General features: G+C 70.8%; 52 protein-coding genes, 1 tRNA gene and 1 pseudogene (2 of these 54 cut by a window edge). 30 read left to right on the forward strand and 24 right to left on the reverse strand.

The window, feature by feature from the left end; genetic code table 11:
* From QRN30_RS00295 to QRN30_RS00310, 4 genes are all read left to right on the forward strand, one after another.
* Positions 1-369: the 3' portion of a TetR/AcrR family transcriptional regulator gene (locus QRN30_RS00295; RefSeq protein ID WP_284759999.1), read on the forward strand. It extends 210 nt beyond the left edge of the window; the window shows 369 of its 579 coding nt (coding positions 211-579); the start codon falls outside the window, past its left edge; it ends in the stop codon at positions 367-369.
* A gap of 179 nt (positions 370-548) precedes the next feature.
* The gene (locus QRN30_RS00300) at positions 549-1,562 is read left to right on the forward strand and encodes a permease (RefSeq protein WP_017886445.1); all 1,014 of its coding nucleotides are present in this window, start codon (positions 549-551) and stop codon (positions 1,560-1,562) included.
* On the forward strand, positions 1,549-2,388 hold the full coding sequence (locus QRN30_RS00305) for a TIGR03943 family putative permease subunit (protein WP_017886444.1): 840 nt from the start codon (positions 1,549-1,551) through the stop codon (positions 2,386-2,388). Before QRN30_RS00300 ends, QRN30_RS00305 begins: the two co-directional genes overlap by 14 nt.
* A complete protein-coding gene (locus tag QRN30_RS00310) occupies positions 2,378-3,805 on the forward strand; it encodes a hypothetical protein (RefSeq protein ID WP_284760001.1) in 1,428 nt (475 codons plus the stop codon). The genes QRN30_RS00305 and QRN30_RS00310 overlap by 11 nt, the downstream gene beginning before the upstream one ends.
* A gap of 72 nt (positions 3,806-3,877) precedes the next feature.
* Here the strand turns inward: QRN30_RS00310 and QRN30_RS00315 are convergent, their stop codons facing one another.
* From QRN30_RS00315 to QRN30_RS00350, 8 genes are all read right to left on the reverse strand, one after another.
* Positions 3,878-4,924, reverse strand: a complete 1,047-nt coding sequence (locus QRN30_RS00315; RefSeq protein WP_017886442.1) for an NAD(P)-dependent alcohol dehydrogenase — start codon at positions 4,922-4,924, stop codon at positions 3,878-3,880.
* 195 nt (positions 4,925-5,119) lie between these two features.
* Positions 5,120-6,205, reverse strand: a complete 1,086-nt coding sequence (locus QRN30_RS00320; protein WP_284760003.1) for a glycerate kinase — start codon at positions 6,203-6,205, stop codon at positions 5,120-5,122.
* Between the two features lie 176 nt (positions 6,206-6,381).
* Positions 6,382-7,503: an FAD-dependent oxidoreductase gene (locus QRN30_RS00325; RefSeq protein ID WP_284760004.1), complete on the reverse strand. Its 1,122-nt coding sequence runs from the start codon at positions 7,501-7,503 to the stop codon at positions 6,382-6,384.
* Positions 7,504-7,549: 46 nt separating this feature from the next.
* Positions 7,550-8,539, reverse strand: coding sequence for an ornithine cyclodeaminase family protein (locus tag QRN30_RS00330; RefSeq protein WP_284760005.1), 990 nt, complete (start codon positions 8,537-8,539; stop codon positions 7,550-7,552).
* Positions 8,536-9,438, reverse strand: coding sequence for an ABC transporter substrate-binding protein (locus QRN30_RS00335; protein WP_284760007.1), 903 nt, complete (start codon positions 9,436-9,438; stop codon positions 8,536-8,538). The genes QRN30_RS00330 and QRN30_RS00335 overlap by 4 nt, the downstream gene beginning before the upstream one ends.
* Positions 9,439-9,553: 115 nt before the next feature.
* Positions 9,554-10,999 (reverse strand): MFS transporter, encoded by a 1,446-nt coding sequence (locus tag QRN30_RS00340; protein ID WP_262160612.1) that lies wholly within the window; start codon positions 10,997-10,999, stop codon positions 9,554-9,556.
* Between the two features lie 179 nt (positions 11,000-11,178).
* Positions 11,179-11,793: a GntR family transcriptional regulator gene (locus tag QRN30_RS00345; protein ID WP_052481746.1), complete on the reverse strand. Its 615-nt coding sequence runs from the start codon at positions 11,791-11,793 to the stop codon at positions 11,179-11,181.
* 14 nt (positions 11,794-11,807) lie between these two features.
* A tRNA-Gly gene (locus QRN30_RS00350) sits at positions 11,808-11,881 on the reverse strand.
* 195 nt (positions 11,882-12,076) lie between these two features.
* Between QRN30_RS00350 and QRN30_RS00355 the strand changes: the two genes are divergently transcribed.
* Positions 12,077-13,180, forward strand: coding sequence for a DUF6177 family protein (locus tag QRN30_RS00355; RefSeq protein ID WP_017886435.1), 1,104 nt, complete (start codon positions 12,077-12,079; stop codon positions 13,178-13,180).
* Positions 13,170-13,517 carry a hypothetical protein gene (locus QRN30_RS00360; protein WP_017886434.1) on the forward strand — a complete coding sequence of 116 codons (348 nt, stop codon included), beginning with the start codon at positions 13,170-13,172 and terminating at the stop codon, positions 13,515-13,517. The genes QRN30_RS00355 and QRN30_RS00360 overlap by 11 nt, the downstream gene beginning before the upstream one ends.
* Positions 13,518-13,554: 37 nt before the next feature.
* Here the strand turns inward: QRN30_RS00360 and QRN30_RS00365 are convergent, their stop codons facing one another.
* Both QRN30_RS00365 and QRN30_RS00370 read right to left on the reverse strand, forming a co-directional pair.
* Positions 13,555-15,600 (reverse strand): bifunctional copper resistance protein CopD/cytochrome c oxidase assembly protein, encoded by a 2,046-nt coding sequence (locus tag QRN30_RS00365; protein WP_284760011.1) that lies wholly within the window; start codon positions 15,598-15,600, stop codon positions 13,555-13,557.
* Between the two features lie 52 nt (positions 15,601-15,652).
* Positions 15,653-16,744 (reverse strand): GNAT family N-acetyltransferase, encoded by a 1,092-nt coding sequence (locus tag QRN30_RS00370; RefSeq protein ID WP_071251834.1) that lies wholly within the window; start codon positions 16,742-16,744, stop codon positions 15,653-15,655.
* An 83-nt stretch (positions 16,745-16,827) separates the two neighbouring features.
* Between QRN30_RS00370 and dcd the strand changes: the two genes are divergently transcribed.
* The 3 genes from dcd to QRN30_RS00385 all read left to right on the forward strand — a co-directional run bounded on the left by dcd (position 16,828) and on the right by QRN30_RS00385 (position 18,367).
* Positions 16,828-17,415 (forward strand): dCTP deaminase, encoded by a 588-nt coding sequence (gene dcd / locus QRN30_RS00375; RefSeq protein WP_056069652.1) that lies wholly within the window; start codon positions 16,828-16,830, stop codon positions 17,413-17,415.
* Between the two features lie 92 nt (positions 17,416-17,507).
* On the forward strand, positions 17,508-18,023 hold the full coding sequence (locus tag QRN30_RS00380; protein WP_071251833.1) for a helix-turn-helix domain-containing protein: 516 nt from the start codon (positions 17,508-17,510) through the stop codon (positions 18,021-18,023).
* Complete coding sequence (locus QRN30_RS00385) at positions 18,020-18,367, forward strand: HepT-like ribonuclease domain-containing protein (RefSeq protein ID WP_071251832.1); 348 nt, start codon at positions 18,020-18,022, stop codon at positions 18,365-18,367. The genes QRN30_RS00380 and QRN30_RS00385 overlap by 4 nt, the downstream gene beginning before the upstream one ends.
* 245 nt (positions 18,368-18,612) lie before the next feature.
* On the opposite strand, the gene QRN30_RS00390 is transcribed toward QRN30_RS00385, so the two are convergent.
* The 5 genes from QRN30_RS00390 to QRN30_RS00410 form a co-directional block, all read right to left on the reverse strand.
* On the reverse strand, positions 18,613-19,716 hold the full coding sequence (locus tag QRN30_RS00390) for a substrate-binding domain-containing protein (RefSeq protein WP_017886428.1): 1,104 nt from the start codon (positions 19,714-19,716) through the stop codon (positions 18,613-18,615).
* A gap of 61 nt (positions 19,717-19,777) precedes the next feature.
* Entirely contained in the window at positions 19,778-21,070 is a 1,293-nt protein-coding gene (gene mmsB / locus QRN30_RS00395; RefSeq protein ID WP_017886427.1) for a multiple monosaccharide ABC transporter permease, read from the reverse strand.
* Positions 21,067-22,590, reverse strand: a complete 1,524-nt coding sequence (mmsA, locus tag QRN30_RS00400; RefSeq protein WP_042538695.1) for a multiple monosaccharide ABC transporter ATP-binding protein — start codon at positions 22,588-22,590, stop codon at positions 21,067-21,069. The genes mmsB and mmsA overlap by 4 nt, the downstream gene beginning before the upstream one ends.
* Positions 22,591-23,136: 546 nt before the next feature.
* Entirely contained in the window at positions 23,137-24,156 is a 1,020-nt protein-coding gene (locus tag QRN30_RS00405) for a LacI family DNA-binding transcriptional regulator (RefSeq protein WP_017886425.1), read from the reverse strand.
* A gap of 116 nt (positions 24,157-24,272) precedes the next feature.
* On the reverse strand, positions 24,273-25,322 hold the full coding sequence (locus QRN30_RS00410) for a magnesium and cobalt transport protein CorA (RefSeq protein WP_214562293.1): 1,050 nt from the start codon (positions 25,320-25,322) through the stop codon (positions 24,273-24,275).
* 329 nt (positions 25,323-25,651) lie between these two features.
* Between QRN30_RS00410 and QRN30_RS00415 the strand changes: the two genes are divergently transcribed.
* Positions 25,652-26,515: a hypothetical protein gene (locus QRN30_RS00415; RefSeq protein WP_194590401.1), complete on the forward strand. Its 864-nt coding sequence runs from the start codon at positions 25,652-25,654 to the stop codon at positions 26,513-26,515.
* 156 nt (positions 26,516-26,671) lie between these two features.
* Here QRN30_RS00415 and idi read toward each other — a convergent pair whose 3' ends face one another.
* Positions 26,672-27,214, reverse strand: a complete 543-nt coding sequence (gene idi / locus QRN30_RS00420; protein ID WP_056069633.1) for an isopentenyl-diphosphate Delta-isomerase — start codon at positions 27,212-27,214, stop codon at positions 26,672-26,674.
* Between the two features lie 21 nt (positions 27,215-27,235).
* On the opposite strand from idi, the gene QRN30_RS00425 reads away from it, so the two are divergent.
* The 7 genes from QRN30_RS00425 to QRN30_RS00455 all read left to right on the forward strand — a co-directional run bounded on the left by QRN30_RS00425 (position 27,236) and on the right by QRN30_RS00455 (position 33,654).
* Positions 27,236-28,294, forward strand: a complete 1,059-nt coding sequence (locus QRN30_RS00425) for a polyprenyl synthetase family protein (protein ID WP_259495171.1) — start codon at positions 27,236-27,238, stop codon at positions 28,292-28,294.
* The gene (locus QRN30_RS00430) at positions 28,291-29,229 is read left to right on the forward strand and encodes a phytoene/squalene synthase family protein (protein WP_017886420.1); all 939 of its coding nucleotides are present in this window, start codon (positions 28,291-28,293) and stop codon (positions 29,227-29,229) included. The genes QRN30_RS00425 and QRN30_RS00430 overlap by 4 nt, the downstream gene beginning before the upstream one ends.
* Entirely contained in the window at positions 29,226-30,866 is a 1,641-nt protein-coding gene (gene crtI / locus QRN30_RS00435; RefSeq protein WP_082509494.1) for a phytoene desaturase family protein, read from the forward strand. The genes QRN30_RS00430 and crtI overlap by 4 nt, the downstream gene beginning before the upstream one ends.
* On the forward strand, positions 30,866-31,198 hold the full coding sequence (locus QRN30_RS00440) for a lycopene cyclase domain-containing protein (RefSeq protein ID WP_017886418.1): 333 nt from the start codon (positions 30,866-30,868) through the stop codon (positions 31,196-31,198). Before crtI ends, QRN30_RS00440 begins: the two co-directional genes overlap by 1 nt.
* Positions 31,195-31,614: a lycopene cyclase domain-containing protein gene (locus QRN30_RS00445; RefSeq protein ID WP_262160603.1), complete on the forward strand. Its 420-nt coding sequence runs from the start codon at positions 31,195-31,197 to the stop codon at positions 31,612-31,614. The genes QRN30_RS00440 and QRN30_RS00445 overlap by 4 nt, the downstream gene beginning before the upstream one ends.
* Positions 31,611-32,537: a prenyltransferase gene (locus QRN30_RS00450; RefSeq protein ID WP_017886416.1), complete on the forward strand. Its 927-nt coding sequence runs from the start codon at positions 31,611-31,613 to the stop codon at positions 32,535-32,537. Before QRN30_RS00445 ends, QRN30_RS00450 begins: the two co-directional genes overlap by 4 nt.
* Before the next feature lie 73 nt (positions 32,538-32,610).
* The gene (locus tag QRN30_RS00455) at positions 32,611-33,654 is read left to right on the forward strand and encodes a Gfo/Idh/MocA family protein (protein ID WP_263137078.1); all 1,044 of its coding nucleotides are present in this window, start codon (positions 32,611-32,613) and stop codon (positions 33,652-33,654) included.
* Between the two features lie 166 nt (positions 33,655-33,820).
* Here the strand turns inward: QRN30_RS00455 and QRN30_RS00460 are convergent, their stop codons facing one another.
* Positions 33,821-34,561: an MBL fold metallo-hydrolase gene (locus QRN30_RS00460; RefSeq protein ID WP_042538661.1), complete on the reverse strand. Its 741-nt coding sequence runs from the start codon at positions 34,559-34,561 to the stop codon at positions 33,821-33,823.
* Between the two features lie 63 nt (positions 34,562-34,624).
* On the opposite strand from QRN30_RS00460, the gene QRN30_RS00465 reads away from it, so the two are divergent.
* The 4 genes from QRN30_RS00465 (at position 34,625) to QRN30_RS00480 (ending at position 37,435) form a co-directional block, all read left to right on the forward strand.
* Positions 34,625-35,140, forward strand: coding sequence for a hypothetical protein (locus tag QRN30_RS00465; RefSeq protein WP_071250620.1), 516 nt, complete (start codon positions 34,625-34,627; stop codon positions 35,138-35,140).
* 4 nt (positions 35,141-35,144) lie between these two features.
* Positions 35,145-36,176 (forward strand): YihY/virulence factor BrkB family protein, encoded by a 1,032-nt coding sequence (locus tag QRN30_RS00470; RefSeq protein ID WP_071250618.1) that lies wholly within the window; start codon positions 35,145-35,147, stop codon positions 36,174-36,176.
* A gap of 61 nt (positions 36,177-36,237) precedes the next feature.
* Positions 36,238-36,729 (forward strand): DedA family protein, encoded by a 492-nt coding sequence (locus QRN30_RS00475; protein ID WP_017886411.1) that lies wholly within the window; start codon positions 36,238-36,240, stop codon positions 36,727-36,729.
* Positions 36,730-36,739: 10 nt separating this feature from the next.
* Positions 36,740-37,435, forward strand: a complete 696-nt coding sequence (locus tag QRN30_RS00480) for an SDR family oxidoreductase (protein ID WP_284760022.1) — start codon at positions 36,740-36,742, stop codon at positions 37,433-37,435.
* Positions 37,436-37,471: 36 nt separating this feature from the next.
* Here the strand turns inward: QRN30_RS00480 and QRN30_RS00485 are convergent, their stop codons facing one another.
* Positions 37,472-39,103 carry an ABC-F family ATP-binding cassette domain-containing protein gene (locus QRN30_RS00485; RefSeq protein WP_284760023.1) on the reverse strand — a complete coding sequence of 544 codons (1,632 nt, stop codon included), beginning with the start codon at positions 39,101-39,103 and terminating at the stop codon, positions 37,472-37,474.
* Between the two features lie 274 nt (positions 39,104-39,377).
* Here QRN30_RS00485 and QRN30_RS00490 point away from each other — a divergent pair, with 274 nt between their 5' ends.
* Positions 39,378-39,803 (forward strand): DUF3151 domain-containing protein, encoded by a 426-nt coding sequence (locus QRN30_RS00490; RefSeq protein ID WP_284760024.1) that lies wholly within the window; start codon positions 39,378-39,380, stop codon positions 39,801-39,803.
* A gap of 94 nt (positions 39,804-39,897) precedes the next feature.
* On the opposite strand, the gene QRN30_RS00495 is transcribed toward QRN30_RS00490, so the two are convergent.
* From QRN30_RS00495 to QRN30_RS00510, 4 genes and pseudogenes are all read right to left on the reverse strand, one after another.
* Positions 39,898-42,933, reverse strand: coding sequence for a glycoside hydrolase family 2 TIM barrel-domain containing protein (locus QRN30_RS00495; protein WP_284760026.1), 3,036 nt, complete (start codon positions 42,931-42,933; stop codon positions 39,898-39,900).
* A complete protein-coding gene (locus tag QRN30_RS00500) occupies positions 42,930-43,898 on the reverse strand; it encodes a carbohydrate ABC transporter permease (protein ID WP_042538649.1) in 969 nt (322 codons plus the stop codon). Before QRN30_RS00500 ends, QRN30_RS00495 begins: the two co-directional genes overlap by 4 nt.
* Before the next feature lie 161 nt (positions 43,899-44,059).
* A pseudogene (locus tag QRN30_RS00505) lies at positions 44,060-45,010 on the reverse strand (carbohydrate ABC transporter permease); the annotation flags it as partial.
* Positions 45,007-46,365, reverse strand: coding sequence for an extracellular solute-binding protein (locus QRN30_RS00510; protein WP_031259368.1), 1,359 nt, complete (start codon positions 46,363-46,365; stop codon positions 45,007-45,009). The pseudogene QRN30_RS00505 and the gene QRN30_RS00510, both read right to left, overlap by 4 nt.
* Before the next feature lie 208 nt (positions 46,366-46,573).
* Between QRN30_RS00510 and QRN30_RS00515 the strand changes: the two genes are divergently transcribed.
* From QRN30_RS00515 to QRN30_RS00525, 3 genes are all read left to right on the forward strand, one after another.
* Positions 46,574-46,915, forward strand: coding sequence for a hypothetical protein (locus QRN30_RS00515; protein ID WP_017886403.1), 342 nt, complete (start codon positions 46,574-46,576; stop codon positions 46,913-46,915).
* Positions 46,896-48,062: a baeRF2 domain-containing protein gene (locus QRN30_RS00520; RefSeq protein WP_017886402.1), complete on the forward strand. Its 1,167-nt coding sequence runs from the start codon at positions 46,896-46,898 to the stop codon at positions 48,060-48,062. Before QRN30_RS00515 ends, QRN30_RS00520 begins: the two co-directional genes overlap by 20 nt.
* 111 nt (positions 48,063-48,173) lie before the next feature.
* Positions 48,174-49,016 carry a formate/nitrite transporter family protein gene (locus QRN30_RS00525; protein WP_159557214.1) on the forward strand — a complete coding sequence of 281 codons (843 nt, stop codon included), beginning with the start codon at positions 48,174-48,176 and terminating at the stop codon, positions 49,014-49,016.
* Positions 49,017-49,073: 57 nt separating this feature from the next.
* On the opposite strand, the gene QRN30_RS00530 is transcribed toward QRN30_RS00525, so the two are convergent.
* Positions 49,074-50,282 (reverse strand): MFS transporter, encoded by a 1,209-nt coding sequence (locus tag QRN30_RS00530; protein ID WP_017886400.1) that lies wholly within the window; start codon positions 50,280-50,282, stop codon positions 49,074-49,076.
* 95 nt (positions 50,283-50,377) lie between these two features.
* On the opposite strand from QRN30_RS00530, the gene QRN30_RS00535 reads away from it, so the two are divergent.
* Positions 50,378-51,079: a GntR family transcriptional regulator gene (locus tag QRN30_RS00535; RefSeq protein ID WP_235045662.1), complete on the forward strand. Its 702-nt coding sequence runs from the start codon at positions 50,378-50,380 to the stop codon at positions 51,077-51,079.
* Between the two features lie 66 nt (positions 51,080-51,145).
* Here the strand turns inward: QRN30_RS00535 and QRN30_RS00540 are convergent, their stop codons facing one another.
* Complete coding sequence (locus QRN30_RS00540) at positions 51,146-51,295, reverse strand: hypothetical protein (protein ID WP_017886398.1); 150 nt, start codon at positions 51,293-51,295, stop codon at positions 51,146-51,148.
* Between the two features lie 182 nt (positions 51,296-51,477).
* On the opposite strand from QRN30_RS00540, the gene QRN30_RS00545 reads away from it, so the two are divergent.
* The 4 genes from QRN30_RS00545 to QRN30_RS00560 all read left to right on the forward strand — a co-directional run.
* Complete coding sequence (locus QRN30_RS00545) at positions 51,478-52,623, forward strand: LacI family DNA-binding transcriptional regulator (RefSeq protein ID WP_017886397.1); 1,146 nt, start codon at positions 51,478-51,480, stop codon at positions 52,621-52,623.
* A gap of 211 nt (positions 52,624-52,834) precedes the next feature.
* The gene (locus QRN30_RS00550; protein ID WP_231564061.1) at positions 52,835-54,589 is read left to right on the forward strand and encodes an ABC transporter substrate-binding protein; all 1,755 of its coding nucleotides are present in this window, start codon (positions 52,835-52,837) and stop codon (positions 54,587-54,589) included.
* Entirely contained in the window at positions 54,586-55,566 is a 981-nt protein-coding gene (locus QRN30_RS00555) for an ABC transporter permease (RefSeq protein WP_017886395.1), read from the forward strand. Before QRN30_RS00550 ends, QRN30_RS00555 begins: the two co-directional genes overlap by 4 nt.
* A protein-coding gene (locus QRN30_RS00560; protein WP_017886394.1) for an ABC transporter permease crosses the window boundary here: on the forward strand, positions 55,563-56,290 show its 5' portion. The gene runs 220 nt beyond the window's last position; only the first 728 of its 948 coding nucleotides appear in the window; it begins with the start codon at positions 55,563-55,565; its stop codon lies off the right edge, out of view. Before QRN30_RS00555 ends, QRN30_RS00560 begins: the two co-directional genes overlap by 4 nt.

The raw sequence follows: 56,290 nt of genomic DNA on the forward strand, positions 1-56,290 counted from the left end.
CGGGTCGACTCCGTGCCGCCGGGCCTGCGCGGGACCGCCTACGCGCACGCGGTCCTGCTCGAGCTGCTGCCCCTCGACGAGGAGCGGCGCATCGAGCTCGACGTCTACCTCGGCCTCGGCACCGCCGCCCTGACCGACGCCGAACTCCGGCCGTTCCACGACCGGGTCGTCGACGAGATGCGCCAGTGGTGCGCGCAGATCCTCCGCGCGGTCGGGGTGCCGGACGCTGCCGTGCCGTACGAGACCCGGCGGTTGCACGCCCTGGTGGACGGGCTCGCGATGCACATCGTGCGGGTCGACCCCGGGGGTGACGCTTCGTGGGCGATCGACACGCTGGACCGGCACGTGGCAGGGATCGCCCGGGTCTGACCGCTGCACGGTGCCCGGAGCGCGTGCACGGTGCCGGGTCCGCGAACCCGTGCGGCGTTGGTGGCTCCGTGCGGCGCTTCATACCTGCACCGAGCGGGCAACCCTGCACGGGGTGACCGGACTCGCACGGTGCGAGGGGCGCGCAGCCCCGGGCAGGACGCGTCGCCTATCCTGTCCCGGTGACGACGACCACGCGGCCGCCGCAGCGCACCCGGAGCCTCACCGGCCCCGGCCTGGTGCTGCTCGTCGTCGTCGTCCTGCTGGGCATCCGGCTGTTCTCCCCGAGCATCGGGACGACCGGGCTGCCCGACGTCGTGCAGGACTTCCTGACGCTGGCGATCAGCGTCGTCGTCGAGTCCCTGCCCTTCGTGGTGCTCGGCATCGTGCTGTCGATCGTCGTCGAGGTCTGGGTACCGGTCGGTGCGCTCGAGAAGGTCCTGCCGCAGAACGCCTTCGGTCGTCGGGCCGTGATCTCCCTGATCGGGATGCTGTTCCCGGTGTGCGAGTGCGGCAACGTCCCGCTGGCCCGCGGTCTGATGATGCGCGGGTTCACGCCGGCCGAGGCGGTCACGTTCCTGGTCGCTGCCCCGATCCTCAACCCGCTCGTCATCATCAGCACCGCGCAGGCGTTCGGTTGGTCGGGGTGGATCCTGCCGGTGCGCATCGTCGGTGGCTTCGTCGTCGCGAACCTCGTCGGCTGGATCGTCGCCGCGCACCGCCGTCCGGCCGACCTGCTGCTCCCCGCCTTCGAGGCCCGGTGCCGTGCGGCCGTGGGAGCGCCCCGGGGCCTGCACCGCTGGCGGCAGAGCGCCGCGCAGTTCGGCGGCGAGACGGCGACGATGATGCCGGCACTGTTCGTCGGTGCCGGGCTCGCCGCCGCGATCCAGGTCGCCGTGCCCCGCTCGACCCTGGTCGCGATCGGCTCGAACCCGGTGCTGTCCGTCGCGGCGATGATGCTGCTGGCGATGACGGTGTCGCTCTGCTCGAACGTCGACGCCTTCTTCGCGCTGTCCTTCGCCTCGACGTTCCTGCCGGGGTCGATCACGGCGTTCCTGATCATCGGGCCGATCATCGACGTCAAGATGATCGCCCTGCTGCGCACGACGTTCCGGGTCCGCTTCCTGGTGCTGCTGTCCGTCGTGTGCGTCTTGTTCGCCGGAGCCGTCGGGTTGGTGATGAATGTCCTCGTCTGATGCACGCAGCAACGCGCCCGCGTACCTGGGCCTCGGGTCGGTGCTGGCCGTTGCGCTCTGCACGCTGTGGCTGGCGCTGGTCGGGCAACTCGACCTGTACATCAACCCGCGCTACTCGGTGTTCACGGTCGTGCTCGCCGCCGTCGGGGTGCCCGCGTCGATCGCCGGCCTGGTGGTCATCGCCCGCGGGCACGGCCACACGCACGGCGACGACGAGCACGAGCACGAGCCAGATGGCGATCGGGGGCGGCGCGGACTCGGCCGTCGTCGCGCCGTCCGCGTCGTGCTCGGCAGTGCAGCCGCCATCGTCACGGTCGGTGTCACCGTCGCGATGCTCGTCCTGCCCCCGACGACGCTGTCCGCCCGCACCGCACAGCAGCGGAGCATCGACTCGGCGACCCTGTCGAACGCCACCGGTTCCGAGGCAGCGGTGTCCCTGCTCGGCAGCGAGGGCGTCGACACCTCGGAGTACGGCGTCAAGGACTGGGCGGCCCTGATCCGGCAGACCACCGACACCACGGCACTCGTCGGCAAGCAGGTCGAACTGACGGGCTTCGTGGTGCCCGGTGACGACGGGTCGTTCACCCTGACCCGCTTCGTGATCAGCTGCTGCGCCGTGGACGCGCAACCCGTCGGCCTCAGCGTCGTGCCCGGCGACGACGGCGGTAGTGGTGGCGGCAGTGGCACCGTCCCCGACGAGGGGAAGTGGGTCACCGTCCGCGGCGCCCTCGCAGCGAACCCGGACCAGTCCGCCGACGCCCGCATCGTCGTCAAGGCCGCGAAGGTCACCGAGGTCGCGCAGCCCAAGGACCCGTATGAGTACTGAGACGGGCGGGAGCTCCGAGGGGCGCCGCGAGCGCCGCCCGGTCGCGCACCGGTTCCACCGCCGGTACGTGGCCGTCGTGGTCGTCCTCGCCGTGGTCGCCGCGCTCGCCGCGGTCGTCGGCTCGCAGCAGGGTCCGCGGCTCCGCGACGTGTCCTACGACGCGACCGGGCTCGTCACGAGGCCGGCCCAGCGGATCATCCTGACGGCGAACCAGGCACTGCAGAAGGTCGACGCCGCCGACGTCCGGGTCAGCCCGGCTGCGGCGCACACCGTGACCTCGAGCGGCAACACCATCGCGGTCGAGTTCGCCGGGCCGCTGGCCTACGACCGCGACTACACCGTCACGGTCGCGGGTGTCCGGGCGCCGGGACAACGTGCGACGTCGGACCTGACGGCGGCGATCCGCACCGGCAGCACCGACGTGCTCGCCCTGGTCCCCGGGCAGGCAGGCGCGAAGGACCGCATCGTCCGGCGCTCCCTCGACGCCGGCGGCGCCACGACCGTCTACGAGGGCACCGCGATCAGCGAGTACGCCCGGCTCGGCCGCTCGCTGGTGGTCGTGAGCGGCACGGACGCCAGCTCCTCCGTCGACATCGTGGCGCTGAGCGGCGGCGTGCAGGACGACGACGCCCCCGTCGAGCACCTCACCCTGCCGACGTCCGAGGGGCGGGTCACGGCGCTCCACGTCGCGGACGACGGGGCCTCGTTCGGGTTCGAGTACGCCGACACCTCGACCGGGCAGTCCCGGAACACCGGCCTGTACGTGGTCGACATGACGGGCACGCACATGCCCACCGCGATCGCCGCGAACGGCAAGCCGAAGACGGGCGCCGTGCCGATGACCGTCGGGCAGTGGGCCTACGTCCCGCGCACCGAGAGTGCCCTGGTCCGGACGGGCAGCGACGACCTGGTCCTCGTCGACATGAGCGGTCGCGCCGACCCGGTCCGGCTCGGCAGCGCGACCTACCTGCACGGCTTCGTCGGCACCGGCACCACGGCCGTCGTCGAGACGGGCACCGGCATCGAACGGCTGGACCTGACCGACGGGTCCAAGTCAGCGCTGCAGGCCCCCGCGGCCAGCACGGATGCGGCCGTCCTCGGCCGCATCGCCCAGCTGTCCGACGACACGTACCTGCGGGTGCTGGGGGACGTGCGGTCGGACGGCACCATCGCGGCACGGATCGTGCGTGTCGACGGGGGACGCGCCTCCCGTCTGCCCGTGACGATCCCGGAGGACGCGAGCGTCACCGCGGTCTGCCCGTCCCCGAACAGCCAGTTCGTCGCGGTCGCGACGAAGTCGGCGAACGGCGAGCTCGTGAGCATCGTCGACGCGGCCTCCGGCGCGCTCGAGGCGAGCATCGACGCCGGTTCCGTCGACTGGTGCGGCGCGCTGCCGTCCGGTGACGAGGTCGGCTGACGGTCCGGAGACGACAGACGGAAGGCCCGGTACCAGCTGGTACCGGGCCTTCCGTCCATCATGTGGTGACGACTACGCCAGCGTGGCCGCGTCGATCACGAAGCGGTAGCGGACGTCCGAGGACAGGACGCGCTCGTAGGCCTCGTTGATCTGGTCGGCGCTGATGAGCTCGGTCTCCGGCAGGATCCCGTGCTCGGCGCAGAAGTCGAGCATCTCCTGGGTCTCCTGGATGCCGCCGATGGCGGAACCAGCCCAGCTGAGCCGACGCGGGATGAGCGCGAAGGCCGGCACCTCGAGCGGCTCGGACGGTGCACCGACGTTGACGAGGGTGCCGTCGACCTTGAGCAGGCCGAGGTAGGAACCCATCGGGATCTTCGCCGAGACGGTGTTGATGATGAGCTCGAAGGAGTTCGCGAGCTTCTCGAACGTCTCCGGGTCCTTCGTCGCGTAGTGGGCCTTCGCGCCGTAGCGGAGCGAGTCGGCTTCCTTCGAGGTGGTCTGCGACAGGACGGTGACCTCGGCGCCGAGCGCGACGGCGATCTTGACGGCCATGTGGCCGAGCCCGCCCATGCCGACGACGGCGACCTTCGTGCCGGGGCCGGCCTTCCAGTGGTGGAGCGGCGAGTAGGTGGTGATGCCGGCACAGAGCAGCGGCGCGACCTTCTCGATGTCGAGCGACTCGGGGACGCGGAGCACGAAGTCCTCGTTCACGACGACGGCCTGCGAGTAGCCGCCCTGGGTGATCGAGCCGTCGGCGGGGTCGACGCTGGCGTAGGTGCCGATGTTGCCCTTGAGGCAGTACTGTTCCTGGCCGGCGACGCAGTTCTCGCACTCGCCGCACGAGTTCACCATGCAGCCGACGCCGACGCGGTCGCCGACCTTGTGCTTGGTGACGTTCGCGCCGACCTCGGTGACGTGGCCGACGATCTCGTGGCCGACGACCTGCGGGTACTGGATGGGGCCCCACTCACCGCGGACGGTGTGGATGTCCGAGTGGCAGATGCCGGCGTAGGCGATGTCGATCGCGACGTCGTCCGGGCCGACGTCACGACGGGTGATGGTGGTCTTGACGAGCGGCTCGGTCGCTGACGGTGCCGCGTACGCGTTGACGGTGCGCAATGATCTCCTCGTGGGGGTGGTGCGTTGCGGGCCGGTTCCGGCCCGGAACCAGTCTGCGCGCCCCCGCGGCCGTGTGGGAGGTACAACCAGGACACCCCTGGTGCCGCCCGACGGGCGCGTCGCGGCGGCTGCGCGGCGCGGCGGTGCGCGGCGCAGCGGTGCGCCGGTGTGCGGTGCGCCCGGCGTTCTGCTCGCTCAGGCCAGCCGGGCCAGCCGCTGCCCGGCGATCGTCGCGAAGCGCAGGGGGTCGGCGAGGGCGTCGTCGGGTTCGCCGGTGGTCTGCGTCGCGAGCACGGTCAGCGACGCGGCGGCCACGTAGTCGTCGAGCGGGGCCTCGATCGCGCCGGCGACGAGCATCGAGCGGGCACCGGGAGCGTGCGCCGCGGTCAGGTCGCGGACCACCGAGGGAACCTTGCCGACGGCGCTCTGTCCGTCGAAGCGTCCCTCGCCGCTGATCACGACGTCGGCGGCGTTCACGTCGGTACCGTTCACGATGTCGTTGCCCCCGAGCAGTGCCGGCAGCCCGAGGACCTCGGCGACGGCCGCTGCCCCACCCGCGAGCGTGGCGCCCCACACCAGCAGGCCGAACCCCACCCCACCCGCGGCTCCGGCGCCCGGGGTGCTCGGGTCGACGTCGGGGAAGCGCGCGGCCCAGGTGGCGAGCCGGTCGTCGAAGGACGCCACTCGGTCGGGCGTGATGCCCTTCTGCGGGCCGAAGACGGCGGCGGCACCGGTCGGGCCGAGCAGCGGTGAGGTGACGTCGGTGAGCACGGTGACCCCGAGCGGCGGGAGCAGCCGGAGACCGCCGGTGCCGGTGCCGCTCTGCTCTTCGTCGAGGCCGAGCGCCTCGAGCACCGGACGCCCGCCGTCGGTGGACGCGCTGCCCCCGATGCCGAGCACGAGCCCCGTCGCACCGGCGTCGAGCGCGGCGGCGATCGCCTCGCCGAACCCACGGCTCGTCGCCGTGTCCGGCATCGGTGCATCGAGCAGGGGCAGGCCGCTCGTCGCCGCGAGCTCCACCACGGCACGGCCGTCGGGCAGTCGCAGCCACTGGGTGGCGACCGGGGCCCCGGCCGGCCCGGTCACGGTGACGGGGACCCGGACGGATCCGGGGACGGCGGTCTCGAAGGCGTCGAGGGTGCCCTCGCCACCGTCGGCCATCGGGACGAGCACCACGTCGTCGTCAGGGCGTTCGGCCAGCCAACCGTCGCGGACCGCCGCAGCGATCGACGCCGCCGTCGCGGTGCCCTTGAACGAGTCCGGAGCCACGATGATGCGCACGGTTCCACCGTAGTGGCCGGTCGCGGGACGCCGGCGTGCGCGCGTGTGTGAGACGCCGGTGTGTGCGTAGAACGCCTCGTTGTCCGCGAGACGCCTCCGTATTCGGCGGCGTCTCGAGGCCAAGGCGGCGTCGAACGAACACGCCGGCGTCTCGCGAACGACCGCGCCCCGACGCGTCAGGGCGCGGGCACCGGCTCCGGCAGGGCGAAGCGCGGGTGCGGCACTCCGCCCGTCGCGAGGTCCGCGAGCATCTCGCCCAGCAACGGCGCGAACTTGAAGCCGTGCCCGGAGAACCCCGTCGCCACGGTGAGCGGCCCCACGCGGTCGATGACGAAGTCCTCGTCGGGGGAGTTGTCGTACAGGCAGCTGATGAACGTCGGCTTCGTCGCGTCGACCCCCGGCACGTACCGCGCGACGTACGCCTGCAGCCGCTCGGCTTCGGCGGGTACGGGCGTGAAGTCGCGGTCGTCCGGGTCGACCACGGGCCCGGTGCCGTGGAACCCGACCTTGACGCCCTCGCCGGGCGTCAGCAGCCCGTAGACGTCGTCGCCGTCGGCCCAGTGCACGAAGCTCGGCCAGGCCTCGTCCGGCAGGTGGCTGGGGAAGTGGGCGGGCTGCTCCTGGGTGACGCGGATGGCCGGGAGGCCCGTCCCGCGTCCGGTAACCAGCTCGCCGACGAGCGTGGGGGCCCACGAGCCCACCGCGGCCACCACGGACGCGGTGCGGACCGCGGTGCCGTCGGACAGTGTCACGGTGACGTCGTCACCGTGGTCGTCGAGCCCGGTGACCCGGATGTCGAAGCGCAGGTCGGCGAGGCCGGTCCGTTCGGCCAGGGTCAGGAATGCCTCGACCGTCCGGTCGGAGCGGATCCGCCCCGCCGACGCATGGGTCAGCACGTGCCCCTCGAACGCGATGCCGGGCCAACGTGCTGCCGCCTGCTCCGGCGTCAGCGACTCGTGGGGGATGTCCGCGTCGGCCAGGGTGGCGGCGATCGCGTCGACGACCTCGGGCCGCCCGTGGTCGACCGCGCCCGTGCGGACGATGAGCTCCTCGCCGGCGGCCTCCTCGAGCCCTTCCCACAGCGCCAGTGCGCGGGTGGTCAGCGCGACGTACTCCGGGTCGGCGTAGCCCTGCCGGAAGATCCGGGTCGCACCGTGCGAGGAACCGAGGTGGTGGCCGCGGGCGTGCTGCTCGACGAGCAGGACGCGCTCGCCGCGGGCCGTCAGGGCGTACGCGGTCGCAGCACCGACGACCCCGGCGCCGATGACGACGTGCGTCGCCGGTGCGGGGATGGTCATGTCGAGAGCGTAGTTGGGTGCGCCGACCCCGACACGACCGTCCCCGTCAGCGGCCCGAGGTCGGCACCGTGGTCCCGAGGCCTCGTTCGCGAGCGACTTCGAGCACCAGGGCGGCGACCGCCAGGTCCTGCGCACCGAGCCCGACCGAGTCGAACACCGTGACCTGGTCGTCGTCGACCCGGCCGGCAGCACGTCCGACGATGACCTCGCCGAGTTCGGCCGGGTGCAGGTCCTGCGGGACCGCGCCCTCGATGACGGCCTCGAGCAGGTCGCCCGACTTCGACCAGGCTGTGGCCCGGCTGTCGACGAACACCGTCCCACGCGCCATCGCGGGGCCGTCGAGCTCGCGGTGGGTGGGGCGCGGACGGGCGCCGACGGCGTTCACGTGCTGGCCCGCGTGCAGCCAACCGCCCTCCACGACCGGGCGTACCGACGGCGTGAGCGTGCACAGGACGTCGCACTCCTCGGCCACCTGGCGGGGACCACCCACCACGGTGCACCGTCGTGCGAGGTCGTCACCGACGGTCTCGAGGAACCGACCGGTCGTCGCCGCGGAACGCGACCAGAGGAGCACCCGTTCGAAGTACCGGACCTTCGCGAACGCACGCAGGTGCTCGACGGCGAGGTTCCCGGCGCCAACGAACCCCAGCGTCGTGCTGTGCGATCGAGCGAGGTGCTGCGTGGCGACGACCGAGGCTGCCGCCGTCCGCGCGCGGGTGATGTCCTTGCCGTCGAGGACGCCCAGGCACTCGCCGGTCATCGCAGACGACACCAAGATGCTGGACCGCTGGGTCGGCAGACCGCGGGAGGCGTTGTGCGGGATGTCGGCCATGAGCTTCACCGCCACCAGACCCAGCCGGTCGGACCGCACCGCCATCGGCAGGAAGAGCGCATCGTCGGCACCCGTCAGGGCGACCGGGGCCGGCTGCTGCATCCGGCCTGCTCCGAGGTCGGCGTGGACGGCTTCGACGGCTTCGAGCACATCGACGTCCTCGAGCGCAGCAGCGACGTCGGACGCCCCGAGGACGAGCGTCACGAGACGGCGACGGCGCTCGGCGAACCGAGGAGTTCGTCGGACGACGGGACGTGCGTCGTGAGTCCGCCGTCGAACAGGATCCGCATCCACCGGTCGGACGCATCACGGTCCACGACGGCGGAGTCCCACACGCCGCCCGCCGCCATCTCGTCGGCGGCTCGTCGGAGCAGCGACTGGTCCTTGTCCGGCCAGCGGGCTGCGAGCACGGCGGTGATCTCCGCGTCGGCGTCGCCAGCGGTGATCCGCTGCATGGCCGCAGCGATGCCGTCCATGAACCGTGGCACGCGGTCACCGAGTTCCTCGATACGGTCGGTGCGGGTGTAGTAGACGCTGTTCGGCATCACCCCGCCGGCATCGAGGTGCCGGAAGACGATCGACCCGCCGCCAGCCGCCACGAGTTCCTCGGCGGACACGAGGTCGAGGATGATGGCGTCGCCGAGGCCGCCTCGGTAGAGCTCCACGAGCATGGCGGTCGACAGGTCGCGGACGAAGCGGGTCGCTGCGACGTCGAGACCGGCTTCGCGGACGAGCCCCGCCGTGAACTCGTACGGCGCGCTGCCGCCCGCACCCGGCGCGAGCACGACCTTCCCCGCGAGCAAGTCCAGGGTGATCGGGGCGGTCTCGTTCCGCGCCACGATGGTCATCGGGAAGGCGTGGTTCAGCTGGCCGACGACCGACAGTGCACGAGCGGTGCCGGCGTACATCGCCGGCACCCAGAGGCCCCCGAGCGCGAGGTGGGCTGCACCCGAGTCGATGTCGTCGAGGACGCCGGTCCACGGGTCGCAAGCGGTGGCGGTCACGGTGAGTCCGCGTTCGGCGAAGAGGCCGCCCAGGTCGGCGACGTACTCGGGCAGGTAGTTGAGGCCGTTCGCGGTCGCCGAGATCTGCAGGGTGTCCATGGTGGTGCTCCGTTCGTGGGGTGCGGCGTGCCGGGCGTTGCCCGGCACGCCGCTGGATCGTGTGGGTGGATCGGGTGGATCGGGTGGTTCGGGTGGTTCAGGTGGTTCAGGTGGTTCAGGTGGGCCTGGCGGTGAGGACGTTCTCGTTCACGTCCTCGAGGGACCGACCGCGCGTCTCGGGGGCGAACCGCGACGCGATCACGAGCACCGCGTACATGGCTGCCGCGAGTCCGAAGACACCGGCGAAGGCCCAGGCACCGTAGAGCGCTATCGCGGCGAAGGGCATCACGGCGCCGGCGATGTTGCCGATCCCGTTCACGATCGAGGCGCCGGACGCTCGGATCGCCGTGGGGTAGACCTCGGCGGTCCAGGCTGCGAGCGTGGTGTTCGTCAGCATCGTGAAGAACTGGAACAGTGCGCCGAGGGCGAGGATCGCGCCGGTGTCGTTCCCGAACGCTGCGAACGCCAGTGCGGTCAGACAGCCCAGGACCCCCGCGGTGGCGACCAACGGTCGACGCCCGATGCGGTTCGCGAGCAGGGCGGCGGCGGTGCATCCGAGGAGCGAGCCGACGTTCATGATCATCGTGTACAGCAGGCTCTGCGAGACGGAGTACCCACGTTCGACGAGCAGCGTGGGCATGAGGAAGTTCAGCGTGACCTGCACCCCGAAGGCCATCCACGACGCGACCCCGATGGCGATCGTCCGGCGCAGGACCAGCCGGTGGAACACCGCTGCGGGTGAGGCGTGCAAGGACACCGGCGGGAGATCTGCGGGGCTGAGCCGGACGGGGCCGACGGCGTCCGCGGGCGGCGTCAAGGTGTTCGAGGCGAGGACCGCGAGCGAGCGGTTCGCGTCGTCGATCCGCCCCTTCGAGAGGAGCCAGCGCGGCGTCTCGGGCAACTTGCGCCGGTACAGGACGACGAACAGCGCGGGGAGCGCCAGGATCACGAAGCTCCAGCGCCAGACGTGGTCGTCGCCACCGAGCGGGACGGCCAACGGGCCGAGGAGGAGCAGGAAGAGGCCGTAGGAGATGAAGTTCCCGATGCCGCCTGCACCGACGTTGATCGTGGCGATGAGTCCGCCCCGGTACCGGGTCGCGACCATCTCGGACAGCATCGCGATGCCGATCATGAACTCACCGCCGACGCCGATGCCGACGATGAAGCGGCTGACCAGCAGCATCTCGAAGTTCGGGGAGACAGCGCTCAGCAGGCCGCCCAGCGTGTAGACGAGCAGGTTCAGGCCGAGCGAGAACCGGCGGCCGTAGCGGTCGGCGAGCCAACCGGCGAGGAGCCTGCCGACCAAACCGCCGACGACGGTCGCGGTGTTGATGGTGGAGAGCTGGACGTCGCCGATCGCGAGGGAGGCCTTGATGTTGGTGGCCATCGCGCCGACGGAGTTCTGCTCGAGGGTGTCGAAGAACTCACCGGCGAGGATGAGCATGAGGACCCAGAACTGGGCTCGTGTGAACCCGATCGAGTCGAGTGCGGAGCCGACGCCTCCGGAAGGCTGGTCGGTGGTGGTGCGTGTTGGTGCGGTGGAGCGCGTTACAGCAGACATTCGTAACTCCAGCGGGGAAGAGTGAGCGGTGCACCGTGCGGTCACTCTTTTGTATACGAAAAGCTGTTTCGGGCTGGTTTCGACTTCGAGACGTTTCGTGACGCATCCGGCTCAAACCGCACCGGATCAGACATGCGGTCGAAGTCGCCGACTGCGCGCGAACTGCGGTCGTATACGTTCTACGCGCTGAGTTCGCGGTAGATCGCTTCGTCGCGACGCAGGTGCTCGTCCATCAGCAGCCCTGCCTGAACCGATGCTCCCCGCAGGATCGCGTTCGCGACGGCGGCGTGGTCCCCGCTGCTCGCGGCGACCTCTTCACGCGTCACGCGCTCGAAGGCCCAGGCGGTCTGGTGGATCAGCTGTTCGATCATCGTCTCGAGTCGGGTGTTCCCGGACGCTCGGGCCACCAGGCCGTGGAATGCGAACCGGGGCGACTGGGCCTCGACCTCCTGATCGGAGCGGCCCTCGTGGCCGACTGCCCGGAGCAGGGCCGCGCAGTCGCCGCCCGTCCGGTCGGCCGCGAGCTCGGCGGCCAGGACCTCGAGCCCGCGCCGGATCTGCATCAATTCGATGACGACCTCGGTTGAGGAATCCGCGACCCGGACGCCCTTGAACTTCTCGGCGACGACGAAGCCCTCGGTCTCCAGCTGTCGGAGGGCTTCGCGGACAGGGACCCGGGAGACGCCGAAACGCTCCGCGAGCACGTCTTCCTTGAGTCTCGAGCCACGTGCGAGCGAGCCGCTGATGATCTCGGCCCTGATGGCCTTGAGGACCGATGCCGGCTTGGACTCCACGGCTTGATCGTAGTTGGAGCGAGTGACGGGAATCGAACCCGCGCTACCAGCTTGGGAAGCTGGAGTTCTACCATTGAACTACACTCGCGCGCCCCGCAGAACGGGACTCGGCAAGCCTAGCGGATTCTCGCCTGGAAGCCAGCCGACCGCGCACCGTACGCCGTCTGCCGGGCGCGTGTCGTGCCTCCCGAGTCTCCGCTGTGAGGGTGCCGACTCGACGGACAGGTGTCGGACCCGTGTGTACCGTCCAGGGAGTTCCAGCCCCGAACCGAGGAGGACCCGGATGGTCAGGCATCCCCTCATCGACGACGTGGTCGGCCCGGCGATCGTGGTCGAGTCGGCCTCGCCCGTCGTGTGGCTGACCGACGCGCTCGCCTCGTTGCTCCGCCGGTCGGCGGACGCCGGGCGGACGGTCGTGCTCCGCACCGGACGGTCTGCGGCGATCACCCCGGCGCTCCGGCACGCACTCGGCGCGTACGGTGCCGCGTGGGCCGTGTCCGACTTCGACGGGACGCTGCGTGACGGCCGGACCGGTGTCGCTGCCTCGGACATCGAAGACTTCGTGCACCGGGGCCCCGAACTCGTGGGCACCCCGTCGCCCGAGCACCCGGTCTCGGCCGACTCGGTCCGTCAGATCAGCATCGACCTGACCCTCCGGCACCACCCCGGCCGCGCGGTCGACATGGGCTCGGCGATCGAGGCCCTGTGCCACACCGTCGGCACCTGCCCGACCCGGTGGGGCACCGCAGAACCGCTCACCGTGCCGTGGGACCGCTGGGTCGTGACGCAGTACGCGAAGCACGAGGCACCCGGCATCTCGACCTCGTACGCCGTCGGCGAGGGCTTCTCGGCGACGATGACCGCGCACCTGGTCGGCGGGGTCGTCGTGGAGACGATGTCCGCCGTGCTCACCGTGCCCGAGGAGAACACCGACCCGGGCCTGGCCAACCGCATGTTCGACGCCGTGCAGCGGGTCGCCGACCAGGTCGTCCCCGTCTTCGGCGTCGTCATGCAGCGCCGCGGTGACGCCGACCACCTGGTCCGTGCCGTCTCGCACGGAGAACCGTCGCCGCTCGCCGTCGTCGTCGGGCCCGAGGCCGCCGGCTTCCTGGACCGTGACGGTGTCTGGCCGCCGCCGCGCACCACGACCGCGACGTTCGCCGCCGGAACCGGCTCGTCCGGTCGCCCGGACGCCGACACCGACGGCGGCATGATCGTCCGCTTCGAGGACGGCTGGGAAGCGCTCGAGTCGTTCCTCGACCGCATCGACGAGGACCGCTTCCTGCAGCTGGTCGGCGGTGCGCCGCTCGACCCCGCCCACGACGAGGGCACACTCGACGGCCACGTCCGCGACGACCGGATGGTGGGCGGCCAGGGTGCCGCGTGACGTCACGATCCTGTGCCGGCAGCCGGTCGAGCCGCGCGAGGTCGCCGAGGCGCTCCTGCTGCACGACGAGACCTGGGGCGTCCGCGCACTCGACGACGGCCCGATGGTCCAGGTCTGCCGGGACGCCACCCACCCGGTGATCACCGTGCTGAGCGTGCGGCGCGTGGACTCCTTCGATGAGGTGGAGCGGATCCTGCCGGACGCCCCGACCCTGGCGACGCCGCTGTGGTGGGTCGACACGGTCACCCCAGCCGGCCCCGACGGGGAATCGGGGATCTCGGCCGCGCTCGAGGCCGCCATGGACCTCGACGCGGTCTGCATCGTCCACGGCGACTGAACACCCGCGGGCACCCCCGGGCGATCGGTACGGCGGGTCAGTCCCGCTTGCTCATCGCCGCCAGGCGCTCGTTGTAGGCCTTGAGGTCGGCGTCGCCGTCGCGCTCGGCCTTGCGGTCGAGGCGCTTCGCGTCGCGCTTGTCCGAGCGCATCCAGTTGCGGACGACGAGCAGGGCCACGAACACCATCGGGAGCTCCGACGCACCCCAGGCGATGCCGCCGCCGGTGTGCTGGTCGTCGAGCAGTGCGGCGTCGTTGGTCTGTCCGAGCGCGTGGAACCAGTCGATCGCGAACACCGACTGCGACGTCATGACCGCGACACCGAAGAACGCGTGGAACGCCAGGGTGGCCAGGAGCGTGATGATGAGCATCGGGTACGGAGGACGCTTCGGGCCCGGGTCGACACCGACGAACACCCAGAAGAACAGGTACCCGCTCAGGACGAAGTGGACGATCATCGCGACGTGCCACTCGTGCGACTGCATCGCGGCCTGGTACGCCGGGGTGAAGTAGAACACCACGAGGGACCCGGCGAAGATGATCCCGGCGACGGCGGGCTTGCCGAGGAACTGCATCCAGCGGGAGTGCACGAAGAGCATGAGCCACTCGCGGGCGCCGCGGGAGCCGTCGTTGCGGACCGGCAGCGTGCGGAGCGCGAGCAGCACCGGGCCGCCGAGCACGAGCGGCAGCGGCACGAACATCATCAGCAGCATGTGCTGGAGCATGTGCGACGAGAAGTGGATCATGCCGTAGACCGCGGGGCCGGCCGACGTGGTCCAGATGAACAGGGCGCAGCCGATCAGCCAGGCGATGGTGCGGCCGACGGGCCAGGAGTCACCGCGCTTCCGGAGCTTGCGGACCGCCAGCAGGTACCAGACGGCTCCGACGACGGCCAGGCCGAGCCAGACCCAGTCGATGTGCCACTGCGTCAGGTAGGTCTGCGCGGTCTGCGCCGGCGGGAACGGGAAGCCGATCAGACCAGAGCGGGTGTCCTCGCCCGTCGCCGGGGTCTGCGGGATCGGCGGCTGCGACCGGGACACGGCGACCGAGACGCCGATGGCCACGGCCATGAACACGATCTCGGCCAGGGCGAACCGGGTGAACAGGCGACGGTCGAGCGGCGCACGGAGGAGTCCGGGCACGAGCTTCCGGCGCTGGACGACACCGGCGACGCCGAGCAGGACGAGGATGACCGCCTTGACCGTGATGAGCCAGCCGTAGGTCGTCGTGAGCAGGTCGAGCGGACCGGTCAGCCGGAGCGACGCGTTCACGATGCCGGAGAACGCCACGGCCCCGAAGGACCAGCCGGCGAGCGTCGAGTACCGGGCGATGACCCGGCCCGTCGCACCCTTGGTGCGCGTGCGGAGCAGGACCACGGCGACCAGGCCACCGGCCCACACGCACACCCCGACCAGGTGGATCGCGAGCGAGTTCACCGCGTTCGCGTGCTCGAGCGACCCGGCGGCGTGGCCGGACAGCGCCAGGGGGAGCAGGGCGAACAGGCCGATGACGGTGGCGAACGCCAGGGTCGTCACCCGGGTGGCGAAGGCGGCCACCACCGTGGCGATGAGGATCGCGGCCGCGGACACGACGAGGGCCTGACCGATCTCGACCTGGAACGCGAAGAGCATGAAGTTGCGCGCGAACACCGGGCTGGTGAGCGGGACGCCCAGCGTGTTCGCGCCGGTGAGGACGATGCTCACCGCCGCGGCGAGGAACCAGACGGCGCCGGTCGCTGCGGCCCACCGGGTGGCCCGGTGCTGCACGCTGGACAGCGCGCCGTGGTCCTTCTTCTGCGCGGGAAGAGCGAAGGCGGCGACGATGAGGAGCCCGATCGTGAGCGCCGCCATCGCGTCGTGCACGACGCGGGCGATCGGCAGGCCGTACTCGACGAGCTCGCCGGCGGACACCAGCTGCTGACTCGTGCTGAAGGCGCCGGTGATCGTCAGCCCGAGGAGCGAGCACGCGACGGCCAGGGGGATCGCGATGACCAGGACCGTCGCGACGGTGGACGAGCGCCCGGTGGTGGGGGCGGCGTCCGGTGCTGACCCGGTGGGCTGGGTTTCGGGTGACGTGACGGTCATGACCGTCCAATGGTAGGCGTGTCGGCTGGCAACCGGCCCCTCGGATGCGCGCTCAGACCCGCCGTTCCCAGACGCCCTCGCAACCGACGCCGACGAACCCCACGGCCTCGTTCACGTCGAGCATGTGGCGGTTCTCCTCCGCGTTGAACGTGATGATCGAGGGGTGCCCCGGATGTTCCTGCTGGACCATCTCGATCCCGACCGCCTTCAGGAGCCAGCCGAGCCGGAGCCCGCGGTGTTCCCGGACCACCAGGGTGTCGCCCTGCATCACCGGCTGGGTGCGGGGACCGGGGACCGCGAGCTGGGTGAACCCGACGAGTGACCCGGTCGACGTGTCCTCGACCACGACGGTGCGCATCGTCCGGGGTCCCTCCTCGAGGTGCTGCTCGTGCGTCCGGAGCCGCTCGAGGGTCCAGGCGTCCTCGGGCTCGGTCATGTCGCCCGACGGGGCGTCGGTGCTCATCCGGGTCAGCAGGAGCACGAGGTCCGACTGCCACCGATCGGGTGTCGGTCCTGTCCAGGTGTGCACGCGGTAGTGGTCACCCGACGCGGCGTCCGCAGCCGCACGGACGTCGGCCACCGCGGCCTCGGCGGCCGGGAGCGCGAGACGGCTGATCCGGTCGACCTGTCCGAGCCGCCAGCCTCGACGGGTCAGGAACCGGACCGCTGCCTCGTCCTCCGGCACGGCCCCGAAGCCCGTGGGCGCCTGTCGGTACCCGGGGCCGGAGGCCGGGCCGACCTGCCGTGAGACTGCGTAGGCCTTCCACTGCGTGCGTCCCTGACCCCGAGCGACGTCCTCCAGGTGCTCGGCCAGGAGCGTGCCCACGCCGCGACCTCGGTGCTCGGGTGCGACGCTGACCGCGATCCAGCAGTTCGGGGCGTCCGCAGTCGCCTTCGAGTCGTACGAACCCACTCCGACCGCGGTCCCCTCGTCGTCGCGGACCAGGAACAGTCGGCTGGGGGCATCCGGGTCGATCAGGTAGGGCAGCTGTTCCTCGGGTGTCCAGAGCAGCTCGGGCAGGTGCGTGGTCGCGACCTCGGCCCGGTTCTGCACGTCGACCCACTCGCGGAACACCGAGACGACCGCCGGGTCGTCGTCCATCGAGGCGGGGACCGTGATCTCGTCGACGGTGTACGTGGTCATCACTGCTCCGAACGCCGCCCGCCCGGGTGGTGGGCAGCCTGGCAGCATACCGGCGGGACGTGCGCTGCCGCTAGGCTTCGTCCGTGCTGCTCTCCGACCGCGACATCACCGCCCAGCTCGCCGAAGGCCGGATCGGCCTCGACCCGTACGACGCCTCGCTCGTGCAGCCGTCGAGCATCGACGTCCGGCTCGACAAGTTCTTCCGGTTGTTCGACAACCACAAGTACCCGCACATCGACCCCGCCGTGGACCAGCCCGACCTGACCCGCCTGGTCGAGACCGACCCGGACGAGGCGTTCGTGCTGCACCCCGGCGAGTTCGTCCTCGGTTCCACGTTCGAGGTCGTCACGCTGCCCGACGACATCGCCGCGCGGCTCGAGGGCAAGAGCTCGCTCGGCCGGCTCGGACTCCTGACCCACTCGACCGCGGGCTTCATCGACCCCGGGTTCTCGGGGCACGTGACGCTCGAGCTGTCGAACGTGGCGACGCTGCCGATCAAGCTGTGGCCGGGGATGAAGATCGGCCAGCTCTGCTTCTTCCAGCTGTCGAGCCCGGCCGAGAAGCCCTACGGCTCGGCCGAGTACCAGTCCCGCTACCAGGGCCAGCGCGGCCCGACCGCGTCCCGCTCGTCGCAGAACTTCCACCGCGCGGACGTCTCCGACCCCCGCTGACCCGCGCTGGTCCGCGCGGGTCCGTACCGTCCCTCGCGCCCCCGTCGATCAGACCGGCGGACGAAATGTCGCATGCTGTGTATCGTTGCAGCATGTCCGCTGAACCTCCTCGGCCTGCGACGCCGCTGTCCGCCGCCGTGCTCATCCGCGACGCCCGCGAGCGGGCCGAACTGACCCAGGTCCAGCTCGCCCGACGTGCCGGCGTCACACAGAGCGTCATCAGCACGTACGAGAACGGTCGGCGCGAACCGTCCCTCGCGGCGCTGCAGCGGATGCTCCGCGCCGCGGGCTTCACGACGAGCATCGACCTGCAGCCCGTCGAGGAACCACCGCCCCTGCGCGAGCGAGTCACCGCCGCGCGGCAGGACCTCATCGCGATCGTCGAACGGTTCGGCGGTCACCGGCCGCGGCTCTTCGGCAGCGTCGCCCGGGGCGAGGACGGCCCGGGCAGCGACGTCGACCTGATGATCGACCTCGACCCGGGGCTCGGCATCTTCGCGCTCATGCGCATCCAGGACGCCGCCGAGCGGCTCCTCGGGGTCCGCGTCGACGTCGTCGACGCGGCGGGCATGGCTCCCGAGGTCGTCCGGACCGCGGTGCCGTTGTGACCCCGCACCCGGCGGTCCGCCGGGCCGTCGGCGACCGCATCGACGACGTCATCCGGGCCTGCGAGGCGATCCGGCGCTACGTGGACGACGAGCGGCTGCCCGAGGACCTGGTGCACGATGCCGTGCGGATGCGACTGGTCGAGATCGGCGAGGCGGTGCGGATGCTCCCCGCCTGGGTCACCGCGAGCGAGCCCGGCATCCCCTGGTCGCGGGTGTCCGACCTGGGGGAACGGCTCACACGCCGGTACTTCGACACCACCCGTGCACTGGTGGTCGGCACCGCGCGGACGGATGTCCCGCACCTCGCCGACGCCGCGAGGCGGCTGCGCGCCGCCCAGCCCTGACAGCAGGTGCAGCGCGAGACGCCGGCGTCTTGCGCCGACGCCGTCATGTGCCGTGAGACGCCGCCGGATTCCGCGGCGTCTTCCCGTGACGCCGGCGTCTCGCGTCCACGGACCACCCACCGGACTGGAGGCACGGATCGCCACCTGCGCCGCGCCTCCCGGCCGCCGTGTGGTCGGCCCCCGGACGGCGCAGGACGGCCCCGTCTCGCCGAGGCGAGACGGGGCCGTCCGTGGTGCTGGGGAGATCAGCCCTTCTTGGCGAGCTCCTCGAGGGTGTCGTTGCCCTTGTAGGCCTCGACGGCGTTGTCCTTGGTGACGAGGACCGGTGCGAGCTCGATCGCGGGGACCGTCTTCACACCGTTGTAGTTGTTCGTCTTGTCCATCTTGGTGTCGGGCTTGTCGCCCTTCGACAGGGTGGAGACGAGGTCGACGGCAGCCTGGGCTTCCTTCGTGGTGTCCTTGAAGATCGTCGAGTACTGCGTGCCCTGCATGATGAGCGGGATCGACGCGGTCTCGGAGTCCTGACCGGTCACGACGGGGTTGTCCTTGCCGGCGGCCTTGGTCGCGGTGAGGATCGCACGGGCGAGGGTGTCGTTCGGCGACAGGACGCCGTCGAGCTCGGTGTCACCCGTGTAGTACTGCGCGAGCAGGTCGGTCATGCGCGACTGGGCCTTCTGCGCGAGCCAGCCCTGCGTGACGACCTTCTGGAACGTGGTCTGACCGGAGACGACCTTGATCGTGCCGTCGTCGATCTTCGGCTGGAGGACGTCCATCGCACCGTTGAAGAACACGGTGGCGTTGGCGTCGTCCGGCGAACCGGCGAAGAGCTCGACGTTGTACGGCTTGTCGCCCTTCTTCTCCTCGAGGCCCTTGAGCAGCGCCTCGGCCTGGAGCTGGCCGACCTTGAAGTTGTTGAACGCCACGTAGTAGTCGACGTTCTTCGTGTTCAGGATGTTGCGGTCCCAGGCGATGACGACGGCGCCGCGGTCCTTGGCGGACTTGACCTGCGCGGTCAGCTGCGAACCGTCGGCGGCACCGATGATGACGGCCTTGGCGCCCTTGGTGATCATGCCGGAGATCTGCGACTGCTGGTCGGGCACCGGGTTGCCGGCGTTGGCGTACTGGATGTCGGCCTTGAAGCCGGCGTCCTCGATCGACTTCTTGAACGCGGCACCAGCGAGGACCCAGTTCTGCGAGGTCTTGGCCGGCAGGGCGACGCCGATGAGGTCGCCCTTCTTGATGGTGCTGCTGCTGCCGGCGTCGTCGGACGAGCCGCGCGACGAGCAGCCGCTGAGGGCGAGGCCCGCGATGAGCGCCAGGCTGAGGCCGGCGACGATCTTCTTGCGCATGTGAGTGCTTTCTCTTCGTTGAGGAGGTGTGGGGCCGAGGCCCCGGTGTGGGGAGTTGGGACTAGGGGAGGGTCGGCTTGTCGGGCTGACCGTCGATCGACCGCGGCTGCTGGGCGGCCACCGTGTTCTCCTCGGTGTCCTTCCGCTGGAACTGCCGCATCATGCCCCCGATGAGGGACGGACGACCCTGCGACTTCGAGTAGACGTCGAAGGCGACGGCGACGAGCAGGACGAGACCGCGGATGATCTGCACCTGGTTGGACTCGAGGCCCATCAGCTGCAGGCCGTTCGACAGCAGCGCCATCACGAGACCACCGATGATCGAGCCGGAGATCGTGCCGACACCACCGGCGACCGCTGCGCCACCGACGAACACGGCGGCGATCGCGTCGAGCTCCCAGCCGGTGCCGTCCGCGGGGCCCGAGGCGCCGGAGTAGGCGACGAACACCATGCCGGCGATCGCGGCGAGGACCGACATGTTCATCATGACGAAGAAGTTGACCTTCTTCGCCGAGACGCCGGACAGGATCGCGGCGTTGGCGTTGCCACCGACGGCGTAGACCTGGCGACCGAAGATCGTGTTCTTCGTGACGAAGCCGTAGACGATGGTCAGGACCCCGAGGATGATCGCGACGATCGGGACCGAGGTGCCGACCGGACCGGCGCCGAACAGGTACGTGGCGACGAGCGTGACGGCGACCAGGATGCCGGTGCGGACGATCGAGACCCACAGCGGCGGGACCTCGGCCTGCATCTTCCGGCGGCGGGCACGGCCACGGGCCTCGATGATGATGAGCGCGAGGATCGTGACGAGCCCGATGAGCAGCGTGCCGTTGCTGTAGCCGAAGTCGGGGCCGAAGTCACCGAGGAAGCCGGCGCCGATCGGGGTGAAGTCGTTCGGCACGGGGACGGACGTCGAGTTGCCGATGATCTGGTTCACGCCACGGAAGATGAGCTGACCGGCCAGCGTCACGATGAAGGCCGGGACCTTCACGAACGCCACCCAGAAGCCCTGCCAGGCGCCGATCGCGGCGCCGCAGGCCAGGCCCAGGATGATCGCGGCCCACACCGGGAAGTTCCACACGGACATCGACTGCGCCACGACGATGCCGACGACGGCCGCGACCGAACCCACCGACAGGTCGATGTGCCCCGCGATGATGACCATGACCATGCCGAGCGCCAGGATCAGGATGTAGGAGTACTGCAGGAACAGGTTGATGACGTTGGTCGGCTCGAGGATGAGCCCCTTCGTCGTGACCGCGAAGAACGCGAGCAGCACGATGAGGGCGATGATCATGCCGTACTGGCCGATCGAGTTGCCCTTGCCGAAGAGCAGTTTCAGGTTGTTCATGAGGCGGTGGCGCCCTTCCGCGCGGAGGTCATGCTGCGCATGAGCGATTCGGGATCGGCCTGGTCGGCCGGGAGGTCAGCGGTGATCTGGCCCTCGAAGATGGTGTAGATCCGGTCGGAGAGACCGAGGAGTTCGGGCAGCTCGGACGAGATGAGGATGATGCCCTTCCCCTCGGCCGCGAGCTGCTGGATGATCCCGTAGATCTCGAACTTGGCGCCCACGTCGATGCCGCGGGTGGGCTCGTCGAGGATCAGGATGTCCGGGTCGGTGAACATCCACTTGGACAGGACGACCTTCTGCTGGTTGCCACCAGAGAGCTTGCCGACGTTGTCCTCGACGCTCGGCACCTTGGTGCGGAGCATCTTGCGGTACTTCTCGGCGACCGAGTACTCCTCGAGCGAGTCGACGACACCGGCCTTCGAGATCTTCTGCAGGTCGGCGGCGACCGTCGAGCGCTTCACGGTGTCGAGCAGGTTCAGGCCGAGCGCCTTGCGGTCCTCGGAGACGTAGCCGATGCCGTTCTCGATCGCCTGCTGGACGTTCGTGACCTTGATCTCGCGGCCGTCCTTGATGATCTGGCCGTCGAGCCAGGTTCCGTAGGAGCGACCGAACAGGCTCATCGCCAGCTCGGTGCGTCCGGCGCCCATCAGGCCGGCGAAGCCGACGATCTCGCCCTTGCGGACGTGGAAGTTCGACGCCTTGCAGACCAGACGCGACGGGTCGATCGGGTGCTGCACGGTCCAGTTGCGGACCTCGAAGAAGGTCTCGCCGATCTTCGGGGTGCGGTCGGGGAAACGCGACTCGAGCGAGCGGCCGACCATGCCGCGGATGATGCGGTCCTCGTTGACGCCGTCCGCCTTGACGTTGAGCGTCTCGATGGCCTTGCCGTCACGGATGATCGTGATCTCGTCCGCGATCTGCTCGATCTCGTTGAGCTTGTGGCTGATGATGATGCTCGCGATGCCCTTGGCCTTCAGCCCGACGATCAGGTCGAGCAGGTGCTGCGAGTCGTTCTCGTTGAGCGCGGCGGTCGGCTCGTCGAGGATCAGCAGCTTGACGTCCTTGTGCAGGGCCTTCGCGATCTCGACGAGCTGCTGCTTGCCGACACCGATGTTCTTGATCTGCGTGTCCGGGTCGTCGGCCAGGCCGACGCGGGCGAGCAGGTCCTGCGCACGGAGCTGCGCGGCGGTCCAGTTGATGACGCCAGCGCGGCTCGGCTCGTTGCCCAGGAACAGGTTCTCGGTGATCGAGAGCTCCGGGACGAGCGCCAGCTCCTGGTGGATGATGACGATGCCGGCCTGCTCGGACTGCTTGATGTTCGAGAAGCGGACTTCCTCGCCCTCGTAGACGATCTCGCCGCTGTAGGTGCCGTACGGGTAGACGCCCGACAGGACCTTCATCAAGGTCGACTTGCCGGCGCCGTTCTCGCCGCAGATCGCGTGGATCTCGCCGGCGCGGACGCTGAGGGAGACGTCGGCCAGCGCCTTCACACCAGGGAACTCCTTGGTGATCGAGCGCATCTCGAGGATGGTCTCGGGTGCGGTGATCGACCGGGTCTCGAGGCCGGTGTCGATCGGGGTTGACGCCACAGTGCATCTCCTTCTGCCGCTTCGGTGCGGCAGTGTGTTCGGGTGGTTCTGCTGCGGCAGCGAAAGCACAGGGGGCCTGTGTGGACTTCGTTGTCGCGTCCGGATCCGGCGCGGTGTGACGCTCATGTGAACGGTCACATCGGCTGGACGGAGGCAATTTACGCACAGCCTCGGTGCGGCTGTCAATTCGGATTGGTCGCGTTTTCGTAACGGCGTGCGTGATCCGGAGGGAACGTCCCCCGGGCTGGGGCCAGGGGCCTCCGGAGCACGCGTTCGTTGCGTGGATCCGCATGCTGCGGACGGGAGGCGCGTGGCGGCGCCGCCACGGGCCTCCCGTCCGGTTCGTGGGCGCGTCCGGAGCCGCGCTCGCCGTGTCGGAGCGGGCGTCCCTGGCGCTTCCGGGCGTCCCTGGTCGGAAGTTCGTGGCAGGGATGCCCGTTTGCGGCAGGGACTCCGCCGCCGCCGGCCCCGAGCACGTCAGCGCGTGCGGGGTGCGCTCGTCGAAGCGCGCACGACCAGCTGCGGGACGATGTCGATCGGGCGGAGGAGCTCGCCCTCGCTCGGCAGCAGCAGGTCCACGCAGCGACGCCCGAGCTCGGCGAAGTCGACCTGCACCGTGGTGAGCGGCGGCCAGAAGTGCTTCGCCTCGGGGATGTCGTCGTAGCCGACCACGGACAGGTCCCCCGGGACGTCGAGCCCGTACGAGCGCGCCGCGTGCATGACGCCGAGCGCCATCTGGTCGTTCGAGCAGAAGATCGCGGTGCAGTCCCGCCACCGCAGCAGCTCGCGGCCGGCGTGGTAGCCGAAGTCGGCGGTCCAGTCGCCCAGGATCGGCGGGGCGACGGCCATGTCGCGGTCGGACATCTCGCGCAGGAACCCCTGCATGCGGGCGTCGGCCTCGATCCAGTCCTGTGGGCCGGCGATGTGCCGGACGTACTCGTGTCCCAGGTCGAGCAGGTGCGCGGTCGCGAGTCGTGCGCCCTCCATCTGGTCCACCCACAGGGCCGTGGGGTCCTCGCCGACGCTGGCACGCATGGTGACGTAGGGGGTGCGGATTCCGAGCTCGGCGATCAGGTCGAAGACCCGCTGCTGGGGCGCGATGACGACGATGCCCTCGACGTCCAGGTCGAGCAGGTGTCCGAGCCCTTCACGCACGGCGGCGTCGGTCGCCTCGGCGATGTTCGCCGTCGTGACGGAGTAGCCGCGCAGCATCGCGGCGTCCTCGATCGCCTGCAGTGCGACCGCGGGACCGTAGTGGGCGCGACGGGCCGTCAGGACGCCGATCGTGTGCGTCCGGCTCGTCACCAGGGCGCGCGCGGCCCGGTTCGGCCGGTACTGCAGCTGCTCCATGGCCGCCAGGACCTTGTCCCGCGTCTCGGCCCGGATCGCGTCCGAGTTGTTCAGCACCCGCGAGACGGTCTGGTGCGAGACGCCCGCGATCCGTGCGACGTCACGGATGCTGGGCGAACGCGGTTGCTGTGTCCGCGATGACGCCATTGCTGCTCGTTTCCGCCCGGGTGTCGTGGCACATCGATGTGCACGTTCACATCCGGGCCAGATCATTATGCACGTCCAGCGGATCGGCGCCACCTGTGCGCCGATCCGCCGTCCGCTCAGAGCCAGTTGCGCTTGCGGAAGATCGCCCAGAGCACGCCCATCAGCAGGAGCATGCCGAGGATCGCGACCGGGTAGCCGTAGTGCCAGTGCAGCTCGGGCATGTGGTCGAAGTTCATCCCGTAGACACCCGCGATCAGGCCGGGCGCGAACAGGATCGCCGCCCACGACGAGATCTTCTTGACCTCCTCGCCCTGGCGGTGCGCTGCCCGGGCGAGTTGCCGGCTCTCCTCGCCCTGCGCCAGGCTCGCGCTGGTCATCCGCCGCATCGCCTCGTTCTGCTCCTGCGACACCAGGGTGGCGTGCAGGGTCAGGGCGTTCTCGAGCAGGGCGCGGAACGAGTCGACCCGCTCGGTGACACGGAGCGCGTGGTCGTGCACGTTGCGGAGCCGGTGCTGCACGTCGTCGTCCACGCGGTACTTGTCGGCACCGCGGAGCAGCCCGGTCACCATCGCGGGCACCGGGGTGGTCGCGCGCTGGAACGCCAGGACCTCGCTGAGCAGCTGGTAGATGCGCTTCGAGACCCCGGGGTCGACCTGCCCGGCGAACAGCTGGTCCTCGATGGCGTCGATCTGCTCCTGCAGCACCTGGACGACGGGCCCGTACCCGTCGACGACCTCGTCGAGCACGGCCGCGGTGACCGCCTCGGACCCCTTCGCCAGGAACTCCGGGTCCGCCTCGACCTGTGCCCGCAGTGCCGCCAGGTCGGGGCGCGCGGCGTGCCGGACGCTGACGACGAAGTGGTCGCCGACGAACAGGTGGACCTCGCCGAACTCCACGGTGCCCTCGGACGGGTCGAACCAGGCCGGCCGGAGCACCAGGAACAGGGTGTCGCCGTACCGCTCGAGCTTGGCGCGCTGGTGCCCCTTGCGGGCGTCCTCGACGGCGTTCTCGTGCAGGTCGAACTCGGTGGCGACGGCCTCGAGCTCGTGCGGGTCGGGCCGGAGCAGCCCGATCCAGGTCAGGTCACCACGAGCCGGGCGCGACAGGGTCGACGGAGACTCCACGCGGCGTCCCCGGACGTAGATCGCGTTGTCGATCAGTGCCATGTGCGTGCTCCTTCGGTGGGGAGCAGGCGGGCGCGATGGCACCCCGGAGGCGATCCGGGGCGGGGCAGGGTCAGCGAACGGGCGCGACGACCGACACGGGCGGCCGGCCCGATCGAGGATGGTCACCCGACATCGCGCCTCACCTGCCCTTCTCGTCTCGTCGTGGCGGCGCCCAGAGCGCTGCCGACCGTCGAGCGTACGCCTGCGGCGTGGGTCGGACAACTTCGATCTCGGCTTTCCACATCGGTCATGAGAACCCTTGCTGCACCCCGACCCGGACGCTAGTGTCCTGATATCCAGAACACTGGATGCCAACACGAAGGAGTGTCATGGTCAAGAAGCAGTCGCCCACCATCGGGATCATCCTGGCGTCGATCGGGTGCGTCGCCTTGTCGTTCGCCCCGGGGTTCCGCGATGTCGCCGTCGTGTGGTGGCTCCTGGGCGCCGCCGGCATCGGCACAGCGTCGATCCGTGAGATGCGACCGAGGCGTCCCCGTCAGAAGAGCACGCTGGCACTCTCGGGGGTGGCGTTCGTCGCCGCGGCCGCTGCAGCGATCGCGCTCGTCGGCGTCGTGGCGCCGGCACGAGCCGACGCGTCGAGTGCCGTGACGGTCACGGACCCCTCCGGCACAGGACGGCTCGTCCAGCTCGCTTCGCAGCTCCGAGTCGAAGGGCGCAACCGGAGTTCGAACGCGGTCTCGGCGGCTCGGGAAGCGGGGTACTCCGCACGCTCAGGACTGCGACCTGACTGGGCTGGTGCCACTGCCTACACCTACGAGGGCGCCGACGTCGTCTCGGTCCCGCTCCTCGGGACCGACGTCCCGGAGATGACGAAGCTCTCGTTCGTGACCGTGGACGGTGAGACGACCATCACCGAGATGGCGTCCGCGATGACGTCCGCAACCGTGGTGCACTTCGCGATGTGGCAGGACGGTCAGCTGACCAAGAACGTGGACCTCACACAGGGAACCGAAGCGGAGCAGGCATCGTCCGTCGGGACGTACGGCCTCGACTGGAAGCGACTGAACAACTGCCTCAACAGCATCGGGATCAGCTGGGCGGTGATCGCAGTCCTCGGCGTCGCGTGCGGCGCAGCCTGCGCGACCATGGTGCTCTGCGCTCCGTGTCTCGCCGCGGCGGCTGGCTTCACGACGGGCACGATCGCGAAGTGCGTGTCGAACGCCTGGTCCTGAGCGGCCCGGTAGGGGCCTGGCAGGCGTCGCTGTCCACCCTGCCAGGCCGCAACGGCCGGCTCCGCGCAGCGCCGGCCGCGCGCATTCGGTCAGTCGCGCAGTCGCTCAGGCGCAGGCGCAGGTGCACACGCAGACGCAGACGCAGACGCAGCAGCGTCAGCGCGTGACGTGCAACCCAGCGGTCTCGAGCTCGGCCAGCTGCCAGCCGAGCCACGGGCTCCAGGCGAACGGCGCACCGGCGACGGCCTGCCTGAGAGAATCCTCGGACAGCCAGGCCCACTCGGCGACCTCGTCGTCCGCGGGCGCCGGGGTGTCGTCGGTCACGGCACGGAAGACGGGGCAGACCTCGTTCTCGACGATGCCCGACGCGTCGACCGCGCGGTACCGGAACTCCGGCAGCACGACCTCGACGTCACGGATGGTGATGCCGAGTTCGCGAGCGGCGCGACGGGCGATCGCGTCCTCGAAGGACTCGTCCGGACCGGGGTGACCGCAGAAGGTGTTCGTCCACACCCCCGGCCAGGTCTTCTTCGACAGCGCTCGTCGGGTCACCAGGACGTCGCCGTCGGTGTTCCGGACGTGGCACGAGAAGGCCAGGTGCAGGGGCGTGTGGGCAGTGTGGACCGTGAACTTGTCCGCCGTGCCGATCGGGGTACGGTCGTCGGACAGGAGCACCACGGATTCAGGGAAAGCGTTCATCTGAGTCGATAGGTTAGGCCAATGAGCGAGGAAGCGACCACCGTGCCGCACATCGACCTCGCGCTCGTCGACGACTGCCTCGAGCGCTTCTTCGCCGTGTCGTCGGCGCGCGCCGAGCGCTACGGCCGACCGTCGGAAGAGCTGTGGCGCGTGCTCCGCAAGGCGAGCATGGGCGGCAAGCGCTTCCGGCCACGCATGGTCATGACCGCGTACGCCGGCATGGGCGGCACCGACGCGCACGCCGCCGCCAACGTCGCGGCGGCCTACGAACTCCTGCACACCGCGCTGGTGGTGCACGACGACGTCATCGACCGTGACTGGTCGCGCCGCGGGCAGCCGAACGTCGCCGGGTCGTTCCGTGACAACGGGACGACGGGTGGCCTGCCGTTGCCGACCGCCGAGCACCGGGGGATGAGCGCCGCTGTGATCGCCGGTGACCTGGCGCTCGCCGGGGCACCTCGGTTCATCGAGGCCGCGGGGGTCGACGGCGCCCGGCGTGAGCGGTTGCTCGAGCTGTTCGACGAGGCCGTGTTCGCCAGCGCCGCCGGCGAGATGACCGACGTCGACCTGGCACTCGGGGTGATGCCGACGGTGGACGAGGTCCTGGCGATGGAGCGTGCGAAGACGAGCGTGTACTCGTTCGAGGCACCGCTGCAGTCCGGTGCGGTGCTGGCCGGCGCCGACGAGGAGATCGTCACCGCCCTCGGTGCCTTCGGCCGCGAGATCGGCATCGCGTACCAGATCGTCGACGACCTGCTCGGGGTGTTCGGCGACGAGACCATGACCGGCAAGACCGTGCTCGGCGACCTGCGCGAGGGCAAGCGCACCATGCTCATCGCGTACGCGGCGACCACCGACTGCTGGCCCGACCTCGAGCCGTACCTGGGTGACCCGGACCTGACCGAGGCCCGCGCGGACGAGGTCCGTGCGACCCTGGTGTCCTGCGGTGCGCGCGGCGCCGCGGAAGCACGCGTCGCTGACCACACCGCACTCGCCCGGGCCGAGCTCGCCCGGCTGCCGTACGAACTCGCCGACCGCCTGGAGGCCCTCGTGACCGAACTCGTGGAGCGCGCCCGGTGACCCACAGCACCACCACGGCGACCGGATCCCGTCCGGCTCGCCTCCAGCTCTACGACGCGACGGCCGAGGCCGCGTCGGGTGTCGTCATCGACCGGTACTCCACGTCCTTCGGCCTGGCGAGCCGCATGCTCGCCCGCGACACGCGCGAGCACATCCGCAACGTCTACGCGCTGGTCCGCGTCGCGGACGAGGTCGTCGACGGCCCCGCGACCGAGGCCGGGCTCGACCGCGAGCTCGCCCGGACCGTGCTCGACGAGCTCGAGGCCGACACCGAACGGGCCATCGCGCTCGGCTTCTCGGTGAACCCGGTGGTCCACGCCTTCGCCCGCACCGCCCGCACCACCGGCTTCGGCGCCGAGCTCACCGCCCCGTTCTTCGCCTCGATGCGCATGGACCTCGAGCGCACCGAGCACGACGACGCCTCGTTCGACGCGTACGTGTACGGCTCGGCCGAGGTCGTGGGCCTGATGTGCCTGCGTGCGTTCGTGTACCGCGCGGGCAAGCCGACGTTCGACCAGGCCGAGCTCGTCGCCGGGGCGCGTGCGCTCGGTGCGGCGTTCCAGAAGGTGAACTTCCTGCGTGACCTGCACGCCGACTTCGAGGTGCTCGGTCGCTCGTACTTCCCGGGCGTCGACATCCGTTCCTTCGACGAGGCCACGAAGCACCGCCTGGTCGCCGACGTGCAGGCAGACCTCGACCACGCCGCGCGGACGATCCGGCTGCTGCCGGCCGATGCCCGCAACGCCGTCGGGCTCGCACACGCGCTCTTCCAGGAACTCAACGACCGACTCGCGCGCACCCCGGCGAGCCGTCTCGTCACGACGCGCGTGCGCGTCCCCAACCCGGTGAAGGTCCGCCTCGCGGCACAGGTCCTCGCCGGACGTGGACCGCTCCGGTCGCGCGCAACCACCCACCGGCCGGGAGGCTCGTCATGACCCCGCCCCGCGCCTCCCGACCGAAGACGGTCGCCCCCACCACCCGGCGCAAGGTGCCGGCACGTCGTGCCGTCGTCATCGGCGGCGGCATCAGCGGCCTGGCGGCCGCTGCGCTGCTCGCCCGCGACGGCTTCTCGGTGACGGTGCTCGAGCAGCGCACGCAGCTCGGCGGCCGTGCCGGTTCGTGGGAGCAGGACGGGTTCCGGTTCGACACCGGGCCGTCGTGGTACCTCATGCCCGAGGTGTTCGACCATTTCTTCCAGCTGCTCGGCACGTCAGCCGAGGCCGAGCTCGACCTGGTGAAGCTCGACCCCGGCTACCGCGTCTACAGCGAGGGCCACGACGAGCCGATCGACCTGCGCGCCGACGCCGAGGCCAACATCGAGCTGTTCGAGTCCATCGAGCCCGGTGCCGGCGAGCGGATGCGGAAGTACCTGGCGTCGGCCGAGGACACCTACCGGATGGCCGTCCGCCGGTTCCTGTACACGACGTTCCAGGACCTCACGAAGCTCGCGGCACCCGACGTGCTCCGGCGCCTGCCGAAGCTCGCGCGCCTGCTGCTCGAGCCGCTCTCGACCTTCGCCGAGACCGCCGTGCGCGATCGCCGCCTGTGGCAGATCCTCGGCTACCCGGCGGTGTTCCTCGGCACGAGCCCGTACGCGGCGCCGAGCATGTACCACCTGATGAGCCACCTGGACCTGTCCGACGGCGTGCTCTACCCGAAGGGCGGCATCACCGAGGTGATCTCCGCCGTCGAGCGGGTCGCCCGTGCCGAGGGCGCGAAGATCATCGCCGGTGCGAAGGTCGAACGGATCGTCGTCGAGGACGGCGTCGCCACCGGTGTCGTCCACCGCGACCGCGACGGCGTGCAGCACACGGCCCCCGCGGACCTCGTGGTCAGCGCGGCCGACCTGCAGCACACCGAGATGCAGCTGCTCGAGCGGGAGCACCGCACCCACGGTGCCGACCATTGGAAGAAGCGCGACCCGGGGCCGAGCGCGGTGCTCGTGTACCTGGGCATCGACGGTCCGACGCCGGGGCTGCTGCACCACACCCTGATGTTCACCGCGGACTGGAAGGCCAACTTCGGCGCGATCTTCGGGGACGACCGGCACGTGCCGGACCCCGCGTCGATCTACGTCTGCGCCCCGTCCGAGACCGACCCGAGCGTCTCCCCGCCCGGCACCAGCAACCTGTTCATCCTGGTGCCCCTGCCCGCCGACCTGTCGATCGGCAAGGGTGGCATCGACGGCGCCGGCGACTACCAGGTCGAGCAGATCGCCGACCGTGCGATCGACGTGCTGGCCGAGCGTGCCGGGGTGCCGGACCTGCGCGACCGCATCCGGGTCCGTCGCACCATCGGGCCCCGCGACTTCGCCGACGACCTGAACGCCTGGAGCGGCTCGATGCTCGGTCCGGCGCACACGCTGAAGCAGAGCGCGTTCTTCCGCGAGAAGAACGCGTCGAAGAAGGTCGAGGGGCTGTACTACGTCGGCGCCTCGACGATCCCGGGCATCGGTCTGCCGATGTGCCTGATCAGCGCCGAGGTCCTGCTCAAGCGCATCCACGGCGACCGGAGCACCGAGCCGCTGCCGACACCCCTCGGGGCCCCGAGGGACCGGACCGAGACCGCCTGATGCCCGGGCTGTACCTCGCCGGCCTGGTGGTGTCCCTGGTCGGCATGACCGTGCTGGACGCCCGCTTCCGGTTGTTCTTCTGGCGGGCGCCGTGGCGGGCGGCGGCCGTGACGGTCGTCGGGGTCGCGTTCTTCATGGTGTGGGACATCGCCGGTGTCGCGGCCGGCATCTTCTTCATCGGGCCGCAGAACCTGCTCACCGGGGTGCTCCTGGCGCCCGAGGTCCCGCTCGAGGAGCTCTTCTTCCTGCTGCTGCTCTGCTACTCGACGATGGACCTGGTCGGGTTCGTCCGGCCGCTCGTCCAGCGGGCGACCGACCGGCGGCAGGCGTGAACGGCGCCGGGGCGTACGCGCTCCTGGCCCTGCCGTTCTTCGGCGTCACGGCCGTCGTCGGCGTCATCGCCGGGGTCGTCGCCGCGCGCCGTGCACGCGCCGCGGGTCGGCTGCCCGCGGTGGGTCGCCGGGTCGCGGTGCTCACGTCCGTGATCGCGGGCATCGCGCTGCTGGTGATGACGATGGTGTTCGACAACGTCATCGTCACGCTGCGCATCGTCGCCTACGACCCCTCGCTCATCAGCGGTGCGAAGATCGGTGCGATCCCGGTCGAAGACCTCGCCTACGCGATGTCCGCCATCGTGCTGCTGCCCAGCCTGTGGGTCCTGTTCGACCGGACCGGCGCGCGCCCCGCGCCCCACCCGACCCCAGCACCAGCACCAGCGGAGCCAGCACCAGCAGAGGACACGAAGTGAACGCCAGCACCGCCTCCAGGCCGTCGACCCTGCGCGCCCTGTTCGTGTCGTCGCGGCCGATCAGCTGGGTGAACACCGCGTACCCGTTCGGCGCGGCGTACCTGCTCGGCAGCGGGGTCGGCGTCGAGGGCGGCGGCGGGTTCTCGCTGATCGCGTTCCTGGTCGGTGTCGTGTACTTCCTGGTGCCCTACAACCTGGCGATGTACGGCATCAACGACGTCTTCGACTACGAGTCCGACCTGCGCAACCCGCGGAAGGGCGGCGTCGAGGGCGCCCTGCTCGACAGGAGCGTGCACCGTGCCACGCTGTGGGCCGTCGTCGTCACGAACGTCCCCTTCCTCGTCGCGCTCGTGGTGCTCGGCGCGGTCAGCGGCAACGGTCCGTGGTCGTGGCTCGTCCTGGCGATCAGCGTCTTCGCGGTCATCGCGTACTCGGCGCCGGGGCTGCGGTTCAAGGAGAAGCCGTTCCTCGACTCGCTCACGTCGAGCACGCACTTCGTCTCGCCGGCGATCTTCGGTCTCGCCCTCGCGGGGCCGCACTGGACCGGCGAGCTCGTCGCCGTGTGCATCGCGTTCTTCCTGTGGGGCGTGGCCTCGCACGCGTTCGGTGCCGTGCAGGACGTCCTGGCCGACCGGGCCGGCGGCATCGGCTCGGTCGCCACCGTCATCGGTGCGCGGGCGACCGTGCGGCTGGCCTTCGTCGCGTACCTGGTCGCCGGCGTCGCCCTGCTGTTCTCGGCGTTCCCCGGGCCGATCGCCGCGATCGTGGTCCTCCCGTACGCGCTCAACGTGCTGCCGTGGTGGAACATCACCGACCAGGGCGCCGAGGCCGCGAACGCCGGCTGGAAGCGGTTCCTCTGGATCAACTACCTGGCGGGCTTCATCGTCACGATGGCACTCATCGCGTACGCCTACACGCACTGACAGACTGGACGCACGCACCGCGGCGACCGTGGTGCGACACCAGCCACGACGGCAGCCACGAAGGAGTGCACGCATGAGCGTCCGGATCATCCACGTCGGTCTCGGAGGGTGGGGCGGCAACTGGGCCCGCACCGCCATCCCAGAGGTGTCGGAAGTGCAGGTGGCCGGGATCGTCGACCCGTCGGCGCCGACGCTCGAGGCCGTGCGGACCGACCTCGGGCTCCCGGCCTCCGCCGCGTTCGCGTCCCTGACCGAGGCGCTCGCCACGGTCGAGGCCGATGCCGTCGTCATCACCGCCCCGGCCGTGACGCACGTGCCGCTCGCGCTCGAGGCGCTCGAGGCCGGCAAGCACGTCCTGGTCGAGAAGCCGTTCGCGAACACCACCGACGAGGCCGTCACTGCGGTCCGCCGCGCCGAGGAGCTCGGCCTGGTGCTGCAGGTCAGCCAGAACTACCGCTGGTACCCGGCACCGCGGGTCGTGCAGGAGATGCTCGAGGCCGACGTCGTCGGTGAGGTCTCCGCGATCAACGTCGACTTCCGGCAGTGGGACAACGACCAGCCCGCCGAGACGTACCCGCACTACCGGTTCCCGCACGCGATGATCAACGACATGGCGATCCACCACTTCGACCTGCTCCGGATGATCACCGGGCAAGAGGCCGTCCGCGTCTTCGCCAAGGCCAGCTACCCCGCCTACAGCAAGTACCAGGACGAAGCGGTCGCCTCGATGATCATCGAGCTCGACGGCGGCACGGTCGTCAACTACCGCGGCAGCTGGCTGAGCCGCGGCCCGCGCACCGCGTGGGCCGGCGAGTGGAGCATCGAGGGTGAGGACGGCGAAGTCTGGTTCACGAGCCGCGACGGCGAGCCGAACGCCGTTGCCGGCGACCGGGTGACCGTCCGCCGCACCCAGGACGACGAGGCCGAAGTGGTCGAGCTCCCCGTGCTCGCACACACCGACCGCCAGGGCGGCCTGCAGGCGTTCGCCCGCTCGGTGCAGGGCGGCCCCGCCCCGGAGACGAGTGGGCGCGACAACCTGCGGAGCCTCGCGCTGATGGAGGCCGCCGGCCGCTCCGCGGCGTCCGGCCTGCCCGAGGACGTCGTCGTCCCGTCCTGACCGCACCCACCGACGGCCTGGAGGCACGGGGCGGGCCCGCACCGCGCCTCCAGGCCGTCGTCGGTCGCTCCACCGCGTCGGGGACCTTTCGCGCTCACCGACAGTCCACGCGTCGGAGCGCCCGTGACGTGTCGCTGCGCGCGTGGACTCGCGAGCCGGTTTCGCGTCAGGCGGCGCCGGCCGCCCGCCGCGCCTGCGCGACGGCCCGCCGCACGCCGAGCGACCAGGCTGGCCCGTGGCCCGGCAGCACGTGCTTCGCCTCGGTGTCCGCCAGCAGCTCGAGCGACGCGACCGCCGTGTCGACGTCCGACGTCGCCGCAGGTGCGACGATCCGCGGTCCGATCCCGCCGGTGTACGGGTCGAAGGTGACGAGCGCGTCCCCGGCGATCACGGCGTCGCGGTCGGCGAAGTGCAGGGCCACGTGCCCGTCGGTGTGCCCGGGTGTCTCGATGATCCACGGGGTGCCCGGCACGTCGGCGCGGTTCTCCAGCGGCTCGGTGTCGGCGATGCCGTCGACCGTGGCCGCACCGGCGAGCAGCATCCGACCCAGGGGACGCAGGCCGCCCGGGTGCAGCGCCACGAACCCGAAGCGGTTCGCCTGGGGCCGGTACGAGTACGGGTGCGCGGCGAGGTGCCGGTCGCCCGGGTGCACGAAGACGGGCGTGCCCCAGTCGCGGTGCATCCGTGCAGCGGTTCCGACGTGGTCGAAGTGCCCGTGCGTGAGCAGCAGGCCCTCCACCCGATCGGGCGTGTAGCCCAGGTCGTGCACGGCGAGCTGCAGGTGCGGCCACGCGGCGGGCAACCCCGCGTCGATGACGAGCAACCGGTCGCCGGTCTCGACGAGGTACGTGTTGGTGTGTGCGATCTCGAGGCGGTGGATCCCCTCGGCGGTGTCCCGGAAGAGCATGTGCGGCACGGTAGGCGCGGGCTGCTGGGCAGCATCCCGGGTGGGACGTGTACGAAATGGGGAATGGCCAAGGACAGTCTGCCCGAGCTCGAACTCGCCAACGTGCGCACGCGCGAGCGCATCACGGACACCGTGACGGAGCTGAAGCGGCGCGCGGACCTGCCCGCCCGCACCCGTCTGGCGGTCGCCAAGACGAAGCAGCGGTGGCACCGCGACCCCACGCCCCTGGTGGCGATGGGGCTGACCGGCCTGACCGGTGTCGCGGCGATCGTCCTCGGCATCGCGCTGCGGAACAAGCCCGCCGGGCACCTGGCGCAGCCACCGGCGAGCTCGGCTTTCACCGCGCTGCTGCCGTTCGGCGCTCGGGGCGACGCCCCGTCGGCACAGGAGCGGGCGCAGGGCGGTCGGAAGGATCGCAAGGCACGGGCGAAGGCCGCCGAGGAAGCCCTCGAGCGTGACCCGGCGCACCGGGGCCGCGTGAAGCAGCAGGTCGGCATCGCAGCGGTGCAGCGACGCGCGAACAAGAACCGCAAGCAGGCGGTCAAGCGGTCGAAGGCGGCCGTGAAGGCGAGAGGCTAGTCCCATGGCGCACGAAGAGCAGAAGCCGGACCCGGACGACTCCCGGAAGCCCGACAACCCCACCGACCTGAAGAAGCCGACGCTCGTCTACACGCTGAAGAAGACGCTGCGCGAGTTCACGAGCGACCAGTGCACCGACCTGGCCGCGAGCCTGACGTACTACTCGGTGCTCGCGCTGTTCCCCGGGCTGCTGGCGGTCGTGTCGATCCTGGGCCTGGTGTCGGACCCGGCGAAGACCATCGACACCCTGCTCCAGGTCATCCGCAACATCGGCGGCGGTGACGTCGCGAACCTGCTCAAGGACCCGGTGAACGGCCTCGTCCGCTCGCCCGCCGCCCCCGTGACCTTCATCGTCGGTCTGCTCGGTGCGCTCTGGTCGGCCTCCGGCTACGTCGGCGCCTTCGGCCGCTCGATGAACCGGATCTACAACGTCCGCGAGGGCCGGCCGATCTGGAAGCTCCGCCCGACCATGCTCGGCGTCACGGTGACCACCGTCGTCCTGCTCGTGGTCGGCCTGCTCGTGCTGGTGAGCGGGCCGCTCGCCCGGAGCTTCGGCGACGTCATCGGCCTGGGCGACGTCGCCGCGACCGTGCTGCTGATCGTGCAGTGGCCGATCCTGCTCGTCATCGCGATCATCGTCGTCGCGGTGCTCTACTACTGGTCGCCGAACGTCAAGCAGCCGAAGTTCCGCTGGGTCAGCGGCGGGTCGATCCTGGCGATCCTCATCTGGGTCATCGCGAGCGTCGGCTTCGGGTTCTACGTCGGGAACTTCTCGAACTACAACGCCACGTACGGCTCCCTGGGTGGGGTCATCGTGTTCCTGCTGTGGATCTGGATCACGAACAACGCCCTGCTCTTCGGTGCCGAGTTCGACGCCGAGATCGAGCGGGGCCGCGAGCTGCAGGCCGGCATCCGTGCAGAGGAGGACATCCAGCTCCCCGAGCGCGACACCCGCCAGATCGAGAAGCAGGACGAGCAGCGCGCGCAGGACGTGCTCGAGGGCATCCGCATCCGCCAGGGCGTCGACAACGACTGACCGTCGCGCGTCCGACCGGCGCTGACGGGCGCTCTCCGGTTCGGGACGCTACGGTGCGAGCGTGCCGTCCTTCCTCGAGGGGCTCCCGTTCCGGTGGCTCGTCCTCGCGCTCTTCGCGATCGTGTTCTGCCGTGCGCAGGCCACGTACTGGGTCGCGCGGCTCGCGGTGACGGGTGCGTCCCGCTCGCGGTGGGGCGGGTGGCTGCGGTCGCCGGCGGTCCGTCGTGGTTCGGCGCTGCTCGACCGCTGGGGCCTGCCCGTCGTCACGGTGAGCTTCGTGGTGGTCGGCCTGCAGACGGTGATGAACGCCGCAGCAGGGCTGGCACGGGTCGCCTGGTGGCGGTACACGATCGCGATGGTCCCTGGCTGCGTCGCGTGGGCCTTCCTGTACGCGACCGTCGGGCTCGCCGTGTTCTGGGCGGTCGTCGCGGCGCTCGCCGGCTCGCCGTGGGGCATCGTGGCGCTCGCTGGTCTCGTGGTCGTCGCCGGCGTCGCACTGACGGTCCTGCGTCGTCGCCGTGACCGCACAGGAGGCCCGGCCCGGCTTCCGTAGGCTGGCCTCCGTGACGACAGACCAGCTCCAGAACCGTCCGGTCGCCCTGGTGACCGGAGCCACCCGCGGCATCGGCCGCGCGATCGCCGCCGACCTCGGCCGCACCCACCACGTGCTCGTGGGCGGCCGGTCCGCCGACGCCGTCAACGCCCTCGTCCAGGAACTGCCGAGCGCGGCGCCGTTCGTCGGTGACCTGGGCGCGGGCGAGGTCCCGGCGCTGCCGGCACGGCTCGACGTGCTCGTGCACTCCGCCGGCGTCGAGCAGGGCACCACCGTCGCCGACACCCCGCGCGCGGTGTGGGAGCAGGTCTTCGCGACGAACGTGTTCGCGGTCGCCGAGCTCACCCGGCTGGCGCTACCGGCACTGCGGGCGGCCCGGGGCATCGTCGTGCCGATCAACAGCGGCTCCGGGTTCCACTCGGGCCCCGGCGGTGGCGTGTACGCGGCGTCGAAGTTCGCGCTGCGGGCCTTCGCCGATGCCCTGCGGGAAGAGGAGCGGGCGAACGGCGTGCGGGTGTCGAGCGTGCACCCGGGCCGGACCGACTCGGACATGCAGCGGCAGCTCGTGGCGAAGCTCGGGGAGTCCTACGACACCGACTACTACCTGGCGCCCGAGGACGTCGCCGCCGCGGTCCGCACCGTCGTCGACCTGCCCGAGCGCGGCACCGTCGAGTCGCTCGCGATCCGACCGACCCGACGGCGCTGACGCGCTGACGGCGACGGCGACGGCACCGACGACCGACTACCGCAGCTCGATCCGTTCGTCGAGCTCGAGCCGTTCCAGGAACATCTCGTCGTGGCTCACCACGACGAGTGCACCCCGGTAGGCCCGCAGCGCGTCCACGAGCTGGTCGACGCTCGTCAGGTCGAGGTCGTTCGTGGGCTCGTCGAGCACGAGCAGCTGCGGTGGCGGGTCGGCGAGCACCAGGGCAGCCAGCGCAACCCGGAACCGTTCCCCGCCGGACAGGTCCCCGGCCGGACGGTCGACGGTGTCGCCGCGCACCAGGAACTTCGCCAGCCGGTTCCGGACCTCGGCGACGGGCACGTGCGGGGCGTCCCGGCGCACGTTGTCGAGCACCGTGGCGGTGTCGTCCAGGCTGTCCTTCCGCTGCGGCAGGTACGCGATCCGGTCGACGTGGGCGACGGCCGTGGTCGCCGGCAGCGGGTGCTCCCGGGCCGCGGGGTCGCCGACGAGCTGCTCGAGCAGCGTGGACTTGCCGACGCCGTTGTCCCCGGTGACGGCGATCCGCTCCGGCCCCTGCACGATGACGTCCCGTCCGCGGACGGTCACGGTGGCGATCCGACGCGATGCCGGCACGTCCGGGTCGGGCAGGGTGACGTGGATCGACTCGTCGTCGCGCAGACGGAGTTCGGCCTCACGCTTGGACGCAAGTGCGGCAGCTTCGTCGTCCGCGTACCCGACGCGCAGTCGACCGGCGGTCTCCTGCGCCTTCTTCCGCTGCTCGTTCGCCAGGATCTTCGGCATCGAGCGGCCCGCCTTCTCGCCGGCCTTGGCACGACGCGCGATCTTCGTCTCCGCCTCGATGCGCTGCCGTTTCTCGGTGCGGTGCCGCTGATCGGCGACGCGGACCTCGCGCTCGACGGCCGCCTGCTGCACGGCGAGGTGCTCCTCGAACGCGCTGAAGGTCCCGCCGAACACGGTCACCGCCCCGGCGCGGAGCTCCACGGTCTCGTCGACGTGTTCCAGGAGTTCCCGGTCGTGACTGACGAGCACCAGGGTGCCGCGCCAGTCGTCGACCAGGTCGAGGAGCAGCCCGCGGGCCCGGCGGTCCAGGTTGTTCGTGGGCTCGTCCAGGAACACGATCGGTCGCGCGCGCAACCGCACCCCGGCGACGGCGACGAGCACGGACTGCCCGCCGGACAGCGTCGACACCGGCCGGTCGAGGTCGGTGCCGTCGAGCCCGACCCGGTCGAGCACCGCGGCGGCCCGTTCCTCCAGGTCCCAGTCGTCGCCGACCGCCTCGAGTTGTGCGGCCGTGGCGTCCCCGGCCAGGACGGCCCGGAGCGCGGTGAGTGTGGGCCGGATGCCGAGCAGGTCGGCGACGGTGTCGTCCGCGCTGGCGTGGGCCCACGCCGCCGGTTCCTGATCGACGCGCCAGCGGCGATCAGGCCGTGCCGGTGGGGAGAGTCGTTGCGGCAGGTGGTCGACGGGACCCGACGTCGCGATGCTGCCCGACGTGGGGTGGAGCCGGCCGGTCGCGAGCCGGACCAGCGTGGACTTGCCGGCCCCGTTCCTCCCGACCAGGCCGGTCCGGCCACGTCCGAAGGCGGCGGTGAGGTGGTCGAGCGCGACGGTGCCGTCGGGCCAGGCGAAGGTGACGTCGTGCAGGACGACGGACGGACTGGTGGGCATGGAGGTGTCTCCCGGTGTCGATGCTGGGCGCACGACACCGAGGCCACCGCGGTGCGGTGGAGCGCCCGACGGGGCGCGCGATCACGGTGTCAGCGCGTGGGCTGAGCGGTACCGGTGATCGACAGCAATCCGTCTGCTTCCGTCGGGGGACCCCCGTGTCCGCCATCCGTTCCGCCGGTCGGTCTCCCGCCCCGGCGGCCCCGCGATGACGACGAGGTGACCTCCACGGTAATCCCGTGACACGGGCGCCCGCAAGGGATGACAGGCTGGGGGCATGCCGGAGAACCTGTTGCCGACCCCGTCGTCGAACCCCGAGACCCTGCTGCCCGCCGAGCCGGAGGTGACCGCCGCGATCGAGGCGGACGCCCCCGTCGCCAGCGTGGTGGTGTCCCACCCGTCGTCGAGCCTGGCGTGGGCGCTGCTCGCCGACGAAGCGTGGGCGCGCGGCGCGACCCTGGAGTCCTACGCGTACGCCCGTGTCGGGTACCACCGCGGGCTCGATGCCCTGCGCAAGGCCGGCTGGCGCGGTGTCGGCCCGGTGCCGTGGTCGCACGAACCGAACCGTGGCGTGCTGCGGGCGTTGTTCGCCCTGCACCGTGCGGCCGAGGCGATCGAGGAGCCCGGCGAGGCTGAGCGCCTGACCGACTTCCTGAACGCGAGCGACCCCGAGGCGCTGCGCGCCCTGTCCGCCGGCGCGTAGGGCCCACACGCAAAACACCGGTGTTCACACTGCACGCCGCGGGATGCGGGTGTGCAACGTGCGAACACCGGTGTTTTGCGAGAGCCGACCCCGCCTAGCCCAGCAGCACGCTCCAACTGAACGCCTGCGGCCAGAGCTGGTGCTCCGGCAGCACGTCGAGCCCGCACGCCCGGCTGCCGAGCCCGTGCTGCGCGGCGTCGAGGTACAGGTACAGGTGGTCCGACGTCGGCAGCTCGTACGGGTGCTCGGCGCGGTCGATCTGCTGCGCGGTCCACGGCGACAGGGTGAATCCCGCACGGTGCGACCCAACGGTCGACACCGTGAACGGCCCGACGGACAACGAACGCAGGTCGGGCCGGTGCCCGGTCTCCTGCGGTCGCGAGTATTCCACCCCGAGCGAGCGCACCGGCGCGGTGAACCGCCCGACCCGGGCAGCGTGCGAGGAATCGGCGTACGACTCGAGCGGTCCGGTCCCGAACCAGGTTGCGTCCCCGTCCGCCAGCGACGCCGGCAGGTCGAACCGCACCCCGATCCGCGGCCACGTGACGTCCCACGCGCCGAACGGCACGGCGTCGGTCTGTAGCACGAGCCCGTCGGACGTCAGGGTCCAGCGGTGCGTGACCTCGAGGCCCCACCCGCTGTTCGCCGCCGCGACGCGCACGTGCTGCTCCAGACCGGAGTCGGTGCGCGACACCGACACCAGCCGGTGCGTCAGCCGGTCCAGCCCGCGATCGCGCCAGCGCGTCGCCGACGGGGGCGCCGTCGGGTCGCCGACACCGTGCGTGAGCACCGGGTCCGCGGTCTCGTAGCCGCCCTGTGACGCCAGGCTGTCGTTGTCGGTCGGTGCGCGCCAGAGTTCCAGGCGGGGCCCGGCCACCTCGTGGCCCTTCCAGGACGCCAGGTCACCGCGCGCGTTGAACGTGCCGTCGCCCAGGTGGTCGCCGTCCCACCCTTGCCTGGAGGCCCGTGGTGCGTCCGCCGCGCGCGCCGCGACGAGCCGCTGGGTGCGTGCGACGACGTGGCCGGTGTCCGCCCACGCGGTCGGCCCCGCCAGTTCCACGGTCAGGTCGAACCAGAGCTCGTCGCCGGGTGCGAGTTCGGACGTGGCCGCGTCGAGCACCTCCGCGGGCACCGGGACCGTCGCCGACGCACGTGCGGCGACGATGCCCGTGGACAGGCGCCCCGAGGCCTCGACCGCGCCGTTCCGCGACAGGGTCCAGCAGAGCCGGAGCCCGGCGGTCGAGGCCGAGTGGTACCGGTTCTCGACCAGCACCGTGGTGTCCGAGACCGCCAGGCGGATCGGGGCCACGACGGCCGCGAACTCGGCGAGCCCCGGGGTCGGGGTGTCGTCGGGCAGCACCAGGCCGTCCATCACGAAGTTGCCGTCGTGCACGACCTCGCCGAAGTCGCCGCCGTACGCGTAGTAGTCCTCGCCGGTGGGTGTCTTCGCGAGCAGGCCGTGGTCCCGCCACTCCCACACGAACCCGCCGTGCAGCCGCGGGTACCGGTCGACCAGGGCTTCGTACTCGGCGATCTGCCCGGGGCCGTTGCCCATGGCGTGCACGTACTCGCAGTGGATGAAGGGCTTCGACTTCTGGCGCGCCGCCTCGGCCGGGCCGCAGCCGAGCAGGGGCGTCGGGGTGCCGCCGCCGATGGACTCGGTCTCCTGCAGCGTCGGGTACATCCGCGAGTAGACGTCGGTGTACTCGCCCGTGTAGTCGCCCTCGTAGTGCACGGGGCGCTCGGCGTCGCGGTGGTGCACCCACTGCGACATCGCCGCGAGGTTCCGGCCGGTGCCGGACTCGTTGCCGAGCGACCACATCACGATCGACGCGTGGTTCTTGTCGCGCTCGACGGTGCGGGCGATGCGGTCGAGGTAGGCCTCGGCCCACGCCGGGTCGTCGGAGGGGTTGCCGACCCAGTCGGTGAACAGGAACCCGTGGGTCTCCAGGTCGCACTCCAGGACCACCCAGAACCCGAGCTCGTCGGCCAGGTCGAGCACGCGGGGGTGCGGCGGGTAGTGCGAGGTGCGGATGGCGTTGACGTTGTGCCGCTTCATCAGCGCCATGTCGGCGCGGGCGTGCTCCTCGTCGAACACCCGGCCGCGCACGGGGTGGGTCTCGTGCCGGTTCACGCCGTGGAACACCACGCGCTCACCGTTCACCAGGAACCGGTCGCCGACGATCGACACGGTGCGGAACCCGAGCCGGAGCGAGACGGCCTCGCCGCCGGCGGTACCGCCGGCGTCGGTGCCCGTCGACAGCGTCGCGTCGTACAGCTTCGGCAGCTCGGCGCTCCACGGCTCGACGCCCTCGACCTCGATCGGTGCGACGTCGTCGGCCGTTGCCCAGGTCACGTCGAGGCCCAGGTCGGGCACCGCGAACCGCACCGGGAACACCGCGTCGAGCGTCGGGAACGTGATCGTGCCGGTCCCCGTCTCCGGGCGCCCCGACGCCGCGGTGCCCGCCGATGCAGCCGTGCCGAGCGTCGCCTGCCAGCCGGCCTGGACGAACACGTCGTCGATCGCCGCCGTGGGCCGGGCGAGCAGCGTGACGTCGCGGAAGATGCCCGGCAGCCACCACTGGTCCTGGTCCTCCAGGTAGGACGCCGCCGACCACTGGTGCACCCGGACCGCGAGCTCGTTCGCTCCCGGCCGCACCAGGTCGGTGACGTCGAACTCGGTCGCCAGGCGCGAGCCCGTCGACCAGCCCACGAGCGTCCCGTTCAGCCACACCCGGAAGTGCGACTCGACCCCGTCGAACCGCAGCAGCACCCGGCCGGCGGCGTCGAACGACGACGGCAGCTCGAACGTGCGGCGGTGGTCCCCGGTCGGGTTCTCCTCCGGCGGGTGCGGCGGGTCGATCGGGAACGGGTACTGCAGGTTCGTGTAGCTCGGCGCACCGTGGCCGTGCAGTACCCAGTGCGACGGCACCGGGAGCTCGCCCCAGGCCGGGTCGTCGTCCTCCCCACCCTCGGTCGCGAAGTCCTCGGAGACCGAGGCGACGGGCGACCACCGGAACCGCCAGTCCCCGTTCAGCGACAGGGACGGGGCGTCGGTGTGCAGCCAGGCACGGGGTGCCAGCCGCGAGTCGGAGCCGGGTGCGGTGGACGAGAGTGCGGAGTGGGTCAACCCTTGACCGATCCTTCCGTGAGGCCTCCACGCCAGAAGCGCTGGAGGACGATGATGGCGATGACGAGCGGGATGACCGAGACGAGCACCCCGCCGGTGGTGAGCTGGTAGAACTCCGGCAGGCGGTCGACCTGCGAGCGCCAGTTGTTCAGACCCAGTGTTATCGGGTACAGCTTCTGGTCTGCCAGCATGATGAGCGGCAGGAAGAAGTTGTTCCAGATCCCGACTACCTGGAACAGGAACACGGTGACGAGCGCAGGGGTCATCTGCCGGAGCACCACGGTGTGGAAGATCCGCAGCTCACCGGCACCGTCGATGCGTGCCTGTTCGAGCAGGGTCGTGTCCACCGAGGCCGCGGCGTACACCCGGCACAGGAACAGGCCGAACGGCGACACCAGGCTCGGGATGAGCACGCTCCAGTACGTGTCGGTCAGCCCCATGGTCGAGAACAGCAGGAACAGCGGCAGCGCCGTCGCGGTCCCCGGCACGAGCACGCCGCCGAGGATCGTGCCGAACACGAACTGGCGCCCCCGGAAGTCGTACTTCGCCAGCGCGTACCCGCCGGCCGCGGCGAAGTAGGTCGCCAGGACCGCACCGACGCCGGAGTACAGGATGCTGTTCGCGATCCACCGGACGAAGATGCCGCCGTCGTAGGTGAACACCTGCTGCAGGTTGCTCCAGAGCGCGAACTCGCCGCCGAACCAGAACCCGTTCGTCGAGAACAGCGCGCCCGTGGTCTTCGTCGCCGCGATGACGACCCAGTACAGCGGGACGATGAAGTACAGCGCGACGACGACGAGGATCCCCGTGACGACGATCTGCGAGCGTGGGGACCGGTCGAGCTTCCGGCGCGCGCTGGAGCTCTGGGAGACGCGCCAGCGGCTCCGCGACGCCAGCGCCGAAGGAGCCTGCGACTGAGGGACATCCGGTAGGGACACCTTCGAGGTCGATTCCGTGGATGTCATCGGTCAGTCCCTTCGGTGGTCGCGACGCGACCGGCCTGGAGGCCCGGGTCGGCTTGGGTGGTGACCGTGCTGCCCGCCGCAGCGCGCGTCTGGAGCGCGGTGCGGGCCTCCCGGCCGTCGCGCCGTGCGCGCTTGCGTCGGTCGCGTTCGTCCTTGGGTGGACGGTTCGTCAGCGCGAGGAACGTGAACGACAGGATGAACGCGGCCAGGGCGATGATGACCGCCTGCGCACTGGCGACGCCGTACTCGTTGAACGCGAACGCGTTCGTGTAGGCGGCGTAGTTCGGCGTGTACTCGGTGTCGATCGCCGGGGCGACCGTCGACAGGATCTGCGGCTCCGCGAAGAGCTGCAGCGTGCCGATGATCGAGAACACCGTCGTGAGCACCAGGGCCGGCGCGATGAGCGGGATCTGGATCCGCCACGCGACCTGGAACGCGTTGGCGCCGTCCACCTTCGCGGCCTCGTAGACCTCGCCGGGGATGGACTTCAGCTGCGCCACGATGATGAGCATGTTGTAGCCGGTGTACGTCCACGTGACGATGTTCGCGATCGACCACAGCACGCTGTTGGCGCCGAGGAAGTCCGGCTGCAGCCCCATCGACTGCAGCAGCGACACGATCGGCGACAGACCGGGCACGTACAGGAACGACCACAGGATCGTGGCGATGACCCCGGGGACGCCGTAGGGCATGAAGTAGACCGCCCGGAAGAAGCCCGGCCAGCGTGCGCTCGCCGACTCGAGCAGCAGCGCGAGGATCGTGCAGGCGATGATCATCACCGGGACCTGGACGATGCCGAAGAGCAGCATGCGGCCGATCGATGCGACGAACCCGCTGTCCTGCAGGGCGATCACGTAGTTGTCGAACCCCGCGAACCGGCCGACCACACCGTCCTCGCCGAACAGGCCCTCGCGGTCGACGGTGGTGAACGACTGGAACAGGGCACTGATGATCGGGATGACGAACGTCAGCAGGAACAGGGCCAGGAACGGGGCGAGCAGGATCCACGGGGCACGCTTCTGCGCGCTCGTGGCCTTCGTGCTCGTGCGGAACGCGGGGGTACTGCCGGCCGGTCGACCGGTGGTCCGTGGGGTGGTGGTCTGCTGGGTCATCGTGCCGTCCTGACGCTGAGGCCCTTGTCCTTGAAGGACTGGACGATCTCCCGCTGGGCGAGCTCCACGGCGTCACTGAGCTTCAGGCCCGAGGTGATCTTGCGGCGGAACTGGTTCTGCAGGCTGGTGAAGGCCGACTGGGTCACCGGGGACCAGGACCAGTCGATGTTCTGCTCCTTCGAGGCCGGCACGAAGACGTCCTCGTTGTAGTTCTGGCCGGAGAACCACTTCGACGGCTTCTCGCGCTGCGCCCCGATGTAGTCGACCGCGGGCGACCAACCGATGCCGCAGTACTTGATCATCGCGTCGATGCCCTCCTTCGAGGTGGTCATCCACGTGATGAACTCGAGCGCTTCCCGCGGGTGCTTCGCGTTCGCCAGCACCGCGGCCGTCGAACCGCCGATGGCGCTCGAGCCGAAGCCGTCGGCGCCCCACTTCTGCATCGGGGCGACCTTCCACTTGCCCTCGCCGCCCTGCACCGACTCGATGAGCGCGTCACCCCAGCTCGCACTGGTGACCGCGGCGATCTTGCCGCTCGCGGCGGCCGCGTACCACCCGGGGGAGTACGCGCCGGCGCTCGTGTCGACGAGCTTGTCGTCGATCACGCCGTCGAAGAAGTCGGCGACCATCAGGGTCTTGTCGTCGGTCATGTCGACGACCCACTCGTCGCCGTCGACCTTGAACCAGCGCGCACCGGCCTGCTGTGCGTACGCGGCGAAGGGTGAGGCGTCGGCGACCGGGAACACCTCGAGGTAGTTCTGCTTGCCGGTGCTCCGGACCTTGTCGGCCAGGTCACGCCACTCGTCCCACGTCGTCGGGGGTTCGCCGCCGGCCTGCTCGAGCAGCGCGGTCTGGTAGTAGAAGCCCATCGGGCCGGTGTCCTGGGGGATGCCGTAGATGCCGTCGACGAACGACACCTGCGCCCACGCGGCCTCGTCGTACTTCGACTGGAAGTCCTTCGCGCCGTACCGGGCCAGGTCGACCAGGCCGTTGGCGAGCATGAACTCGGGGATTTGCCGCAGCTCGACCTGCCCGATGTCCGGGCCACCGCCGGCCGCGAGCGCGGAGTACATCTTCTGGTACCCGCCGCTGTTGCCGCCGGGGATCCAGTTCGCCGACACCTGGATCTTCGGATGTGTCTTGTTCCAGACGTCGCAGACCTTCTGCAGGTCCTTGAGCCAGGCCCAGTAGGTGAGCTGGACGGTCTCACCCGAGGCCGCGGCGGGCACGAGGGCCGCCTTGTTGACGTTGGTCGAGCCCGGGACCGCACAGCCGGCGAGGAGCCCCGCCGCCGCCGTACCGAGGCCGAAGCCCAACAGGTGTCGTCTCGTGATCGGTCGTTGTGGTGGCGCCATTGCCGCACTCCGTTCGTCGTTGATCGGGGTTGCCCACACCCAACCACAGAACCGAATGCCGTTGTGGTTTCGTGACCGTACCGACACTGCGCGTTCCCGGCGCACCTTGGAACGGCCCCAGGCCCGGGCGCGGACCGTGGGGTAACAGAGCAGACACCGACGCCCCGGACGGCGATGGCCGCCGGCGGCACGACCGGGAGGAGAAGCGATGACCGAACGCGGGAACACCACCCATCGCCCCGAACTCGACGAGCAGCTCGCGCACGAGGCGCAGAGCATCGTCCAGGGGCACGGCAGCAACGCCCACGTCGAGGAGTTCCGGCAGTCCGAGCCGGTCCCCGACGACACCGACGGCCCGGAGACCGTCGCCGCGTCGGGCTACGACGGCGAGCTCGAGGGCGAGCTGCAGGACGACACCACCGACGTGCTCCCCGAGGACGACGCCGACCGGGCCGACCCGCTGCCCACCGGCGAGGGCGACGGAGCCGACGCGACCGTGTACCGCACCGAGACCAGGGAGGGCAGCACCGATGGCTCTGACGCAGAATGACGCGCCGCACCTGCAGTCCGGGATCGCCGAACGCCTGAAGCGCGGGGGCACCTGGACGTGGGCCTACGTCGACGCGTCCGGTGACCGTGAGGACCCGCAGCACCTCGCAGCCCTGCAGCGCCGGAAGGCCGAGGACGTCCTGCGGTCGGCCGGGGCGGACGCCGAGGTCATCGACACGGTGATGGCCGAACTCGAGGAGACGCCCGGGGTGCCCGCGCCGGTCAGCCGGTACGTGCTCGTGCACGACGGTGAACTCGTGCTCAGCGAGGTCCTGCCCGGGGCGATGCACGCCCCGACGTCGATCGGCCACGACCCCGTGCCCGACCTGCTGCCGCTCCTGGCGCACCGGCCGCTCGACCTGCCGTTCCTGATCGTCGAGGTCGGTCGCGAGGGCGGTGGCCACCGCGCCTACCGTCTCGGCCACGCCGACGTGCCGGACCGGCGCGACGAGCAGCGCGTGCAGGGCCGCACCGACACGCTCCACAAGTTCCAGGGCGGCGGCTGGTCGCACCTGCGGTGGCAGCACCACACCGAGGAGATCTGGCGCGACAACCAGAACGAGGTCGCCACGTCCGTCGACGAGGCCTTCCGGCGGCTGCAGCCGAAGCTCATCGTCGTGGCGGGGGACATCCGCGCACGGGGGCTCCTGCTCGACCAGTTGTCCACCGAGGCTCGAGCCGTCGTGTCCGAGGTCCCGGTCGACCCCCGGGCGTCGGACGCGGCGGAGACCGCGCTCGTCGAGCACGTCGACATCGCGCTCGCCCGGGTCATCGCGACCCGCCGGCACGACTTCGAGGACCTGCTCCGCACCCACGTCGGCCGCGGGGACAACCAGACGGTCACCGGCCTCGGATCTGTCGTCGAGGCGCTGCAGCAGGCGCAGGCCTCGGTCGTCGCGATCGACGCCGCCGCGATCGGCGACCGCACCCTGCTCGCGCTGGGATCGGCGCCGTGGATCGCCACGGCACCCGAGCAGGCGGCGGGTGCGCCGGCCATCGGTCCGGTGCCGGCCGTGTGCGCGATCGTCCGGGCGGTCGCCCTCACCGACGCGGAGCTGCTGCTCGTGAACGCCGCGTCGCTGCCGAACGGTGCGCCAGCCGCGGCGTTGCTGCGGTGGCCGGTGGGACCGGCGGTGCCGGCCGCCTGAGCGGTGACCGGACGACGGACGGGAGGCCCGGTGCCAGCTGGTACCGGGCCTCCCGTCCGTCTCGGCGCGATCCTGCGGGCCGCCACGACGGCCGCGTATAGCGTCCCCGCCATGACCGACGACCGCCGACGTGAGCTCGGCACCAGCGACGCACCCGTGGAGGACGAACTCGCGGAGTCCTTCGACGCGACCATCGAGGAGGGCGCGGAGCGGCTGCAACGGACGGCCCGGGCCGTCCTCGTCACGGGGTTCTTCGGTGGCCTCGAGGTCGGTCTCGGGGTGATGGCGTACCTCGCCGTGCTCACCGAGACCGACAGCCACCTGCTCGCCGGGCTGGCCTTCGGCATCGGCTTCATCGCGCTGCACCTGGCGCACAGCGAGCTCTTCACCGAGAACTTCCTGATGCCGGTCGCGGCCGTGGTCGCCCGCGAGGGGACCGTGCTGCAGCTCGTGCGACTGTGGGGCGGCACCCTCGTGGCGAACCTCGCCGGTGGATGGGTGTTCATGTGGCTCGTCGTCCAGGCGTTCCCGCAGTGGCACGCCACGCTGTCGGAGTCGGCGCACCACTACGTCGACGCGCCGTTCGGGCTGCAGAGCATCGTGCTGGCGGTCCTGGGCGGCAGCACCATCACCCTGATGACGCGGATGCAGCAGGGCACCGACTCGGACCCCGCGAAGCTCGTCGCCGCCGTGGCCGGAGGCTTCCTGCTCGCCGGGCTGCAGCTCTTCCACTCGATCCTCGACTCGCTGCTCGTCTTCGGTGCGATCCAGTCGGGCGCGGACATCACCTACGGGCAGTGGCTCGGCTGGTTCGGGTACACGCTGCTGTTCAACGTCCTCGGTGGGCTGGTGCTCGTGACGGCGCTGCGTCTGCTCCGGACGAAGGAGCTCATGCAGGACCGCCGCCGGGAATCCCAGGACGACCCCGAGCGTGCGGACCACGAACAGGGCTGACGAGCGCGAGGGGCGGAGCGGACGGAGGGGGTCGATCGCGTTGCGTCGCGCGGACGGTCAGTCGTGGGAGCGGTCTCGGCGGGGCACCAGCGGGACGGCCAGCAGCGGGAGCACCGCCACGATGCCGAACGACGCCGCGAAGCCGAGCGCGCCGACCAGGGCGCCGATGCCCGGACCGACGGCGCTCGCCGCGATGAACTGCCCGGTGTTCTGCGCCCCGAGCGCCCGCCCCGACCAGAACGGCCCCGCCGCCTCGGCGACGGACGTGTACGCCAGCCCGTTGTCGGCGACCGTCACGCTCGTCGCGAGCACCAGGAACACCGCCGCCCCGGCCAGGTGCGTGGCGTCGACGACCGCGAGCACCGCCATCACCACCGCCGCGCTCACCGCGACGATCCGCAGGGGGCCGACGCGCGACCCGGCCCGGTCGCTCCAGCCACCGACCAGGATCCGGCCGATCGCCCCGACGAACTGCGCGGCACCGACCAGCAGGCCGGCCGCCGGTGTCGACCACCCGAGGCCCACGAGCCAGACGAGCCCGTACGTCGACAGGGTGAACTGCGGCACCACGAGCAGGACCGACACCGCGTGCACCCGCCACAGGAACCCGCTCGAGCGGTAGGGGTTGGCGGTCGCCGTGGCCACCGCGGCACGGGTCGGACGGGGCGGGTCCGAGATCCCGATCGCGCAGCACACCGCGAGCACGGCGCACAGCACGATCGGCAGGACCAGGGCCGCACGGATCCCCGAGCCCTCGGCCAGCTGCGGCACCGTCACCGCGGCGAGCGTCACCCCGAGCGGCTGCGACATCTGCCGGATGCCCATCGCGAGCCCGCGGCGCTCCTTCGGGAACCACCCCACCACGACCCGGCCGCTCGCGGCGTTCGTCGAGGCACTCGTCATGCCGCCGGCCAGGAACGCCAGCCCGAGCAGCACCGGGTCGCCCGCGGCCAGCCAGGCGCCGACGACGGTCAGTGTGGTGAGCACGAGCCCACCGGCGATGACGATGCGCTCGCCGAACCGGTCGGTGATCGCACCCCACGCGATGAGCGTCAGGACCATGCCGAACGTCGGAGCGGCGGCGAGCAGCCCGGCGGCCGGCAGGGACGTCCCGCGGCTGAGCAGGTGCGGGATGAGGAGCGCCGGCGCGGACACCACGAGCGTCCCCGCCGCCTGGGCCGCGACCCCGAGGGCGAGCATCGTCCAGGCGCGGGCGGAGACCGGTGGTGTCGTGGTGGATCGCTGCGGGGCGTCGGTCGTGGGCATGCGTCTCGGCCGTTCGTCGTGGTTCCAGCACGGAACGAATTGGTATACCACAACGGTATACCATTCCGGCCGCTCCGCCGCTAGGCTTGTCCGCCGTGACCGACCCGACCGACGACGCACCCGTGTCGCAGACGGCCCAGCTCTACGACAACCTGCGCGCAGCCATCCTGACCCTCGACATCGCACCGGGGGAGCGCATCTCGGAGCGTGGGCTCGAAGCACGGTTCCACGCCTCGCGCACGCCCGTCCGCGCCGCACTGTCGCGGCTCGAGCGTGAGGGGCTCATCCTGCACGAGGGCCGTTCGTGGACGGTCACCCCGATCGACCTCGACGAGATCGCCTCGCTCGCCGAACTCCGCGGCATCCTCGAACCCGCCGCCGCACGGCTCGCCGTCGAGCGCGCCACCGCCGAGCAGCTCGCCGAGGTCCGCGGGCACCTCGACACCCTCCGTCCCACCCCCGACCAGCAGGCCGGCATCCGGATGGGGTCGACGTTCCACCTGGACCTCGCCGCGCTCGGCGGCAACCGGTTCGTCACCGATGCGATCGCCGATGCCCTGACCCGACTCGAGCGCACGCGCTGGATCGAGGTCCGCACGCCCGAGGCGCGCGACGCCGCATGGGACGAGCACAGCGCCATCATCGACGCCGTGCGCGACGGCGACGCCGACCGTGCAGCGGAGCTCGTGGCTGCCCACGTCGCCGGCACCAACGACCGACTGCTGAGCTGGATCGCGCAGGAGCGCCGACGCCTGCGCGGGGCGGGCATGACGATCGTGGGCGCGACCGAGCGCTGACGCGAGCGGCGCGTGGGCGGTGCGCCGGGCCTCCTGGCCGTGGCGGGGGAGACCCGGCGTGCGCCGCTAGGGGCGGTCCGCCGACTCGGGCGACGCGTCGGCGTCGTCGAACGTGCGGATCGAATCCGTGCGTTCGAGCAGCGCGTCGCGCACCTCGGCCTCGTCGTGGCTCGCGCGGAGTGCGAGCTTGCTCCCGGAACGTGTCGACTGTGACATGTCGTGTCCTTCCCCTGCGTGTGGGCAACCTGGTCGGTGCGGGCCCGCGGCCCGCCGGTGCGCTTCCTCACGGGACGTACTGAGGTCGCAACAGTGTCGCGCGACACCCGCTGTCCCGCAAGCGTTTCCGGCGCCGTGTGGAGAACTCCCGGTACGGGGCATGCCTAGGATGGTCCGGCCGCATGGTCGAGGCGCGGCACCAGCGGACGTCGGACGGGAGGCACGGGTTGGCCGACCAGCGCACCGCACCTCCCACGGTCTACGACGTCGCCTCTGCAGCCGGCGTCTCCATCGCCACCGTCTCGCGCGTGCTCCGCACGCCCGACGCCGTCCGCGAGGGCACCCGGGACCGCGTGCAGGCAGCGATCCGGAGCCTCGGGTACGTCCCGTCCGGCAACGCCCGGGCCCTCGCCGGCAAACGCACCGGCGTCGTCGGACTGCTGCTGCCCGGCTTCGACGTGGTGCCCGACGAGCGGCCGGACCTGGTCACCGACGGTGGCGTCCGCGTGGTCGACGACCGACGCCACGTGACCCAGCCGTTCTCGTCCAACCTGTACTTCGACGAGGTCCTGCGCGGCGCCGAGACCGAGGCCTGGCAGCGTGGTCTCGCGCTCATGGTCGCCGCCGGCCGGGGGTCGTCGCGCGACGTCATCGTGAACGACGTCGCCGGCCGGGTCGACGGGCTCGCCGTGCTGGCGCAGACGGTGCCCGACGACCTGCTCGAGCACGTCGCCCGACGCATCCCGGTGGTGGTGCTCGCCGACGACCGGCGCTCGCACGGGTTCGACTCGGTGAGCGTGGACAACGCCGCGGGCATGCGGACCCTGGCGTCGCACGTGATCGGGCGTCTGGGGATCCGGTCCCTCGCGTACGTCGCGGGCCCGATCGACTCGCCCGACGACATGGAGCGCTCGGCGGGGTTCCGGGCAGCGCTGGCCGACCACGGGGTGCCGGCCTCGGCGGTGCGCACGGTGCACGGTGACTTCGGCAGGGCCCGGGCGCGGGAGCTCGCGGTGTCGCTGCTGTCCGACGTCGTCCCCCGCGCCGTCGTCTGCTCGAACGACCAGTCCGCGCTCGGGGTGCTCGACGCCGCCGCTGCCCGGGGGCTCCGCGTGCCCGAGGACCTCGTCGTGACCGGGTTCGACGGCATCGACGCCGGCCGGTTCTCGTCGCCGCGCCTGACCACGGTGCACCAGCCGATGGGGGCGCTCGGTCGTGCTGCGGTCCTGGCGATCGTCGACCGGCTCGAACGTCGCGAGGGGCCGCCGCGCGCCGTGCGCCTGCCCGTCGAGGTGCTGCTGCGCGAGAGCTGCCCGCCCGCGCTGTAGCGTGCGTGCCGTCGCGAGGTCGCGAGGTCGCACCGCGCGGCGTTGCGCATCCCGTGCGACCTTCGGCGCCCCGTGCGAGCCCGGAGCAGTGCACGGAGCGGGCAACCTCGCACCAGTCGGCGCACCTCGCACCGTGCGCCGCCCCGCGAAACAACACCTGCGGTTGCACGCCGCGATGTAAGCGCATACATTGAGCACGTACCGAATCGACATGGAGGTCGACCGAGCAATGACGCTTCCCCCACAGCGCACGCGCGGCACGCGTGACCCAGGCCCACGCCGCCGAGGCCGCCTCGTCGCGGCCATCGCCGGCCTCGCCGCAGTGGCCCTCGTGGCCACCGGCTGCAGCATCCAGGTCCGATCCGAACCCGATCCCACCATCGGCAAGGACACGATGCTCATCAACGCGGACCGCGGCAACCCGCTGTTCGACCGCAACTTCAACCCGTACATCGCGAACGCCCGCACGGCCTCCAAGTGGATGTACGAGCCCCTCATCGAGGTGAACCCCCTCGACGGCAAGCGCAACCCGTGGCTCGCCAGCGCGTGGAGCCAGCCCGACGCGAAGACCATCGACATGACGATCCGCTCGGGTGTCGAGTGGTCCGACGGTTCGCCGTTCAGCGCGAAGGACGTCGTCTTCACCTTCGACCTGCTCAAGAAGTTCCCCGCCATGGACGTCAAGGGCGCCTGGCAGCACATCAAGAGCATCGAGCAGGACGGTGACCACGTCGTCTTCCACCTCAAGAGCGAGGACGTCCCGAGCCTGACGATCATCGGCCAGACGTACATCCTGGGCGAGGACCACTGGGGCGGCGTGAAGGACCCGACGACCTGGCGTGACCCGAACCCGGTCGGCACCGGTCCGTTCGTCCTCGGCAACTACACCGACCAGCAGTACTCGATGAACAAGAACCCGAAGTACTGGCAGGCCGACAAGATCGCCATCAAGCACCTCATCCTGCCGGCGACGAACACCCAGCTCGACACCGTCACCCGCGGCTACGACTGGGCGTACTCGTTCATCTCCGACGTCAAGGGCACCTGGGGTGCCGCGTCGAAGACGAACGAGTGGTGGTTCCCGGCCGGCGGTGTGATCGGCCTCATCCCGAACCTCACGAAGGCGCCGTACAGCGACGTCAACGTCCGCCGGGGCATCTCGCTCGCGCTGGACCGTGACGCCATCGCCGAGACCGCGTCCGAGGGCAACCTGTCGGCGGCGGGCCAGACCGGCCTGATCCTGCCGAACCAGGAGCGCTACCTCAACCCGGACATCCCCGACAAGGGCATGATCACCCAGGACACGAAGGCGGCGCTCGCGAGCTTCGAGAAGTCCGGCTACTCGGTGCAGGGCGGCAAGGTCGTCAAGGACGGCAAGCAGCTCGCGATCACGATCATGACCGCGAACGGCTACTCCGACTGGCTCCGCGCCGCGCAGGAGGTCCGCCGCGAACTCACCGCCATCGGCATCAAGGTGACGATCCAGGCGCCGCAGCCCGCCGGCTACCAGCAGAACATCAACAACGGCGAGTTCGACATGGCGATGGGCGGCATGGGCAACGGTGACGTCTACCAGGCGTTCAACTCCCTGCTCAGCACCGAGTTCTACCAGCCGGTCGGCAAGTCGACCGTCAACAACTACGAGCGCTACAAGAACGCCGACACCCAGAAGCTCCTCGACGAGTACAAGGCGACGACGGACACCGCGAAGCAGCAGGAGATCCTCGACCAGCTGCAGCAGACCGTGTACGACGAGCTCCCCGTCATCGGCATGTACTACGGCGGGCTCTGGGGCCTGTTCAACACCGGCAAGTTCGTCGGCTGGCCGAGTGCGAAGGACCCCTACATGGCACCGCAGAACTACGACTCGGCACCGCTGCTCATCTTCACGAAGCTCCGGCTGCGCGACAGCGCCGCCGGCAAGCAGATCCTGCAGGAGCAGAAGGCGCAGGAGGACCAGAAGTGAAGTACATCCTCCAGAAACTCGTCCTCTTCGTCCTGACCCTCTGGGCCGCGGTGACGCTGAACTTCGTGCTCCCGCGCCTGATGCCCGGCAGCCCGGCCGACGCCGCACTCGCGAAGCTCAGCCAGAACGGTCCGGTCACCGACGCCACCAAGAAGGCCATCGAGGCCCAGCTCGGGGTACCGACCGGCAACCTGTGGGACCAGTACGTCAGCTACCTGCACCAGGTCATCACCCTCGACTTCGGGACGAGCTACACCTTCTACCCGCAGCCCGTCGGCGACCTCGTGTCGAAGGCCCTGCCGTACACGCTGATCCTCGTCGGGGTCGTCACGATCCTGGCGTTCGTCCTCGGCACCCTGATCGGTGTCGCGGCAGCGTGGAAGCGCGGTACCTGGCTCGACTCGCTCCCGACCCTGTCCGGCAGCTTCATGTCGACGTTCCCGTACTTCTGGACCGCCCTGCTGCTGCTGTTCTTCCTCGGCTACGTGCTGCACTGGTTCCCGACCACGGGTGCCTACTCGGCCACGACGACGCCCGGCCTGAACGGTGCCTTCTTCGGCGACGCCCTGCAACACGCGGTGCTGCCGGCGGTCACGATCCTGGTGACGAGCCTCGGCGGCTGGATCATCGGCATGCGCAACGCGATGATCAACACCCTCGGTGACGACTACGTGACCTTCGCCGAGGCCAACGGCCTCCGCGGACGCACCGTCGCCATCCGCTACGCGGCCCGCAACGCGATCCTGCCGAACCTGACCGGCTTCGGTCTGGCGCTCGGTGGCGTGGTCGGCGGTTCCGTCCTGGTCGAGCAGGTCTTCGGCTACCCGGGCATCGGCTACCTGCTGTTCAACGCCGTGATCGGGCAGGACTACCCGCTCATGCAGGCCCTCTTCCTGATGATCACCGTGTCGGTGCTCATCGCCAACTTCATCGTGGACGTCATGTACGGCGTTCTGGACCCGAGGACGCGTCGATGACCAACGCAACCGTGTCGGTGCGCACACAAGAGAACGCACCCAACGAAGAACAGCAGGCGCCGAGCAAGCTCCGCGCCGCCGCCCGCCAGTTCGGCGTCGTCTGGTCGAACAAGAAGGCCCGGATCGGCATCATCATCCTCGGCGTCTTCGTGTTCGTGGCGGTCTTCGCCCCGCTCCTGGCCCCGTACGGCGCCAGCCAGAACGGCTTCGCCCGGTCCGCCGACGCGACGCCCGACCACTGGATGGGCACCACCGCCGCCGGCGAGGACGTCCTGTCCCAGATCATCTACGGCGCTCGCATCTCGGTCATGGTCGGCGCGGTCGCGGGCATCCTGTCCACGCTCGTCGCCGTCGCGATCGGCCTCAGCTGGGGCTACGTCCGCGGCTGGATCGCCGAGGTCATCGGGTTCATCGTGAACCTGTTCCTCGTCATCCCGGGTCTGCCCCTGATGATCGTCATCGCCGCCTACCTGCAGAACGGCGGCATCGCGGTGATCATCGCGGTCATCGTCGTGACCGGTTGGGCGTGGGGTGCGCGTGTGCTCCGTTCGCAGACGCAGTCGCTGCGCGGTCGGGACTTCGTCACCGCCGCCCAGTTCTCCGGTGAGGGCGCGACCCGCATCGTGTTCCGCGAGATCCTGCCGAACATGACGAGCCTGATCGTCGGCAGCTTCTTCGGGGCCGCCACCAGCGCCATCCTCGCCGAGGCGGGCCTCGAGTTCCT

The sequence above is a fragment of the Curtobacterium sp. MEB011 genome (assembly GCF_030209655.1).
Classification (GTDB): Bacteria; Actinomycetota; Actinomycetes; order Actinomycetales; family Microbacteriaceae; genus Curtobacterium; species Curtobacterium poinsettiae.

What these genes read in the sequence shown, in the direction of transcription:
- QRN30_RS00305 (WP_017886444.1), top strand. Translation starts at nt 1,549, where the DNA reads ATGTCCTCGTCTGATGCACGCAGCAACGCGCCCGCGTACCTGGGCCTC.
- QRN30_RS00310 (WP_284760001.1), top strand. Translation starts at nt 2,378, where the DNA reads ATGAGTACTGAGACGGGCGGGAGCTCCGAGGGGCGCCGCGAGCGCCGC.
- QRN30_RS00325 (WP_284760004.1), bottom strand. Translation starts at nt 7,503, where the DNA reads ATGACCATCCCCGCACCGGCGACGCACGTCGTCATCGGCGCCGGGGTC.
- QRN30_RS00335 (WP_284760007.1), bottom strand. Translation starts at nt 9,438, where the DNA reads ATGGACACCCTGCAGATCTCGGCGACCGCGAACGGCCTCAACTACCTG.
- QRN30_RS00340 (WP_262160612.1), bottom strand. Translation starts at nt 10,999, where the DNA reads ATGTCTGCTGTAACGCGCTCCACCGCACCAACACGCACCACCACCGAC.
- QRN30_RS00355 (WP_017886435.1), top strand. Translation starts at nt 12,077, where the DNA reads ATGGTCAGGCATCCCCTCATCGACGACGTGGTCGGCCCGGCGATCGTG.
- QRN30_RS00365 (WP_284760011.1), bottom strand. Translation starts at nt 15,600, where the DNA reads ATGACCGTCACGTCACCCGAAACCCAGCCCACCGGGTCAGCACCGGAC.
- QRN30_RS00370 (WP_071251834.1), bottom strand. Translation starts at nt 16,744, where the DNA reads ATGACCACGTACACCGTCGACGAGATCACGGTCCCCGCCTCGATGGAC.
- QRN30_RS00380 (WP_071251833.1), top strand. Translation starts at nt 17,508, where the DNA reads ATGTCCGCTGAACCTCCTCGGCCTGCGACGCCGCTGTCCGCCGCCGTG.
- QRN30_RS00390 (WP_017886428.1), bottom strand. Translation starts at nt 19,716, where the DNA reads ATGCGCAAGAAGATCGTCGCCGGCCTCAGCCTGGCGCTCATCGCGGGC.
- mmsB (WP_017886427.1), bottom strand. Translation starts at nt 21,070, where the DNA reads ATGAACAACCTGAAACTGCTCTTCGGCAAGGGCAACTCGATCGGCCAG.
- mmsA (WP_042538695.1), bottom strand. Translation starts at nt 22,590, where the DNA reads ATGCGCTCGATCACCAAGGAGTTCCCTGGTGTGAAGGCGCTGGCCGAC.
- QRN30_RS00405 (WP_017886425.1), bottom strand. Translation starts at nt 24,156, where the DNA reads ATGGCGTCATCGCGGACACAGCAACCGCGTTCGCCCAGCATCCGTGAC.
- QRN30_RS00410 (WP_214562293.1), bottom strand. Translation starts at nt 25,322, where the DNA reads ATGGCACTGATCGACAACGCGATCTACGTCCGGGGACGCCGCGTGGAG.
- QRN30_RS00415 (WP_194590401.1), top strand. Translation starts at nt 25,652, where the DNA reads ATGGTCAAGAAGCAGTCGCCCACCATCGGGATCATCCTGGCGTCGATC.
- idi (WP_056069633.1), bottom strand. Translation starts at nt 27,214, where the DNA reads ATGAACGCTTTCCCTGAATCCGTGGTGCTCCTGTCCGACGACCGTACC.
- QRN30_RS00425 (WP_259495171.1), top strand. Translation starts at nt 27,236, where the DNA reads ATGAGCGAGGAAGCGACCACCGTGCCGCACATCGACCTCGCGCTCGTC.
- crtI (WP_082509494.1), top strand. Translation starts at nt 29,226, where the DNA reads ATGACCCCGCCCCGCGCCTCCCGACCGAAGACGGTCGCCCCCACCACC.
- QRN30_RS00440 (WP_017886418.1), top strand. Translation starts at nt 30,866, where the DNA reads ATGCCCGGGCTGTACCTCGCCGGCCTGGTGGTGTCCCTGGTCGGCATG.
- QRN30_RS00455 (WP_263137078.1), top strand. Translation starts at nt 32,611, where the DNA reads ATGAGCGTCCGGATCATCCACGTCGGTCTCGGAGGGTGGGGCGGCAAC.
- QRN30_RS00460 (WP_042538661.1), bottom strand. Translation starts at nt 34,561, where the DNA reads ATGCTCTTCCGGGACACCGCCGAGGGGATCCACCGCCTCGAGATCGCA.
- QRN30_RS00465 (WP_071250620.1), top strand. Translation starts at nt 34,625, where the DNA reads ATGGCCAAGGACAGTCTGCCCGAGCTCGAACTCGCCAACGTGCGCACG.
- QRN30_RS00470 (WP_071250618.1), top strand. Translation starts at nt 35,145, where the DNA reads ATGGCGCACGAAGAGCAGAAGCCGGACCCGGACGACTCCCGGAAGCCC.
- QRN30_RS00485 (WP_284760023.1), bottom strand. Translation starts at nt 39,103, where the DNA reads ATGCCCACCAGTCCGTCCGTCGTCCTGCACGACGTCACCTTCGCCTGG.
- QRN30_RS00490 (WP_284760024.1), top strand. Translation starts at nt 39,378, where the DNA reads ATGCCGGAGAACCTGTTGCCGACCCCGTCGTCGAACCCCGAGACCCTG.
- QRN30_RS00500 (WP_042538649.1), bottom strand. Translation starts at nt 43,898, where the DNA reads ATGACATCCACGGAATCGACCTCGAAGGTGTCCCTACCGGATGTCCCT.
- QRN30_RS00510 (WP_031259368.1), bottom strand. Translation starts at nt 46,365, where the DNA reads ATGGCGCCACCACAACGACCGATCACGAGACGACACCTGTTGGGCTTC.
- QRN30_RS00515 (WP_017886403.1), top strand. Translation starts at nt 46,574, where the DNA reads ATGACCGAACGCGGGAACACCACCCATCGCCCCGAACTCGACGAGCAG.
- QRN30_RS00520 (WP_017886402.1), top strand. Translation starts at nt 46,896, where the DNA reads ATGGCTCTGACGCAGAATGACGCGCCGCACCTGCAGTCCGGGATCGCC.
- QRN30_RS00525 (WP_159557214.1), top strand. Translation starts at nt 48,174, where the DNA reads ATGACCGACGACCGCCGACGTGAGCTCGGCACCAGCGACGCACCCGTG.
- QRN30_RS00530 (WP_017886400.1), bottom strand. Translation starts at nt 50,282, where the DNA reads ATGCCCACGACCGACGCCCCGCAGCGATCCACCACGACACCACCGGTC.
- QRN30_RS00540 (WP_017886398.1), bottom strand. Translation starts at nt 51,295, where the DNA reads ATGTCACAGTCGACACGTTCCGGGAGCAAGCTCGCACTCCGCGCGAGC.
- QRN30_RS00545 (WP_017886397.1), top strand. Translation starts at nt 51,478, where the DNA reads ATGGTCGAGGCGCGGCACCAGCGGACGTCGGACGGGAGGCACGGGTTG.
- QRN30_RS00550 (WP_231564061.1), top strand. Translation starts at nt 52,835, where the DNA reads ATGGAGGTCGACCGAGCAATGACGCTTCCCCCACAGCGCACGCGCGGC.